Source organism: Mucilaginibacter rivuli (assembly GCF_019391655.1).
GTDB classification, from domain to species: domain Bacteria; phylum Bacteroidota; class Bacteroidia; order Sphingobacteriales; family Sphingobacteriaceae; genus Mucilaginibacter; species Mucilaginibacter rivuli.
This window is the reverse complement of record NZ_JAHXPQ010000002.1, coordinates 173,014-230,684: the sequence shown is the minus strand read 5'-3', so window position 1 is coordinate 230,684 and position 57,671 is coordinate 173,014. Positions and strand designations below refer to the sequence as shown.

Sequence of the window (57,671 nt, the reverse complement as noted above, 5' to 3'; positions counted from 1 at the left end):
ACTATTTTTTCCTCACCGGTTTTATCGGTAATAGCATAACGCAACTCATGGTAATCCGCCTGCGAAGCACCAATTGTTCCGCGCAAAATAACTGTCATGCCGCTATCGCGCTGGGCGGGCTGTGTGGGGCCGGTATAGCAGCCGCTCACGCGGGCAATGCGGCCATCGGTAGCTTTAAAAATAAAGTGCATGGTATCGTGGTTCTTCAACCCGGCAGTTTTTCCATTGCTGCTGATCATGCCATACCCCATCACTTCCTCAATATCGGGCATGTACCAACGGATAAAATCAACCGGGTGGCTCAGGCCACCGTATAGCCATTTAAAAGAGTTTTCCAAGGCCCATGGCTTTTCTAAAAACCATCGGTGGTCGGCATGGTAATGGCTTTCAACGGTTATCAGATCGCCAACCAAACCGGCTTCAAAATCTTTTCGCTGTCGTTTGGCAGGTTCAAAAAAGCGTGAGCTTTGTCCGATGAAAACCTTTTTACCTGTCTTTTCCGACAGTTCGATCAACTCCCTGGCATCCGCCAGGTTATCAATAAAGGGCTTGGTGCAAATTACATGTTTGCCGTGTTGTAAAGCCAGTTTAACGTGTTGGGCATGCAGGTGGTCGGGTGTATAAATGGCGATGGCATCAATTTCGGGGTCATTCAGCATGTCCTCGTAATTGGTGGTGTACTCATACATTTTAAACTCGTCGGCTCGCTGGCGACAAAGGTCTTCATTGCGGTCGCATATCATGCGCAGGTCGCATTTCGCGCTCTGTATTGCCGCCGACATGGTGCTTCTGCCTTCTCCTAAACCTAATATTCCTAATCTGAGCATGGTGTGTTGGTTGATAGGTTGTTGTGTTATTTAGTTGTTGAGTAATTATTTATGGTTTATATGGTCAGTTTGGTTATATGGTTTTAAAAACACCCAGGTTTCGTTCTTTGCTGTTCCTTCTATTCCTTCCTGGTATTTAGCCATTATCTTATTCCACTCATCAACCCGTGGGTTGTTCTTTGTTGTCAGCGGGTTCAGCTTATCTAAACTCTCGCCTTTCGGGATACTAATAATAAGCATCAGCTGCCTGCCATTCCTGAAAACCAATAATTGCTGAAAGCTGGCATTGCAAAACCCTTGTGATACTTCCGGCCATTTTTCGAATTGCGTTTTGTGATAGTTTAGATACTCCTGCTGTAGCTTAGGGCTTTTTACCAAGTTGGCGGTTAGTATGATGTTGTCCCACTGCTTAGCCACCGTTTTATCGCTGCATTTAGTACGTTCAAAATCGTAAAATGGCTTATCGTATAGCTTGACTTTACAATCCTTAAAAGCCGCTTTTACTTTCGGATAAAAGCGCTCATATCCTTTGCCATATATTACAAAATGATTTTTCCACGAATAAATATCGTTGGCATCTATAAACTGTTGCGAGCCGCAAAAACTTATTAGCTTATCATATTCGGCATTGCCGCCAGGATAAACTATTTCTATCACTATAGGTAGTTTCGCTTGCGCGCGAACATTTATCGCGGCAAAGCAAAGCAGCACCAAAAACAACAACTTACTTTTTCTCATCATAATTAATTGGCTGGTTATTTTTATTGACGGCCTTATATTTTAACATGTACTGAAACTCGGGCATTAAGCCTGCCGACGCTTTAATCTTATCATCCACCATCGGCCCGTTATTCTCCCAAACATTACCCGGGCCATTGGCATTTTTCAAAAACTTATCGCTTGGTGTCCAGTTATCCTTTACGGTGATGTTAGACGACCCCTCGTCCAGGTACAGGTAAAACCAGTGGTGCGGGTCGTGCGCGTAAGGGGCCTTATATATCGAATCGACGTAATTTTGATCTATTACCGTCCCTGCTTGTGCCGATAGGGTATAAATACCGGCTACATCATACATGTGCCTGGCATAATGGTTTATCTTGTTGGCTGAAATATGATTATCACTCATGGCGTTTGCGGTCTTCGTCCAGCCCCAGCCTACACTGATGCCTGTGTATGATACTTCACTGATCTCGTTATGCTCAATATTGATACCTTTTACATAACCTGCGCCAATGCCAACGCAGCCCCAGTCTTCGTTGGTCACATCCGTGACCAGGTTATTACTGATGTGTTCGTTGCTGCATATCTCCCGTTGATCTTTCGGGTTATAAGGCAAATGCACCTCCTGTGCCTCATCCGAAAACACACCCGCTACTATCGCTGTCCCACCTATATCTTTAAACAAATTGCCTTTAATTTCGTCATCATGCGTACCACGTACATAGTCCAATCCAGCGGAAGCCAAATGCTCGAAATGGCAAGCCTCAAAACCGGTATGATGGGCATAACTCACCTGCACAGCGGCTGCAGGCCTGCCAACCCATGCCTGGTTCTCCAAGCCTTTTTTATCGGTTGTACCCGGAACTTTAAGCTTATAAGCATCCAGCATATACATACCCGCCTGGTGCGGAACCAAGCCTTGTCGGGACGGCAGCAACCAGGTGGCATACTCAAATGAGATACCCTTGAACGAAACATAAGATACCGGGTTATCAATAGTGCCTTCCATCTTTACCAATGTTTCCAGCGATGGCGCGATAACATTGACTGATGCCAAATTTTCTCCGGCACGCGGCCAGTAATATATTTTACCTGCGCGCCTGTCTAAATACCACTCGCCCGGCTGGTTTAAAAACTGAATAGCATTAGTGACGTAAAAAGCGGAGTTTCCGGCTTTTTTTGACAGGAACGGCGCGGGCCATGGATGCTCTGATTGTACCCTACTTTCGGGTTGTTCAAAACTCAGTTTCGCGCTGTCTCCCTGTACCTGTATTGATCTGATACGTAATACCGCAATGGCCCACCACTGGTGTATCAGCATTTCCATACCCGTAACGCTGCTCAGATCGCCGATTTTGGGCTTCGGTATCCAGCAAGTTTGCGCTTTATGATCCCACGACAGGATGCGGCTCATGTTGTCGCCGTCTTCACTTTTCGCACGTATAGCCTTCTCACCATCCACCCACAATTGCCTAAAGTTTAATACATCGCCACCAATTATCGGCGCATCGGCAACCCATACCTTACCTTTTGCTTCAGTTGGTAAACCGGGTACAGTTCCTGCCAATTTATGCCAGCCTGTTACGTTTACTCCACCGCTTAGCACAGGTTGTTCGCCCGGTGCGGCCTGGATAATAGTTGGTGATGCAGCCGTTCCTGAATCCTCAGGACGGATCACAACGGGCTCGAACAATTGGTAATTGCCCCCTTTGATGATGATATTGATGCCGCTGTTGACCGAGGCATCGTTTAAACGACGCAGCTCCCTGGCATGGCGCAGCGCCATGTTCAAAGTGGCCAGCGGTTGCTCTTTTGTACCCGTATTTTGATCAGAACCTGACGGCGATACCCAAATATCAACCGCATAGTTTTTCAATGCTGATAACATCAGCGCTACAAACAATATGGCTTTCAGGTTATTCATCCTATTGTTGGAAAACCGATTTAACGTATGCGGTATTGCCGCTGTAATTCCACTTTACATTATGCACGTCCTTCACATCGCGTGAGCGTTCTATCACCAGCCAGCCGCTCCATTTCATTTTATCGAGGGTTTGCTTTATCTTTTTCAGATCCAGTTTCGGGTCGTTTTGCAACCACACGCCATCGGTATCCGAACAATGTATCTGGCAAATACGTTTCTTGCCCAGTATCTTTAACTCTTCGCTCACGTCCCTGCCATTATCGCAGGCATTAGCAAAGTTGAAATAACTTTGCACCGCACGCGAGCCTATCTCGTCTAATAATTTAACTTCCTCTTTGGCATCCAGCGCTGTTTCTATACCGATGATGATGCCCATTTCTTCCGCTTTTGGCGCGATGGCTTTTAAACGTGCCACAACAGAAGGGCGCAACTCAGGTTTCTTCACCAGGTCGGTAACGCCTAAAGGCAGGAAAACTACCTTCACCCCCATCGCTTTGGCGGTATCCAAACAGTCCTGCACCATGCGGTCAACTCCGGCGCGCTCACCGTATGACTGGGCATAAAAGCCCGTCATGGCTAATGAACATATTTCTAAGTTCAGTTCTTTGGCTTTGTCTAAAAACGGCTGGCGGGTTTCGGGGGTGTTCAGCTGGCTATCAAACGTTTCACGCTGGCCCAAGCCGCCCATATCCACTTCCACACCATCAGCACCAATGTCTTTTGTCAGCTGGAACGCGCCTAACTTCTGGCGTTTCAGTAACATCAGGTCAACCACAGCAACTTTATACTTTTGGTCACCGGCAAATACCTTCGCCCACGATGCATTTGCAGCCATAATCAACCCTGCAGTAGCAAACCCCGCATTGGCTAAAAAATTCCGCCTGTTCATCGCCGATAAATCTTTCATCTTCTTCTATATAATTGGTTATTAGTGCCGCGCAACACTAATTGGTAAAAGAGCGCATTTAAAACCTATTTTTTTGATACTACTTTATCAAAAACCTTTAGCATATTATCAAAACCATGTATGGCGTTGGCAGGTAAATGCTCGCCTTTATCGCCAAATACATACAGGGCCTTTTCATCTTCTACAGCGCTTTTACTTTCGTCGATATTACCTGTAGCATCGCTTATAGTTTTTATATCCAGTCCTAAATTCTTAGCCATAAAAGTATAAACGGCTTTGCGTTTACTGATACCATAATCATGACCTTCGTTAGCGAAATGCACATTGATAACAGCATCCTTTTTACCATAATAGCCATACACCTTCTGCAGGTACGGAAACTCGATTTCTGGCACATGCTCCGTCCAGTCCTTACCGTCGGATACTACCAATTGCGGCTTCGGCGCGAACATGGCGGCCAGTTCGGGATTATTCGTTCCGCCTTCGCATAAGTGTATGGGCATACCACTTTCAGACAGTGAACCGCCATAGAAATAACATGACAACATCACCACCGGGGCGCTTACTTTGATCCTGTCATCCAAAGCTGAAAGCAACATGGTCTGACTACCACCACCTGATGCCCCGGTAATGGCCAAACGGTTGGGGTCAGCTTCTTTCTGCGAAAGCAAAAAATCTATCAATCTTAATCCATTCAACGCCTGTAAGGTCATTGCCAAACTGCGGTTATGGTCTTCAAACTTAAATTGCAGCATACTTTCGCCCCAGCCAAACAGGTCGTAACTCATGGCCATGGCACCCATACGGGCAAATGTAGCACAGAGTTTTTGCTGGTCTTTATTATACCGTCCGTTTTGAAAGTGCCCGTTTGGCGATAAGATAACCGGTATCTTACCTTTAATTTTTACAGGCTTATAGAGCGACCCTGTCACATACAGGCCCGGCAAGGTTTCAATGGCAATATTCTCGATAGTATAACCATCCATCTGCCTGATGTTGGTAATAATAGCTTTTGAATCTGGCTTTGCCGGCATCGGAGAAAGCCCCAAGGTACTGTACATGCATGCGCGGATAGCCGCCTTTCGCTTTTCAAAACTTGCCACATCTGTGTATAGTGACGACAGGTAATCCAGTTGTTCTTTACCATCTTCAACAGTCCAGCGGGGGTAATCAAACTTCCGCAGCTTATATACACCGGCGGTTTTAGGGAATGATATATCAAGCGGTGTTAAAATATTGTTCAGCGTTTTGTCCACATCGGGTCTGAACCTCCATTTGGCAAAGGTGACAAACTTGTCCTTCACTAAACTCTCATCATACTTTATCTGCACGTGGAAACGCGCGGCCACCTCGGTTAATACCTGTTTTAAAGGTTCTTTCAGGCTATCTTCGGCGTTGTGCTGCGCAAACAGCCTGACCGATACCATCAGCAACAAAAACAAACAGGTATTTACCTTTCTTATCATCATTTACAGGTCTTTTACAGGTCCGCCTATTACGGGTAATGTATAACCTTTAACCGCGGGCCATTCGCCGTTCTTTATTTCAACCAATTTCAGTTTCTTCGGGTCTACAACCACGTGTTTGATGCGTTCGCGCCTCCATGTATACACAAAATGCACCATGCCATCGGCGGTTTGTATCACTGCCGGGTACGAGTACTGGCTTATCGGCGAATCTTCTAATATCAAAGCCGCGTACCATTTTTTACCATCGGGAGATATCGCTACGTTCAAAGGCGTGCGTGCGCCTTTTACTTCCTTTCCGGGAGGTAAAACATGGTTATACACTAACAGCTGGCGGCCATCTTTCAAAGTCACGGCATCTGTGCCCGAGTTATTATTTGGCAATGTAGTTTTAGCTAAAGGCGACCAGGTCAACCCATTATCTTTCGACCAGGTTTCTACAATCGCCCTATCACGACTACGGCAAAGTGCCTGCAAACTACCATCTTTATGGAACAGGATGCTGGGTTGTATACCGCCTTTGGTTTCACCATCTTCAACAACTACGGATGTCCATGTTTTACCATTATCCTTAGATGCTTCCATGTGTACCTTCCAGCCTTTAGCTTCACTGCTCGACGGGCTCAATAAAGTGCCGTTCTTTAATAATACAGGCTTGTTTTTTACAGGCCCTAAAATGCCTTCAGGTAAAGCCTGTTGTGCCGACCAGGTAATGCCGCCATCTTTAGATGTTTTCATAAAACCTTTCCACGTACCGGGGCTCGGCCCTATTTTATAGAATAATATCAGCTCTCCTTTTGGCACCTGGTATAAAACAGGGTTCCAGCAAGGGTAGCGCAGCGTATCGTTTTGGATCCCGTTGGCAACATTTATGCCTTCGGTCCATTTGCCGTTTATCTTACGGCTTACCCAGATACATACGTCCGGGTTGCGCTCTTTTGTGCCGCCAAACCATGCCGCTACCAAGCCACCTTTGCTTTGCGCGATGGTAGATGCATGGCATTCAGGATACGGCGCTTTTTCGTAGATGAACTCATCCGTGATGATCCCTGTGCGCCATGGGTTTGTTATTTGCTGTGCGATACCGGTGCTTATCGCTAAAAAAAGAATTGCCGCTATTATTGCTATACGTTTCATACTTACAATTTTGATTTAAAGGAATAATCGCCGGAAGTTACCTTAAGCACCGCCCGGCCATTTTCCATTCTTAAAAATTTAACGCCTTCATCGCCGGTAACCAACTTGCCCCCCTCTGTTACATCAGTAACCGCTGTTGCGGGAACATAGATAATTGCTGAACTATTCGCCGGGATGCTTATATTCCAGTTAAAGGTTTTGCCCTCCTTTTTCCAGTTACTCTTTATCAAACCGTGGATGGAGTGGTAGGATGCATTAACAAAGTTCAAACCTTCAACAGGCTCAGGTTTCATTACCAATTGTTTGAAACCGGGTTTCAGTGGGTCGCTTTTTATCCCGCCAAGGTCTTCGTACAGCCAGACCAATAAGTCGCCCAACAACATCACGTGGTTTTGCGAGTTCATTTGCGGGGCAGCGGTATCGCCGTTCCAAAGCTCCCAAAAGGTGGTGGCGCCTTTGTTCACCATATAACCCCAGCTCGGATAATCTGTATTAGATACCAAATGATATGCAATATCGGTACGGTTATTATCCGTCAAACTCCGCATTAGCCACTGCGTACCGATAACCCCGGTGCTGATGTGCTGCTTGTTTTCAACAACGATCTTGTGCTCGATGCTTTTAAATACTGCCTTACGGTCGGCTACCGGAACCATATCAAAATACAAGGGCAACAGGTTTGACGTTACCGAATTGTTAGCGTACTGCTTGGTTTTAGCATTATAATATTGCTTATTAAAGGCTGCTTTAATATTTGCCGAAAGTGCATCAAACTCCTTAATATCCTGTGGTTTGTTCAATATTTTAGCGAACTTATCCATCAGCGACAGCAGCCTGAAATAGTATGCCGTAGCGATCAGTTTCCCATCGGTATTGCGTAAGGTATCTTTAGAGTGGATCAACTCCGGCGACTCAGGCGGTACGCACCAATCGCCATATTTATCTTTTGTTACGATGTAATTCGTCATGTACTTGCCTTTCATATACCATAACCATTTCTTCATCGAATCATAGTGTTTGGCAATGGGTTTAGTATCGCCATACTGGTTATACAGCATATCAGCAATGATCAAGTAGGTTGCGGGCCAGGTTACGTCCTCGCTGTAGTAGTTCCAGTAAGCGGGAGCAACATCAGGCAGTTGCCCTTCGTTTTTTTGCGAATCTTCAATATCATCAGTCCACTTAGAATAGAGCTTCGCATTATCAAACACAAAACTCTCACTGTATGATCCTGTAGCATGATCGGCCAGCCAGGGCATACGCTCGTTACGCTGCGGGCAATCCAGCGGCATACCTTTATAATTGGCACGGATACCCCAATACGCGTTGCGGTATATTTTATTGATAAGGTCATTGGAGGTTTCAAATTTACCGGTTACTTCCAAATCGTCATTCACCACCTGCCCCTCGAAATCATCAACGGTTGGGACTCCCGGGTAACCGATGATCTCTACATATCTAAAGCCATGATAAACAAATATCGGCCTCCATATTTCCTGTGCACCACCTTTTAACGTATAACTATCGGTAACTTTTGCATCGCGCAGGTTGGCAACATATAGCTCGCCATCGGCTTTGGTAGTTTCTGCAAAACGTAGTTTAACTTTAGTGCCCTTTGGCCCTTTAACTTTCATTTGCAGCCATCCGGCCATGTTCTGGCCCATATCCATCACATAAGCGTTGTCATTCAATTTTGTGATGGTTTTGGGTTTGATGATCTCGGTTACACTCATCCGTTCGTTCATCTGTGCTTCGAGTTTGCCATCAGGAGCTTGCACTAACTCAGGTTTTAACCATGCGGCATCACTATAACCAACATTCATCCAACCTGTCAATTCCTTATTGGCATCATACTCTTCACCATCGTATTCGTTATTGCTGCGGATGGGGCCATCGGTAGTAACTTTCCAGGTGTCATCTGTCACAATTGAGCTCTTTGAACCATCTGCATACTCGATGTTCAATTGCAGCAGCATTTTAGGATAACCAAAAGTATTAATCTTAAGCGGCTTGTAATTTTGGCGCATAGCAAAAAAGCGGCCATTGCCTAATATGGTACCGATGGTATTGCTGCCCTGTTTAACCTGCGCGGTTACATCGTAAGTGTCATACTTAACGGTTTTCCTGTAGTCTGTTGGCGATTGCGACAGTACCTCTGCACCGATTTTATTGCCGTTGATATACAACTGATATAAGCCCAAACCTACAATATGCACACTAGCTTTTTTGATAGCATACGGAGCTTTAAACTCCTTTCGGAAGTATCTTGCCGAAAGCTTTGAAAATGTAGTAATACTATCCCATGGGAACGACTTGTCCAATCCTATCCATTTGCCTTTCCAGTCGGACGGGTTTAATAACCCCATGCTCCACTGAGCCGGTTTGCTCCAATCGCTCTCGCCTTTGTTGGTCGTGATCTTTACTTTCCAGAAACACGTAGTACCGCTGGTTAATGTTTTGCCTTTATAAGCTACCTGTATCGAAGCATCAGATTTAATGTTGCCCGAATCCCACAGGTCGCCGGTATTGGAATTGAGTTTTTCTATGCTTGTCGCTACTAAAATATGATAACTTGTTTGCTGCACATCGCGCACACCTGCGGTTACTTCCCAGCTTAAACGTGGCTGCGTGGCATCAATACCTAAAGGGTTCACCAACATTTCGCAGCGCAGGTTTTGCAGGCCGACATTCGCCGCGGCATTTTCCCGGAAGGAAAACAAGGTAACACTACCGATGAGCAGTGCTAATATAAAACCATATGTCAGTCTTGTTTTCATTTGCCCGAAAAATCAAAGTATAAGTTAATGGTTAGTGCCATTTCAACGTCTTTGTAGTAATCAAAGTACTTGTTAGGTAAACCCTGCGCGCCAAGCTTTTCCGGCTTTTGCGATTTGGTGCCTATGGCGGTTATCCCGTTCATAAACGAAATATCGCCGGAAGGAAATGCCGGGGCGGTATTGTATACCTTTTTAGGGGCCGCCGGGGTAAACAGACGCATAAACACATCGCGGTTATCGCAAACAATAGTAACAGGTTGCGTAGTGGTATTCAACTTCATCCAGTACAGGTTGCTGTAATAACCTTTAAACTCGGGGTACTCCATTCCCGGCACACCGGTGATGGTATTGTTATATTTTTTGTCCCAAACATTCAGGCTGTTACCTTTCAAACGATTTTTCCAAACGTGATAAGGGCCATCGCCCATATAGGTTACGCCTTTTACATCCTTTTCGGGATAGGAGAAGTTTACCCCCAGCATATTACCTTCTTCGCCAATTGGCCAGTATTTTACCGTCATGTTTATCCAGCCCGAGGGATATATCGTCCATTTCAATAAGGCTTCGTTAGCTTTCTTTTCAAAAGCACCTTCAACCACCAAATTATTTCCATCGTAACGGTAACTCAGTTTTTGAAAACCACTCTTTTCCCAGCCCTCGGCCAATACAGGCCCATTATTGAACGGAATATCACCCTTGGCATTTTTTACGCTGATTAATAAGCCTGAACTGCGCTTAAAGGAAACGCTGATACCATTGGCACTCACATTATACAGCGAATCGGTTTCGGTAATGGTTGGTTTTACGCTTCCGCCGATATCCACCATGCGGCGGGTAATCTCGGGATGGCTGCTGATGGGATAGCTCCAGGTAAACAACTCGTGCTTATCCGGACCATAGGCCGTGATGTACAATACATCATAACTTTGCCAGCCCGCGGGCATTTGCATTTGCAAATTACCAAACTGACCCGGCACAACATCAGGCGCAGCTATGCTCCCGGTTTTGGGAATGGTGCCCATCTTTTTATATGGGTTATCCAAATTAGCCAGTTTATAGCTGAAAGTACATTGTTTGATATTGGTATACAGGTAACGATTCTCCAACCTGAAACTACCGTTAAAAGCCGAAGTTACCTCGCGGGGCTCCATACGTACCGGGCACCAAATTTCTTTAATGGCGTAATAGCTTCCCTCCTTTTCGTGGTGAGGGCCAACGATACCATCAGGGGCATGGTCGCCATCAGAATCGAGTTCGCCGTTTTTATCTGTACGCACTACATCCTCATCGGCGAAAGCCCAGATAAAACCACCTGCCGATATTGGTGTGCGGTACATCAGCTCCCAAAAATCATCCAGACCCGCGCCTGCGCCGCCATCATATAATCCATGTAAAAACTCCGTCGGGAAGGTTACATCGTGCCCGTGCAGGTTAGTACCGGTACCGTAATCGTAATTGATATAATGTTGGGTATTGATGCCTTTGTAGATAGACCATGGGTGGATCAATGGCCTTTTCTGAATATCATAATCGCCAAAAAAATGGTCAAGATCAAAGTTAAAACCACCCTCGTTACCATTATCCCAAATTACTATGGCAGGGTGGTTCACATCGCGGGTGATCATTTCTTTTACCAGTTTTGATCCTACCTGCGTATCGTAATTATTATGCCAGCCGGTCAGCTCATCTAATACGAACAGACCCAGTGAATCGCATACATCCAAAAAGTGCGGGTCGGGCGGGTAGTGCGACATACGGACAGCGTTCATATTCATGTCCTTCATCAGCTTTACATCTTCAATGCTGCGGGTCTTGCTCATCGCCCTGCCGGTTTCAGGCCAAAACGAATGGCGGTTAACGCCTTTGAATTTCACTTTTACGTTGTTCACGTAAATACCATCATGCTCGCGGAACTCAACCGTACGGAAGCCAAAGCGCTGCGTAAAGGTGTGCGTAACCTTTCCATTCTGCGTAAGCGAAAAAACAACATTATACAGGTTAGGAAACTCCGGCGACCACAATTTGGGGTTTGCTACACTGCCATTGAGTTTTAAAATGCTATCGCCTTTGGGTGATGTGGTTTTAAAAGGTAAACCAACTTTTTGTCCGCTCAAGCTATACACCTGTGCAGCAACCGATGTACCTACCGATGGCTTTTCTAAAAAGATCTCTGCGTTCAATTTACCATTAGCCAAGGCATTTACAGCAACGCGACTGATGTGTTGCTGCGGCGCAACTTCAAGGTAAACCGGGCGATATATTCCACCGAAGATCCAGAAATCACCTTTACGCTCCGCGGCATTTACCGATGCATTGGCGGAATGCTTATCAACGGTAACTTCCAATAAATTGCTTTCGCCGAGTTTAAGCAGGTTGCTGATGTTGTATTTAAAGCGATAGAACGAACCCTGGTGAATAGCTCCTGCCGATTGTCCGTTTATGCTCACCTTCGTATCCGTCATCGAACCCTCAAAAACGATATTGATGGCTTTACCTTTCCAGGATGCAGGAACATTGAAGTTGTACTTATACATTCCCGACTCTTTACCTCTCACGGTATCTTTATCCAAACCATAGTTGTACTTGCCAAATCCTTGCAATTCCCAGTTTGATGGTACAGAGATGGTTGTCCATTTACCCGAGTTCATCCCTGAAGTACAATAAAACTGCCAGTTTACGGTATGATCGCTGCCTGTTCCCGATAGGTACACTTTTTGGGTTTCCTGCGCGTTGGAGCAGAAAGCGGAAAGCAGAAGGCTAAAAGCCAATATCAGGCACACAGACACACCCCTGCTTTCGCTCTGTCCGGCACGCCCCCTCTCAAGAGGGGAGTAAAAAGCCTTTCTATTTAAAAGCATTGGCCTATGTGCGATTCCCCTCTTGAGAGGGGTGTAGGGGTGTGTTATTTTAAACATTTCTTAATTGGGTATAAATTTTAACGGATTATCGGTACGGAAAGGCGCTGCGGGCAGCCCTTCTTTGTTGAACAGGTTAGGTTGCGCGGTTTCATCCCAGCCAAAACGAACGGCTGTTGGCGCGCTTACCTCTGATGATGAAACGACAACTTTATTGTTTACAATTTGGGCGTTTGCCTGAACAAATTTACCATCGGCACCGGCAATAGTGAACCAATCGAGCGGCTTGCCATTATTGCTGATAAGGCCGTTGCCGGTTTCGGTAAATTCCAATTCAATTTTATTGCCGGTAACCTTCATTTGCTTGTACATCGGACCGCTGTACTGTAGTTTTTTGCCATAGGTTTTAGCCAATGCAACTACAGCCAAACGCTTGCCTATTTCCCATTTAAATGATGGGTGCAGGTTTTTAACGTTATCGTTCAGGTCGGTAGTTTCTATCATGGCTGTGTTTGGGATGTTGAGTGCTAAAGCCTGGACTTCCCAAAACTCAGGTAGTTTATCGGTAGGTATCTTTGTTTTAGGATCGAGCGTACTGTAGGTAAACGGCACTATTTGCACATAGTAAAAGGGCAGTTTTGTGTCGGCCCAGAGGTTGCGCCAGCCATTTATCATCGCTTCCATTTTGTAGGCGTATGAAATGCCTTCCTGCATGTTAGCCTCGCCCTGGTACCATAAAAAACCGCTAATGGCAAATGGCGCCAAAGGCTCTATCATGGTATGATAAAACTTACCATCCTTTTTTGGTGAGATACCTTCACGCTTAAAATAAGATACCGAAGCATAAGCGTCTTCAGGTGTCCATGGCTCAATGGCGCTGCCGCTCTTAGCCGAACATATCACCCCTATTGGTACATGTAATTCCTCATTCAATTTTTTAGCGAAGAAATATCCCGCTGCCGAAAATGAACGCAGAGCAGAATCCTGCGCAATATTCCACTTAGCTAAGTAATTGCCTGTAGTTCTTAAATTTTTATGATCAGTCCAAAAAATACGGATATTCGGGTTGGCCGGTCGGTCTAACTCATCAACAGGCGAATTTTTATCGAGGCTGTCGGGTTTGCGCACCTTGCTGTTCTTACGCATCTCATAAGCCATATTTGATTGACCGGAACATAGCCACACCTCTCCTATTAAAATATTCTTCAGTACAATACTATTGGTACCGTTTATCACCATTACCTCGGGCTTATCAGAAGCAGTTAATGGGTCGAGTATTACTTTCCAGTTTCCGGATGCATCGGCAGTAGCTGTTTTTGTTTGCTTACCAAAGCGCACCGAAACCTGTTCTCCCGCCGTAGCAGTGCCCCAAATGGGCAACGGCTTGCTGCGTTGTAAAACCATGTCGCTGCCAATCACGCGTGGCAAAATAACTTCGGCATGCAGGGATAGCTGCAGGGTGCAAAAAAGTGCTAATAAGTATATTTTATAGTGCTTCATTAATTGCCCTTGGTGGTTAAATTCTTGATATAAAATATTGCCAATTTATCTTCTTCGCCTGCGTTCGGTACGTCAAATTCCTGCTCAGGCGGTGCATTTTGTGTTGGATACAGGGAGTGGTCGCCGGTTTTAAATACAATGCGGGTAACTTCGGCCAGCGGTGCGTAAAACAATTGCGTGGCTATTTCTTTACCGTTCACCACCATAGTATATGATCGTGTATCGGTATTCAGTGAAAGTTTGATGTCATACGGTTTACCGGGCTCGTATTTCACCAGGTTTTTATAACGCGCACCGGCTTTCGAGGTAAACGATCCATCCTTATCAAAGGTTAACCTGATGCCTGTTGCGCCTTTCGAGTCTTGGAACTCAATGTATAACAAACCATCACTATTTTGTGCGGGGGTTATAGTAAACGCTGCAGTCAGCCTTTTTGATGCGGGGACAATACGTTCTGCTTTCGCGAAGTCGAAGGGATCTTTATCTTGCAAACTTAATTGTTTTACACCGTCTTTACTTTGGATACCAACCGGTGCCAAAAGCGGGCTGTTAATGTTCCACAATTTTAACTCCTGCCCGGCAGGCATATCGTTAAACACATCGTTCGCATGTGCGGCAGCCTTTTCGGTAACAGGTACCGGTACAGATGCTACCCAAATATCCTCTTTGTTCATGCTGTAGGTTAGCCACATATTTCCATCCGGCGGGGTGCCATTGCCCTCCTCAATTCCACGCAAGTATTGTGGGCCATATGATTTATAAGCGCCGCCATAACGCATAGTTGTTATATCACCCTGCAGCAACAGCATGTTGGTATAATTTAACCCATCGGTACTTACCGAGATAGCTTCCGGCCAACGGAACTCTGAAGGATTGTACACTGTAGCGTATTTACCATCGGATGTTTTTTGGCCCCATATTTTGGCATTGCTGTTCACAAATTTTGGTGCACGGGTAACCGGGCCCCAGGTTTTACCTTCATCTTTGCTGATGGAGGTTAAGGCATTCTTCCATAAACCTACCACACGGCCATCGGGCAAATGATAGTAGTTAAAGGCTTTGTATTCCTTTTTCAGCGGGATCAGGGGGTCGGCCCTATCGGTTTCCTCTACCCATTGCATCATCATGAGCGGGGTAGCCATCAGTTCATCACAAGCCTGGATAAAACCTTTGTCTTTACTTGATGTATAGTAGGGGAACGAGGTATTTGCCGCGCTCCATTTTGGATTGTAGTGGATAAAATAAATCGGGCCATAAGTACCATCGGTCTTTACCTCACGCACAACGCGGCCAATACCTTTACCATCGTTAGGGTCATCCTTGCCATCCAAACAGATACCATAGAAACCCAGCACCAACAGTTTTTTCGATTTGGACGTGTAAAATCCCATCCGCTGGTGCATTACCGCAAATAAGTCTTTTGCAACACCGGGATGCCCTTCTTTGGTTGTGCCATCGGGTATTTTATATTGCGGAAAAACCACTGTAGGTTTCGACCAGCTTTGCCCGTCTTTTGAAGTAACAACCAAAGTTTGACCCGGGGGTACACTTTCGCCCACCTTATCGCTCAGGTATTCTACATAAAAAGTATTGTTCCAATAAGCCAGCATAGGCGCGTGGTTATAGGTAAAGCCAAAGCCATCTGCCTTTTCGGGATGCTCGCGGTTAGCCCGAAAAATTTGGATGTTGTGTACCCCAACAGCCGGAGCTAATTGCCCGTGGCTGTAATCCACGTTCACCAATGTATTGCCGGTATAATGTACGGTGTCTTGTGCCTGCACGCCGGCAAAACAGCAGCACGCCAGTATCCATAATGCGCTATGATATATGCTTCTCATCTTCATCATAAAAACCTTATTGGTTTAACAATTTAAGGTTATTGTTTCAATCTGCTCAAAACCTTTTTAGTGGTTTTAAAAATGGTACCGTGTTTATGCGCCACGGGCACGTCCACTTGTTTGGTTATATTGGTAAATGTCTTAAAATCGGTAGTACTTTGTGCGCCGAATATCTTTTCGCGATACGCATCGTAATAGATCAAATAATTATCGCCTGCTTTAGCAACGGTTGGGCCCTCGGTAAAATTGTCGGTAAAAGCCCCGGATGCTTTGGTGTACGGGCCAAGCGGGTTATTGGCAAATGCCACTTTAATGTTTCGGTTGGGTCGGGTGTTATCCTTTACAACCATCACGTAATCATTTTTGGCGCGCTTAATAATTTCAGCGTCAATGGCACTAAAGCCCGGATCGTAAAAGAGTTTCTCTTTAGCGAAGGTTTTAAAATCCCTGGTTACTGTATAGTACAGGCGGTGATTGTTATTTTCAGTTTCGGTACCTACAGGGAAACGGCCCGGAATAGTTGACGCCCAAACAATAATGAACTGATCGTTATCATCATCATAAAAAATCTCGGGCGCCCAAACGTTCACTACGGTCGGCTCATCTTCCATCACGTTGATCAACCTTTGCGGCGACCAATGCAGCAAATCCTTCGAATCCGCATAGCCGAAACCTTTGCCGCCTGTCCATGCCGATGTCCACACCAAATGGAACACACCATCTTTGCCTTGCGCTATGGATGGATCGCGCATTACTTTATCACCCACTTCGGGTTTGATGAGGATTTTATTGAGATCTGTCCAATGATAGGCATCAAAACTATAAAGCATACGCAGGCCATCGGTAGCAGGCTCATGGAACGAGGTAAACATATACACATCCTTTTTTGCCGAACACGAGGCCAGCAAAGCAGCTGATATGAATATGTACAAAAACCTTTTCATTATGCTTTGTCTAATATCAACACCCAATCGTTACCGTCCATAACTTCTCCGGCGGGTTTAAATGTTTTGGTGCCCTTGTTAGGGAATGTACCTATTAATTGGGTTTCGCCCGTGCGGGGATCATACCATGATGCCTTTACTTTAGCACCTTGTATCTTACCTAAATTAACCGGAATATCCCTGCCATTATAAGTGTAAATAAACGCGTAGTTTGTGCCTTTTGTGCCAATAAGGTAATTGTACCTTTTACCTTGTTTTGCACCTACGATAAGCGACTGATCCGGCACGCGGCCAAAATAGGGGCGCGACAACATGAGTTTTTTAATATATTGCATTTGCGCGGCACCGGGATCGTTAATGGCATCAAACCAAGGCATTTTAGCGCCGTAAGACCCGCCCTTTTCGCCCGGTTTGTACATTTGCATTACGGAGTTATCGCCATAAGTATAACCACAGCCACCTGCAAAAACCGACCAGTAACCATAACGTCTTACATCGGCAGCCGTCCAGTGTGCAAGGGTTGTATCATGTAAGCCGTGCGGGATAGCTTCGTATGAGGGTTCGGCATCCAACGTTGGCTTTATCGGCAGTTTTTTGTAATCCACGTTAACATATTTCCAGTTATCTTCACCGTATTGAAAATCCTTTTTTGAAGTATCCTGCGCGTAATCGCGGTGACCTGACTGGAAACAATTAAAATCTAACCAGGTATCGTTGTGAAACCAGTTGGATGATTGTGTACGGCCCCGGGGGTGGTATGTTATCAAATGCTTTGTATCATAATGATGCAATGTAGAGCCAATGGCGCGCCAAACTTTTATCGAGTCGCTACCCGGCACATCACCGCCGTTCATCCATATCACATTTGGTTTATCTTTATAGCGCTTTGCTAAAAACCCGGCATAAGCACGGCCCTGTGCCTGGTTCACATGCCTCTCTTTTACGTTCGATCCCCAAACAGGAACCATTGCTATATAAATACCTTTTTTCGCGGCCAGGTCAACAATAAAATCTACATGGTCCCAGTAGTCATATTGCTGCGGATCTTTAGGCGAATTACCGGGAGTTACCTTCGGTGTTGCTACGTTTTTACCGATCAGTGCTGTATCGCCATAGGCATTAACTACTCCTACGGTATGCAGTACCATCACCTGTATCACGTTAAACCCTTTTTTGCGGCGGTCTTCCAAATATTTTTCAGCATCCTCACGGTTCAGTTTTGAAAACAACAACCAACCCGTATCACCCAGCCAAAAAAATGGTTTACCATCCGCTGTGGTAAAATAACGGTGGTTTGCTGATATTTTTAATGGTGACTGTGCAAAGTTGTTACCTGCTGCAAAAACCAGTGCCAATATTACAATGATGCTTATTTTTTTATACATATCCATTTTATTTTACCGATGCCCACATAATCACGGCTCCCTGTTGCGGGGCTTTAAGTTCCGCATCGGTACCGCCTGTTATGGTTTCGCCTTCTTTAATTATACGTCCGCTACTGGGGTCTACCCAGTGTATGGTTAATTGCCCTGATAATTTAGACGTTTTTAAATGTATCGGTTCGCCCGAACTGCTGTATACAATATACCCTTTTGTAAAGTTAGCCAAAGCATATTGCCCTTTGGGTTTGCCTTCCAATTCTAACGGCAGCATTGCAGAAGCAGCCATCGCGAATTGCGGATCGGCAACTTTAGGTACCACAGCCAACGAACCGCCGCCCATAAATACCGCCCAGCCATACGTATCATAGTTATCAGCATTGTACATTACTGCCTTGTCGGGATATTTGGTGCGATACTCGCTTACGGCGCGATACACCTGCTCAAAGGATGTTGCTTTCGGTTTCATGTTACGGGCATGCTGGCGCGGTGCTAAACTTTGTCCGCCAAGCGGTGCGTAAGTTGTACCATCGGCCTGGTAGTGCCAGTATTTAATATCGATCACGTTGATAACCGATGCGCGTGTTGCATCGGCAAGGATGGCATCCTGCACATCTTTTGTGGTGCTCAGGCCAATGACCTCTTTACGTTTATTGTCAGCTTCCCATGTTTTAATATTATCCACCCAAAACTGAACAAAATGGAGCGGGCCGGTAAACTCTTCAGCAATGAGCTGGATAACGCCTGTGTTATCTTTAAAGTTATTTAAGCATTGGTTAATAAAAGCTGTATGCAAGGCTGTAAGCGAGGGGTCCTTCTCGTTATAAAATTCTTCGGCCATAAATAAACGCTTATCTCCTGCAAATGGAACCGGCTCGGGGAAACTTGTTTTGTTGATATTATTAGCGGTGCGCCAAGGGAAATCCACATAATGTGCACCCGCTTCAATAATATTATGCTGAAAGTAATTTTGATGGATCAACACCAAACCTTTTTCATCAGCTAAGTCGGCATATTTTTTTAAGCGGCCCCAATACCAGGGGTTATATTTGGTGAGATCATATTTGCCTAAACCATCCCAACCCGTTTCATTACCTCCGTAGCGGGCAAAAGGCAATTCGTAAAATGGAGGCCAAACCTCGCCATCAGCACGCCGAATACGTTCGTGATCATCGCGGCGGCGGTCATACCATAAGCCGTAATTATGTTCGTAAGCGAGTACATTGTCCTTTAGCATTTTGTCGGTCATCTCATCCAGGTCATCGGTTAAACCTGTACCTGTACGGCCCGGAACGTAACGGGTTACCGATGGTTTTGATTGTTTGATAAAATCGGGTCGGGTTGTACCCATCCACCATGGCGAATCGTAATGCTTGCCGGTTAGTACTGAGTTACCGCGTACTATCCAGCCATTTACTACCATCATAGGCTCGGCCTTTTTAGCAGCTACGGGTTCTTTGTAACCAATCTCGTCAATAGTTTTGGCTCCGGATCTCCCGGTGCTTATCGGCTCGCGTTGTGCCGCCTGGTCTATCCAATCCTGCAGGTGCAATTGCGGTTTTTTGTACATTGCAATCAAGCGCGCTGCTTCATCAACTGAAGGGCTGCTTGTGGCGTTGGTATTTAAAGGAAAAACCTGAGCCAGTGGCTGTGCATTGTCTTTTCCTATACGGTCACTCAATTGTGCATAGTAAAAACTACGTGGACTAATGCTGTTGTTTGAATCGCTCCAGTAGCCATCACCACCAAATTGCGCCCATGTTGCAAAGGCCCAGTTTTGCGCGGTTGGCGGTTTATAGCAATCAACGCGGGCTGCGGTGCAATTCCATAACAGGCTGTTGGCAACTGCCCAGCCTGCACCCTGTCCATCCTGCTCCCGGTTTTTAAAGCTGATGTTATTGCCATCAACATTTACAACATCAAATAATACACCCGATGCCCAGCTATCTATCCCACCACTAAAACTTAACGATTGCCATGAGTTACATTGTACAAAGGCATTAGGGCCGGCAGCGCAATATCCAACAGCAAAATCGTGGTAACCAAATTCGGAGTAGCAACGTTGAAATAACGTTTGCTGCCCTGTAGTTAAGAATGTATAACGGCGTTGCCCGCCAATTTCTGATGTTGGTGATAATGATTTACAATCTTGAACAGTAACACGGCGTGATGTTTCCAACACGTTCACTGCCGATCCTGCAAAGTGCTTAAACACCATTTGGCGCACCCAAACGTCCTGGACGTTCTCTATGGTGATGGCCATCCAGCGATGATCTTCGTCTTTGGGGTTGGCCTCATTGTAGTACGAACGCAGTTGGATATTTTCGATACCGATTTGGCTGATACGACCCGGCCATGTGTAGGCAGAAATCGTTCCGCCACCGTAAGTTGTATCTAAGGCAGTGGTTAAAGGTGCATCTAATGTGATAGCATCTCCTTTAACGGCAACTACCTTGCGATCCCAATAAATTTCGCGCTGACCAGGTTTCCAGCCGAGGGCAGATACGCCCCCGCCAAAATCGTCCATCCCCAGCTTGGTGATCCACTCTTTTGTGCATGGGCGATGAACGGTCACCATGTCGCCCACTTTAAATTTATTTGAAGAAACGTTAATTTCGGTAGCATTTACCGGAACGTAGGTATCGGTAATTTTAACCGGGGCATCGTTATGTTTATCGCCTTTGCCCAATACTTTTATTAACGCCGCCCTATCGGTACCGCCGCCAACAATTATGGTTCCTTCTAAAGTGTTACCGCTTCCGCGGAGGATAATGCCAGAGGCTTTAAACAACAGCGTTCCTAAAACATCATACTTTCCTTTCTCTAATAAAACCGCTCCACGGATCCCCTCTTTATCGGCAGGTAAGCCGGCAACGTAATCTAAAGCAGCTTGTATACGTATTGTGGCATCGCCCTTTTTAACGGGTACCACAACCTTAACAGGAGCATTCGGAATAGCCTTTTCTGAAGCCATATAACCACAATACGAAAAATCGGGAATACGGTCGCCATTAGGCGCAGCGGCATAAACCAGTCTGCCGTCTTTACCTTCGGTAACGGGCGGCTGTGGTTTAACTACCTTAGGTTTTTGCGCTGCGGCAGGTAAATACAAACATAAACCACCTGCCAAAAGGCAAGTGGTTAAGTATGGTTTAAGTTTCTGTTTCAGAAACATAGTTTTTAAATATGAGGTAAGTTATTTTTTTGCAGGTAATGGTTGCTGACCTTTTTCGGCAAGCGTATTTAAATATACTTCGATATTGGTATAACCGCCACCATTTTTAGCGGGCTTAGGCGAATCTGAAGCGTCTTTTGGATTTAAGCCGTGAGCTAATTCCCAATCATCAGGTAAACCATCGTTGTCGCTGTCTTTGTAAGGTGCGCCTTTGTATTCAGGGTAACCGCCAACTTGCCATGGGGCAGTAATGATACCCAGTTTATATGAGTCTTTGGGTAATTTACGCACCTTGAACTGAAAATCCGTATCGGTTTGCATTTCTTTATAAGTAATTTTTCCGGTACGGGCCTGTTCGGTAATGCGTTTATCAACAGCATCACGCACAGGCAATGTTGCACCTGCATTATCGCAAACATATTTATAAGCATCGTTAGCAGGCAATATTGTAATAGGTGCCGGTGGTAAAGGGAACGGGTGATCGGCATACATGTAGTCTTTGTATTTACCTGCGTCAGCCAGTTCTTTTCCGCCCTCGCCTTCAACCTGAACGCCACCATCCCAATTATCTTTAGTTACGCGGTCATTACCTTCCATCACATTACCATTTACATAAGCACGGCCAAAGTATTTTTCTTTAAGCTTACTGCGGCCTGATTCCGGTTTTAGAATACGGTATCCAACCGGTGAATCTTTGGGTGTTACCGGCCCCGGCTTAAAGTAATTATTGATAATATTGAAATGTGACGTATAATCGCCACCATCCATAGAACGGTGGTGCCAGTTGAACACTACGTTGTTCACAAAATTGTAAACACCGTTCCATCCAATTGACGGGTTACGGCCTGTATTATCTGCCCATAAATTACGGATCAGCAAACTATTCTCGCCACCTGTTGTGCTGCCAAATGAGTGATTCCAATAATCCAACGACTCGGAATAGATACAATTTTGAACAGTGATATTCGCTGTACCATGTTTTTCTTCTTTCGATCCGTCACCGGGATCGTACATATGGCGGTACATAGAAAAGTTCTCATCAAGGCCCCAGCTTGCCGAAACGTGATCGGCAATTATGTTACCCACCGGGTTACCACCCAGTGCATCATCCCGGCGGCCAACATTAGTTTCGCCACGGCGGAAACGCATGTAGCGGATCACTACATCGTGTGTATTTACCCAAAACGATTCGCCTGCAACGCAAACACCATCGCCAGGAGCGCTTTGGCCCTCGATAGAGATGTATGGTGCACGAACAATGATAGGAGATTTGATACGGATGATACCTGCAACGTTAAAAACTACAATACGTGCCCCACCCTGCTCGCATGCCCAGCGTAAGCTGCCCGGCCCGCTATCGTTTAGGTTGGTAACTACAAACACTTTACCACCGCGACCGCCAAAGCTATAAGCACCACCACCCTCGGCACCGGGAAACGCTAATATTTTTGCTTGTGGCAAATCATCAGGGCGTGCAGCCCATGGTACATATGGTTTGCCATGGCGCATATCATAATCAACAATAGGGAAAGCAACCGCCCATGCAGAGTCGGATTTGCGATTGGTCTCTTTGATGAGTCTTTCTGATTCTTCCTGTACAGATTTTGGCACCTGCGGGTACTGCGCCATTGCAGCCTGGCACAACATAAGCGCGGCTGAGAATAACATTGGGAAAATAGCCTTTTTCATTTTTCGGTATGTATCAATTGCCTGCTTGTCGGCTAATGTTCAATACGTACATCTTTATAATGCAACTAATATTAAAGCATTAGTATTTAACTTAAAGACTTGCAGGTAATAGCTTTGGTTAGCAAATTATTTAGTTCAAATATGCACTGTACCACCAATCATTTCATATAGTATGTTCGCATGGTTTTATACAATATTATCACAATGGGTTTATCGGTTTAAAATGGCAATGCAGTAGCAATTATGTTACAATAACTGAATTAAAGCGCACTGATAGCTATCAAAACATGAATTACTTTTTCACAAGTCAGCATTCGATGATATAATAGCCTGTTAATATCATACAAACTAATTTGGGGTATTGATAACTTATCAACCAATTACAAACTGATATAAATATAATAAATAAAGGGTAATCACTCTTAAAATTTATATAAACAAAAAAGGGAGAAATGTTTCATACATTCTCCCTTTTTACTATCAAATATAGCTATGGTTACTTATAAGCGTACCGAATAAAGAAGTTGGCATAATAACCATAAATACGGTCAAAGCCTATCTTATCTATATAGATGGCAGCGTAACGCCCATCCGGGGTAAGTACATAAAAAGTAGTACCTGCTTTTATTTCAACACTGGTTTGAATAATATTAGCGGCTTTTCCGGCTGTTATAATCTGAGTGCCTGTTTTAAGCGCAGTAAAAGCTGCCAAATTTTGAGTTGTGGTTGCCAATTTTGTTGCCCGCGGTGTCCAGGTGGTAAAATTAAAACCTGTAAACGGTAAATAGGTTGTAGCAACGCTGGTTGGAACATATGCATAAAATTGAAATGTATTGGTTATGATACCAGTGGTGGTATTTTTAGTTGCCGTTAATTTCGACCAAATACCAAAATCGATGTTAGCCGAATTTGCTGTTGCATCAGCATAGGTATAAGATTTAACATCTCCCAATGAATAAAAACATTTGGCGTTGGGGCGCGCGGTATGAGTAACGGTTACCGGGCTTGTTAACAGAGGTCCCCCATCAGAAATCGCAGAGTCAGCTAAATCAACATGCTGTTCCGGATTCAGGTCAAAATTATTGTTTATATTAATGGTAAACACTTTATGCCCATCGCCCATATAAACACCAATTTTATCGGTGGGATATATGCGGTAGCTGGTAACGCCCGTTCTGTTATTAGCAACAAATTTGTAAACTTCGGAAAAATTACGGCGTTGCGAATCATTTAAAACAATTTTACGGACAGGTGTATTTGTACCCACCTCTAAAATAGATATGCCATACATGTCCTGGTCTGAAGTTACACTGTAGTTAAATGACACATTATCACCATCGTTAACTATTTTGGTGTTGGTATCACTAACATCCTCCGGATTAGTAGTATACACATCAATTTTTACACCCTCAAACATGTTGAAGATATTATCACCTTCTTTTTTGCAAGCATTCAGCAGCAATGCTGAGCATGCAAGCACACATAAAATAAATTTATATTTTTTCATTGTTGATTTCTTTATTTAAGTGGATCAAATGTTCCGTTATCCCAACCCAGGGTTTGATCAAGCAGCGGAGATGATAAAAGGAATGAATTTGGTAACCCATAAAAATAGCATTGTGATGCTGAAATGGATATGGCCTGTGTATTATTACCATATATTAAGTTACGTGTAAAATAATTGATGTAAGTAGTTGCGATACTCATATCTATTTTATCGCGCCCACGTATGCCATTCGCATCAAGCGTTTCGAGTTGATCCTTTTTAGTAGGCGTAGCAGGAACATTAGGCACCGTGCTGATCGACTCACCTGCAACGGTTAAGAAGCCGCTTAACTCATGAAACTTCCTTGTTCTTCTCAAATCCCAACCGCGTTTGCCTTCAAAAGCAAATTCAACCATACGCTCGTTAGCAATCAGGGTACGCATGCTGGCTTTGTCGGTGGCGTAATCTAAACCGTAGTCTTTAGTTCCGATAAGCACTTTGGCCCGTTGCCTTATCAGGCGTACCATATTTTTTGCAGTAACCAGATCTCCTGTTTCGTTCAGACATTCGGCATAATTCAATAAAACTTCGGCATAACGCAACTCGATCCAGTCAAAACCATTACCGCCCTTATCTGCTACGATAGCAACAGACGCGGCAGCCAGATTAGGATCACTGAAACGTTTGCAATAAAATGGTTTAGTACTTCCTTCAATCTCACCATTATACGTCCACTGTTTCCTGGCAGCAGTACCGTTCAGTTTCCAGTTGCTGCCGTTATAGGCAATTGTTTGGGCAAAACGCGGGTCACGGTTTTTCCAATACATAAAACTATCATAAGCAGCGCCGGCCTGGCTAATAGGCGTACCATCTGCCATAGTATATGCATCCAGCATCCGCTGTGTAGCTACATAATAATCAGATCCGGTACCGCCGGTAAATGTTGCACCCGCCGGACGAACTTTAGACTCTACGTTATTACCTCTTTTTTCTATCGATGTAGAATACGAACGCACCATAATAGCCTCCGTATTGCCCGTACCTTCTGTTTGAAAAATAGTACTGTAATCGGGCATTAAACTAATGCCTGAAGTTTGGCAAAGATCATAAGCCGCTTTATTGGCAACCAAAGCGTCTGCCCAACGTTCATCTTTATAAGGATGTGCCGGATCACCTACAGGATTAAACTGCGGGCTTGCCCAGTACAGCAATACTTTTGCTTTATAGCAAACTGCTGCGAGTTTGGTGAGTTTACCTCTTTCTGAAGCGTCAGCATAGGTAACACCATTCAAATTAACCGCTGCAGAATCTAGATCTTTCACAATTTGGGTAAAACAAGCTTGTGCATTAGAGCGGGGTACAGTTTCAAAATTTGACGGACTTTGAGTTCTCAATATCAAGGGAACGCCGCCGTATAACCTTACAAGGTCAAAATAAGCCATTGCCCTTAGCATATAATACTGACCAATAAGTTTCTTCTGGGTAGCTGCTGGCATTGTTGAAGTAGGCAGATTACCAATACCATCGTTACAACGGGCAATGTCAAAATACCTGTTATCTCCTTTGTTACTACCCTGGTATTTACTACCAATAATTTTAACATCATTAGAAGTAAGCACAGTGCCAATGCCCATTATTGCCTTAAGAGTACCGTCAGTAGCTGATCCTATATTCTCATCGCTCGCAAATTCCTGTAATAAAGCAGCCACTTCATAAGGGTAGTCGGGCATTATTACCTGGTAGGTACCGTTTAAATGATACTGCACAGAACCTTCGTCGTTCCATAGTACTGCCGCATCTATTGAACTATGAGCGGGTACCTGGAAATCTTTTTTGCAGCCTGCTAAAAATACTAAAGCAAGCGCACAAAACACAACCGTAGTTTTAGTTGCTGCTTTGTATATTATATTTTTTGTTTTCATGATTTAGTTTTTATAAGCCTAGCGTTAAACCTGCAGAAATAGTTCTGATAGTAGGGTAATCATAAATAGATGAGGTGTAAGGATCTTTGTAAGGTAACGGGTTCACAATTGTCCACAGGTTATTACCTGTTACAATTACCCTTAAGCTACTTAATCCTGTACGGGCCAGCCATTTAGAAGGCAAAGTATAAGCTAACGACATATTATTGATACGTACCAAAGTGGCGCTTCTTGCCCAAAAGGTAGAGTTTTTTCCGGCAGATGCATCATCAGACCTTGGTAGCATACCGTCTGGGTTTTGAGGCGACCAGTGATCATTCCAATATGCAGGCACGTTAACGGTTAGGGTTGGTTTTACCAGTGCTTTACTATCATAAAACACATGACCTCCAAATCTGGATACCACATTGGTACGTAGTGAAAGCCCTTTGTAATCAAGTCCAAAATTCCAGCCTAAATTAAGAACAGGGTCTGTTCCGTTTTTGTACATCGGCACCATATCAAAATCATCAATGTGGCCATCGTTATTGGTATCCTCGTAATCTAACCAGCCTGGCTCAGGCATCAATTTATAGATGGTGTAGTTAGGGTTCTTTTTTAACAATGCATCAACATCAGCCTGGGTTTTTAATATACCTTTTGAAATTAAACCGATGTTACCTGTGTTGTAAACTTTAGTGTTAACACCCTGGCTAATCTGCCAATCGGTAGGTGTGTTTTGGAAATACTGGTATGGATTTTGAAACACCTGGCTTACATAACTTGTGCTGAAACCAAAGTTAACACTGCTACTGAAAGACAGGCCTTTATCAAATTTGTGATTATACCCTAAAGTAAACTCGGTACCGTATGTGTGGTGATTTTCGTTATTAACATATTGTGACGGAAAACCTGCATAATAAGGAAAGTTAGTTGATCCGTTCTTATCAAACTGATCGTAAGCATAATCGTGGAAGTAATCAAAACCAAAAGTAAACTGACCTTTAAACATCGAAGCTTCAAGACCTATATTTAAGCTACGTTTTTTCTCCCAGGTGATATCCGGATTTGGATATGCTGATACGTTGGCCGACGGCGCATTGGTATTATTGTAAACATAGCCGGTATTAGCAGGATCCACGGTATAAGTTGCCTGCCATAAGCGCGATTGTATACGGTCGTCACCGGTCAAGCCGAAATTTGCTTTAACTTTAAGAAACGATATAAAGTCTAATTTTGTAAAGTTTTTAAAGAATCCTTCTTCTGAAATGATCCAAGCTAAACCAACATTTGGGAAGAAACCCCAGGCGTTGTCGGTAGCGAAATTGGTAGAGGCATCAAAACGGCCAATAGCATCTATGAAATATTTTTTTGAAAAATCATAACTGAACCTGCCAAAGAATGATTGCTTAATGCTTTCGCTTTTAGTGTTCGATTTAAAGGTTAAGGCCGGGTCAAATGCCCATGATTCAACCTGGTTAGGAATAATCTGATTTTGGAAATAAATATCAAGATTCTCTGAAGAGCTTTGAGATTGCTCACCACCTAATAACACACTGATACTATTTTTACCGATAGATTTAGCATAATTAACAGTAATATCAGCCTGGTATCTGTTAGCATAGTTTTGTATAGGCTCATATCGCGCATTGGCAGCAGATACTCCATCTCCAACGCTTAGTAGTGTTTGGGTATACAAGGCATTATTATTGCCGGTTTTTACAAAATCATATTGTTTGTATGGCGCGGTATAGGCAGTTGAATGCCCTGCTGTACCGTTTTGTGCCATCTGAAAACGCATTGATAAACCTGGTATCGGTTTTGGTGTGTAAGTAAGCGCTGCATTTAGCGTATAATCCGAGTTCGATTTACTCTCGAAATATCCTGAATTAGTAATACCCAGTGGGTTTTTGTTGAAACTTACCGGCATACCGTTAATTTGGATAGGTATCCACTGTGGCGTGGTAATCAGACTCTGGAAGAAAGCCTGATCCTGATCAGTGCCCAAATCATTATTGCTATACTTGTTTCCGTAATTCAGATTAAAACTAACATCAGCTTTCAGGCTTTCGCTAAAAGTAGCGGTAATACCACTGCGGAAACCATATTTAGTATTGCGCATACCCGCGTAGTTGGCATCCTCGTTCTGGAAGCTACCACCAACAAAAAACAGTAATTTTTCAGTACCGCCACTCATTTGCAGGTTATGTCTTTGCATAACCGCGGGTTTCCATAATTCATCAAACCAGCTTTTATAAGGTGCTGTTTTCAAGTAATCAAGGTCGGCCTGAGAAAAGTATGAGCTGGCAGATGCAAAACCCTGCTGGTCAAGGTTATCATTAATAAGCTTAGCCTGTTGGTAAGCCGATAACATTTTCGGTATCGCTACAGCATCAGAAATACCTGTATAACCATTATAAGTAAATTTAGGTTTACCAACCTTACCTTTTTTGGTAGTAATTAAAATTACCCCTTTTGAACCGCTGGCACCATAAATGGCAGCCGATGCATCTTTTAGTATGGTAAGGTCTTCTACCAATGAAGGATCTATTGCATTAAACTGATCGGTAGTTGAAATTACGCCGTCAATAACGTACAAAGGCTCGGTTGTAACACCCGGAGGAGAGTTTGAAGATATTTGCGAGTTTCTTACATTAAGCGAAATGGTAGCACCAGGGCGGCCCGAAGTTTGGCTTACACCTAAGCCCGCTATACGGTTACGTAATGCACCCGCGATATTTGGTGCCGGAATGTCGGCAATTTCTTCAGCTTTTATAGTAGCCACGCCACCAATTACTTCCGATCGTTTTTTGGTACCGTAACCAACCACTATAACCTCATTCAGGTTGGAGTTTGTGGGTGATAATGTAAAGTCAACCACTTTAACATCCGGTTTCAGGGTAATTTCCTGGTATTCATAACCAAGGTATTTAGCGCCTATAACAACGTTTTGTAAATTGGTTACCTTGATGGAAAATTTACCATTAACATCGGTTGCTGTAGAAGTAGCACTCCCTTTAACCGTAATGGTTACCCCTATCAGCGGGGCTTTATCGTCTTTGCCTATTACAGTACCGGTGACGGTTCTGTTTTGGGCATTGGCCGCAATGCCTATTGAAAGCATCAAAAAAAATAAGAGGAAAATTTTTCTCATAATAATTGGGGTTTTAGTTTCATATTTGGTTCGCTATCATTGGTTTATATAATTGGGTTTTAATTCTTTGCTTTTCTGCGGGCTTCCCAGTCGGCACCTTCCTTTTTAAGGTCATAGCCTTGTGCCGAGAGGTAATTGTTTATGCGGCCTTTGTATTTTCCAAACACCGCATGTTTTTTATTTGATGACTCAGCATCCATTGCAATTTCACGGGCCTCTATCAGCCAGGTTTTTATTTGTGCTTTTTGTACATCAGTTAATGTTAATATCTCATCAAGGTATGCGTTATAGGTTACGTTAACCAGGTTATAAACCATTTCGTCTTTTACCTTTTCTACTTTATCGGCAGGTAATTGCTCATTCAATTTTGTTAAATAGGTAGTATGCAGCGTGTTTATTTTCACCTGGAGTTCATCGTCAAGCGCTTTGGTTTTTGATGTTGCGGCTGCTTTATCATCGCCGGCCTGCTCCTTTATTGCTTTGGCAAGGGCATCGCGGTTATCGTGCAGGTCATTAATCTTTCGGTACTGATCTACGATAATAGCCAATACACGTTTATATTTTGCCGAATCGGTAATTGCCAGCTTGGCAACTATTTTATCGGCGCGGTCGGTAATGGTTTTGGTGTATTGTGCAGCTTTATCAGCATCAATGCTTTGGGCATTACTCACCACGGTAACAATAAACATTAAAACAAGCGCTATGGCTAAAAACTTCTTCATTCTTATTAATTAAATCGTGCTCCTTTATAGTCAACATCTCCGCAAACATGTACCTGGATACCCAGTTCGGCCAGGGTTGCTGCTTTAATACGGCACGCTTTGTGTGCCTGTGCCTCATCAGTAGCATAAACTACGTGTATATGGTTTGCTTTATGGCGTGCCATCATCTGATCACGGCTAACGCCCTTTAATACCGCATTCATTATTGGCCACTGTGGTGTAGTAGCTTCCCAGCGGCGGTTGGTTTCTTCTTCAGGCAATAATACCGACTCACCTACCCCAATATCGCTATGCAGCTGGCCGTCCATTACATAAATACGGCTCCAAACAATATGGCCGGGTTTGCTTACCCCTTTCAGGCTGCCTCCGCCCAGGCGGAAAAACATGGCAGGCTGGCGCTCGCTGCTGGCATCTTTATAGCCACCGGCAAAGTGCGCGGCAGGTACCGCACCTGATATCAGGAATACCCAAACAAAATCATTTACACCCTCGCCTTTATAATGCTGGCCCCAACGCAGATCGTGCAAAGTATTTTCACCGGGCATGCCCATTTGTTTCCATAAGTTGTAGGTAACATATGCATCTATACCGGCACACTCATCAACCTCGTTAAAATGTGGTAATGCCTGATTTGGATATAGCAGTTCGCCATCAGCCGAAAATACCGGCGGACGGTCCTGGTTATTTAATAAACCTTCCACCAGATCGCTGGCTACAGTTAAGTCTTTTAAGCCTTGCTGGTATTGTATGCCAATAGTTCCGCAACCAAACTCATGCGCTATACGGGTAGCAGCAATGTACATTTTACATTGCTCCAAAGTCTGGCGCTCGGTCAATTCGGTAGCTTCATCGCTTCCCCAATTAAATTTCATACCTTTTTGCAGCAACCAATCCAATATTTCCCGGGCTTCAGCATCGGTAACATTCTGCATAGCCGCATATAATGCCGATTGGCTCAGGCGCTCTTTAAAAAAGCCTGTAGGATGCAACAATTCATCGGGCACAATGGCATTATACATACCCATACAGCCTTCATCAAATATCCCCATTATGGTTTTATTAGCTTTTAGCTGGCGTGCGAATGAACGGCCTTCTAACTCATCGGCTAATGGTATCTTTATATTATCGAAGCTAACAACATGGCTTTGATCGTGCTTGATCATGCCGGTGCTTATCCATTCGTTCAGGCTATCTAAAAAGAATTTGTCATCGAAATTTTCGCTCCACAAAGTGCTGTACTTTACGCCTGCTTTGGTTAGTGAACCGTTTAGGTTTAGCATCCCTACCAAACCCGGCGCAGTACCGCTCCAATTGGCTAAAGTTAAAATTGGGCCTTTATGTGTAAACAAACCTGCTAACACGTGATGGGTATATTGCCAAACAGTTTCCAGTACAATTAGAGGTTGATTTGGATCCAGTTCGCGGAATACTTTGATGCCCATTTTTTGAGAATCAATAAAGCCGTGTTTTTTCTCCGGATCGTACGGGTGCGCGCGTTTTACAGACCAACCGATCTTAGCCATAGCAGCAATAAGCAAGCCTTCGGCACGCTCTTGTTCGGGCCAGCATATTTGATTTGCAGCCAGGCGTAAATCTCCGCTTACTACTAATAAAACTTGCTTCTGTGTGGTTGACATTTACCTTGGTTATTAATTATCGCGGCAGCTATAATACTTGCATAATATATTACAGCCTTAATCCGAATCGCATTGCCAATTTCATCATGACAAATTATTTCGTAGCTGTTTTTCAAGTTAAGTCGCCGATCAATATCGTTACTTACCTGTTTGCAAAAATGTATAGCGTGGGCTCTTGGTTTATAATTTAGTATGAGTGTTTTTTGTTTAAAACACACTTTACAATACAAATATGAAGTATAGGCAGTGTACATTTCTGCCAATTGTTATCTTGTTATTGTATAATCTTATCATAACAATGGCATTAATTTTTTATAATTGTATTGTATAAAACAGCGCAAATCTGTAAATTAGCAAAAGTAACAAACCTGATAGATAGGCCATATTTACCAATTATCTAAAAAAGCTTATCGCGACCTGAAAATATTGTAAACCAATTGTATTTTAACTAATAATTTAGTATTTATAAGATGAAGCCCCATTTTCTAAAAGTTGATGTTAAGCCTCAAAATTCGTTCAGTATACGGCATGATATTTTACCCACTTTTAGGGGGATATGGCACTATCACCCTGAGCTGGAACTGCACTTTGTGATAAAGGGCGAGGGAGTACGTTTTATTGGTGATAATATCAGTAATTTTTCGGCCGGCGAGATTACGTTGCTTGGCGAAAATTTACCTCATTGCTGGCGCTGCAAAGAAGAGTACTTTCAGCAAGACTCAGGCCTGAATGTCGAGGTGATCGTTATCCATTTTTTACCGGATTGCCTGGGAAAATACCTGCTTAATTTACCCGAAGCATATTTATTACCAAAGCTGTTTGAAAAAGCTAAAGGCGGTTTAATTATTGAAGGTAAAGCTAAAACTGAGTTGGCCAATTTAATGCGTAAGGCTGTTGATGCAACAAACCTTGACCGTATCATTGTGCTGCTTTCTATACTAAAAGTACTGGCCGAAAATGAGAACTTTAAACCGATAACGCTTGCTCATAATGAGTTTCATCAATCGAACGAATCGGATACCATCAGACTGAACAAAGTGTGCTCATATACGCTGGCTAATTATAAAAAAGAGATCAGCCTGGAAGAAATATCGTCTATCGGTAACCTGAGCGTCACCTCATTTTGCAGGTATTTTAAATTGATGACCAAGAAAACTTATTCGGACTTTTTAACCGAGATCAGGATAAGCCATGCCTGCCGCTTTTTAATTGAAGATAAGCTACCTACCGAGGTTTTGTGTTTTGAATGCGGCTTTAACAACGTATCCAACTTTTACCGTCACTTTAAAAAAGTGACTAATATGACGCCGCTGGAGTATAAGCGTAAGTATTTACACAACTAATTTGATGTGCAAATGTGCGTACTTTCAGATGTGCTAGTTATGAGAAATAATTAGCTAAACTTTTCATTTGCACATACGCACATTTACTCATCTGCACATCAAACGCGCAGCCCTATCTGGTTTTGCAATACGTTATAATTGCCGTATAAGCTCTCTATCTGATGTTTTATAGGTGTGGTAAAAGTGCCAACATTACGGCGGGTAAAGGTTGATATTTCTAATCCTCTTTTTTTAAGCCAGTATTTAGCTATGATAGGATAAACATTATGCATTACATCCATGTTGTCTATCAGAAATTGTTGTACATCATCAACCTGCTGTTTAAGGCTTTCGTTGGCGTAATTATTGCATAACCACACGATCAACTCGGGGAAGAAATTACCTTGTATGCATGATAATCCTGCCGCTCCCGCTTTTAATGAATCGACAGCGTGTACCATGTAAGCATCATACAATCCAAATTTTGGATTACCCTGAGCAGCTTTCAATTTTTGTTTGATCTGATCGAGGTCAAGACAGGTATCTTTATGATAAATAACCCTGCCCGATCCAACAAACTGTTTAAGTTGGTCCGGCGATAAAAGGCGTTTGTATGGCACAGGGCACTCATAAAACCCGAGCGGAATATTTTCTGTAAGGTCGAACAGTTTAAAAATACGTTCGTTAAAAATATCGTCAGCCTCGTGTTCATCAGCTATTAAGCTTGCCAATACAATAACGGCATCAGCGCCTGTATCATAAACTTGTTTTACAAAACTTGCTTGCTTTTCGATAGCACCGCCAAAAGTGCCTGTAGCTACTACCGGTACCGAACCGCCCGCCACATCAATAATATGTTTAATGGCCTGTAGCTTTTCGGCATCGCTTAATTCGAACATTTCGCTCGACAGGCAGTTGGCAAACAAACCCGCCGCGCCTGCATTAAGGTATATTTCGGTTAATTGGGTTAGTACTTTATAATCTATCTCACCATTATCCTTGAAAGGCGTAAGCATTACCGGGATAAAGCCCTTTTGCATTTGTTCCATTATATTATGTAGCGTTATTATGTTGTTTTTAGTTGTCTTGTTTTGGTGAGCAATGCCCCTATCAAAAAGATAGATAATGTACCCACAACGATAATCATGTTGGTATGCATTGAGCTGCGCAGGAAAGTATATTCGGCCGGTATGATATCAGGGAATGTCATCCATAAGATAACAAGTACCCCAATTATAGTAGCGATGATAGCTTCACGGTTTCGGCTTTGCTTACTCACCATACCAAGTAAAAACAAGCCAAGCATACCCGCAGCAAAAATCCCCGAAAGGGTCCACCAAACATCTAGTATACTCTTTACACCTATCATAGCAATACCCGCACCCATTCCCAACATGCCAAATCCTACTGTAGCGATATGGAGCAACTTTAGTGTTTGCTTTTCGTTGATGCCCGGTTTAAAATAACGTTTATAAATATCTACCGTGAATACGGTTGCTGATGAGTTCATGCCCGAACTGATGGTGCTCATGGCCGCGGACAAAATAGCCGAAACAATAAGCCCCACCAAACCTGCAGGTATTTTGGTGACCATAAAGTTGGGCATGATCTTGTCGCCATAATCGGCAGGCGTTAACTTGGCAACGGCATCGGCAATTTGTGTTGTTGTAGCTGTTGTTGGTAGTTTTTCTATCGCTACCTGGTGTTTTATCACCTCAATTATTTCGGGATGAATGCTGTAATAAGCGTAAAGGCAAGATCCTATAATAAAGAATAAGAATGATGCCGGCACATAAATAGCCACACAAAGCCATACAGATTTGGCCGCCTGTTTTGATGATACGGCCGTATGGTAACGCTGCACATAATTTTGATCCATACCAAAATTATTGAGGTTGATAAAGAACCCATACAACAGCACTACCCAAAAAGTTGATTTGGTAAAATCGGGAGCGAAGCTGCCGAGACTGAATTTGTTATTAGCCTTGCCGATCTCGATAATTTTAGGGATACCACCCGGCATATTGGTAACAATAAGGTAAATGATGAGCACCGCACCCAGGGTTTTGATGATACCCTGCACAACCTCTGTCCAGATGACGGCTTTTATACCGCCCAGCACCGTGTAGAAGATAATTGAGATACCCATAATAACCATAATAAGTTTCATGGAAACACCTGTAAGTGCCTGCAAGCTTAACGCGATGCCAAAAAAAATAGAACCCATACGTGCAAACTGGGTAAGCAAAAAGCAAATTACGGCATAGGTACGCGCCCATGGGCCAAAACGATGTTCCAAATGTGTATATGCCGATATTTCGCCGGTGCCGCGGTAAAAGGGCACAAAGTATTTCACAGCTATCCAGGCGGCCAATGGCATTGACAAGCTGAATACAAAAGCATTCCAGTTGCCGCCGTAAGCTTTGCCGGGTACACCCAAAAAGGTATTGCTGCTTAAAAAAGTAGCATAAATAGATAAGCCGATAGCCCAGCCCGGTATTGAACCGGAGGCTTTTGTAAACTGCTCAGAGCTTTTGTTTTTACGCGAAAAATAAAAACCTACCCAAATCATCCCGAGCAGGTAAAGTACAATAACAGCCAGATCGGCAATGGGCAGTACTTTCATTATAACGACGAGCGAAGTTTTAGCCTGCAATCCAATTCGATATGCGACATGTTATCGCCCAATATCATTTCAGCCGCTTTCTGGCCCATTTGTTCAAAATCAGTAGAGATAGTGGTGATACCATCGAGAATATATTTTTTAAGCGGAGTTTCATTATACGATATGATGCCTACATCCTTACCTACTTTGAGGTTAAGTTTGCTTACACGTTCTATCAGGCGGATAAGGTCGTTTTCTTCAAGGCAGATAAATACCTGGCCCTTTGTTATCTCTTCGTTGTTCGTACTTTTTATTATGCTGCGCTCAAACGCGTACTGCTGGCAAAACAGGTGAAAGCCATCCGCAATTTCGGCAGGGAAATAGCTGCCCTGTCCGTAAACAAGTTTGATGGTATCGTACTTACTTAGCTTAGGTAACGCCAACTCAAGCGCATTGTATATATCCTTACGAAAGTTTTCAAACACGCCCCCGTAGCCGCTTTCAACACCTTTAATATTTTTATCAATAAGTATCAGCTTATCTTTCGGGATGGTATTAATTAACCGGTTGGCAGCTTCGCCACCTTCGGTAAAATGTGGTAAAATAACGTAGTGTGTATAACCATCGCGCCTGGTGGTGAGCAATTCTTTAAAGAGGCCAAAATCATTATTATAAACATAAAAATCGATAGTGACGTTTTCGCCTAAGGCTTGTGTAAAAGTATCATAAAACAACTTTTTGTTGGTGCTTAATTGATTGATCAACAAAAATATTTTATAAGGACGTACAACATCTGTGGCTGTAATATAATGGCCCTTGCCGGGGATTGATGACAGTATACCCAACTTGCGCAGATACTTATAACCGCGATCGGCAGTGTCTTTTGATATTTCAAGATGGTAGGTTAGTTCATGGAGCGATGGCAATATCCTGTCCTTATGTATTTTGCCTGCATAAACAGCCTCCTGGATAGAATTTGCCAGTTGCAGGTACTTTGGGGTAGAAGAAAAACCATCCACATTGATGTAGTCAAAAATGCTTTGTTGCTTCATAAGTATACTGTTTAGCCTGTTAAATGCGGCTTAGGTTATAATACCATAAAGCTACCCGTGTTAGCTGTAACTTTTATATAGCACCTTCTCCAAACATTATACTATCTTACCATAAAGCTTATTTTGTTTTGATAATAATTGATTGTTTCTTTAAACCGATTGCATTCGCCTTAACAATTATGCTGCCTGCCTTGCCCTTACTTTGCACAATAGCCATGCACAAACCGTTGAATGCTTTGTGATGGCTTGCTTTGAACGATTCGAGGCTGGTTTGTAAACCATTATCTGCCGCGGCAAAGGTTCCGGCATCGCTTACTTCAAAGTTAATCAGGTTATCGGCATCGGGCACAATATTGCCCCGGGCATCTAACACACGTACGGTAATATACGCAACATCCTGCCCATCTGCCTTAAGTTGTCCCCTATCAGCAACAAGCTGTATCTGAGCAGCTGCCCCGGCGGTTTTCACTTCGGTTGTTAGTATGGTTTTACCGTTTAAACGGGATACCGCTTTAAGTATACCCGGCTCGTACTTTACTTTCCATGCTACGTGCAGATTATCACCTTGTTTACGCTTTACGCCTAATGATCTGCCGTTCAGGAATAGTTCCACCTCATCAGCCTGGCTGTAGTAAGCCCAAACATCAACTGTTTTACCGGCTTGCCAGTTCCAATGCGGCAGGATATGAAGCACAGGTTTATTAGTCCATTCGCTTTGGTACATATAATATACATCCTTAGGGAAACCCGCCAGATCGATAATGCCGAAGTACGAACTGCGCGCGGGCCATGGGTATGGCGTAGGCTCACCAAGGTAGTCAAAACCCGTCCAAACAAACATACCTGACAGGTAAGGGTGCTTTTTGATGATCTTCCAGGTAGTCTCGTGCGTGCTGCCCCAATACGCGGCCACGTTATCGTAAGCCGAAACGGTAAGGTCGGCATTGCCATCGGTAAACTTCGATTTGGAGTTATGCGGCCATTTTATCGTAGTGTCCGATACCGGGTCGTAATGCCCGCGTGTAGCTAATGCCGACATGGTTTCAGCAGCGATAAACTTTTCGCCGGGGTAATTCTTCGGAAAATCTGCATAAGCTTCCTCATGGTAGTTCAGCCCTACTACATCTAAAGCGTGACTTTGATAAATATTATTCTTCTCCGGCTTGTTTTCGCTCAGGGCGGATGTTACAGGGCGGGTTTTATCCAACGATTTCACAATTGCAACCAGTTCCTTCGCTATCCGGATGCCCGATGTATCAAACTGCTCGCGTATCTCGTTACCAATGCTCCACATAAAAACGGATGGGTGGTTGCGGTCACGTTTTATCTGATCTTCTAAATCGATTTTATGCCATGCTTTCCAATCGCGATAGTAATCAAACTTGTTCTTCTTTTTGGCCCACATATCGAAGGCTTCATCCATTACCAAAAAGCCCATTTTATCGCACAGGTCCAAAAACTCCGGCGCGGGTGGGTTATGCGAGGTGCGGATAGCATTGCAGCCCATCTCTTTCAGGATGCGCAGTTTATGGGCAATAGCGGCTGTATTTACGGCAGCGCCCAAAGCGCCCAGATCATGGTGCTCACAAACGCCCTGAATTTTGAGCGGTTTGCCGTTCAGGAAGAAACCTTTGGCTGCATCGAAGTTGAAGCTGCGAATACCGAAGGTAGTAGTATAAGTGTTGATTATTTTACCGTTCTCCACTATCTGACTTATAGCTTTATAAAGATTAGGTTTATCAACAGACCACAACTGAGGTTTAGATACTTTTAATTGGCTCACAATTGTGCAACCAACAGAATAGCCAACATCAGGTAATGAAGATATATCCGAGGCCACTCTATTTCCTTTACCATCTATAATTGTTGTTTTGAGATATAATCGCTTTTCAAAACTGTCTGTATCAATCGCAGTTTTCACCTCAACTACCGCCATATCGTTAGTGATTTTTGGGGTTGTAACTTGTATCCCCCATTGCTCTACATGATGGTGAGGTTTAGCAAGCACCAACCACACATTCCTATATATCCCCGATCCCGAGTACCACCGCGAATTAGGCTGCTCCGAGTTATCTACCTTTACAGCGATAACATTCGCCTTCCCGAAATTTGCATACGGAGTTAAATCATACCTAAACGAGATATAGCCATTTGGCCTTTTGCCTAAATAATGTCCGTTTATCCAAACCTCGCTATTTTTATAAACACCGTCAAAATCGATATAGGTGTTTTTGCCTTCTGATGCAGCAGGTAAGGTAAATATTTTGCGGTACCAGCCAATGCCCGTGGGCAACGCGCCTTCGTTGGTGGTTGATGTTGCTTTTTCATCAAAAGTGCCTTCAATGCTCCAATCATGTGGCAAAGTAAGTTGTCGCCATTTGGAATCATCGTATTTAGCATATCGCGCTAAGCTATCATCGCCCAAGATAAACTTCCATCCGTGGTTGAAGTTTTCGGATGGTTGGTGCGATTGGGCGATAGCTACCGAACAAACCCATAAGAACAAGATAGTCATGCCGAACTTGTTTCGGCACCCAATCAAAACGATTTGATAGCAGTTTCTCATTTGGATAGACTTATACTTAGCACGTGGGGTGCTGAAACAAGTTCAGCATGACCTTTTGTTTTCTCTATTATCATTGCCCTACTGATCTTGCTTTTTGTGGTGGCGGGGCTACAAAGTGCACGCTGCTTTGGCCCATATCTTTTGATGTAGCCACAGCTATACCACGCTGGTCGGCTTTGTTTACGGCACAATAAAAGTGGTAAACCACACCTTTGTATTTGATAACGTAAGATTTATGCGCGAACTGCCCATCGTACACTTCGCTTGTTTTGATAAGATCATCGCCCGTCCAGTCTGTCCAGTTCACCAGATCATAACTGGCAGCAAAGCGATTAAATGCCCCGCCTTTCTTTTTCCAGGTTGGGCCCTCTGTTGACCAGAATGCACCGAAGTAGAACATCACCCATACGTTGCCGATCTTTTCAATGTTCGGGTCGCCGGTAATGCCCGCGCCGTGGTTCAGCACAGGGTCTTTCAGTTTTCGCTCCCAATGCACCATATCATTAGATACAGCCATGCCTATGCGCTCGGCACCACGCTTTTTGTTCACGCTGTCGCCATTGGCATTGTAATACATCAGAAAAGGATAACCTGTTGTTTTGGCTTTATCCCATATCAAAGTTTCTTTATATAACGTGTGGTTATCCCACCAGCTCACGTTCGCGTCATTGGCCTTTAAAACCGGTTTGCCCAGTGTTTGCCATTTGTGCGGGGTTGATGGGTCTTTATCTGTAGATGCTACACTGATGGAGAGCATCCCTTTTTCATAGCCGGCATCGTGTCCGCCAAAGTAGGATAGCCAGTATTTGCCATCATACTTCTGCAACTCGTAGCTGCCGCCCCATTTGGTATCCTGCAGCCCTACATAACCTGCCCTTTGGTTATAATCCCAGCTTGCGGTATCTGCAGGGAACGACAGGATACGGCCCTGTGTTTTCCAGTTAAGCAGGTCGGCGCTTTTGGCTATCCAGGTTTCATAACCACGACCATTGAAGATGATATACGTCATGAACCAATTGTTACCTTTACGGAATACCGTTGGGCAATCTATCTTCTTGCTGTTATCTTCGGGCACTACCACCATGCCGTATTTGTATGGGGTTTTTACTTCCTCATAAATCTCTTTCATCTTAGCTTCGGGCACCGCCTTGCCCATCTGCGCAAAAGCGTTCCCGCAAAGCAACATCGCAAAAGCAAAAACAACTGTATATTTCAACTTATTCATATCCTATTTCTTTACCGCTCTAAATGTATAACTCCCCGAGCCTACAGCTATCATCACACCCTTATTGTTATAGTAAACCCCGCTAACCGGCTTATCATTCATGATTATTTTTGATGCAGCATCAACAGGTAAATAAACAGATGCCGTAGTATTTACCGGGATATTTACCGTCAGATCAAAAATCTTATCTTGTTTCTTCCAATCACTTGCTATCAAACCGTAAGCACTATTATAGTTAGCTTTCGCTGATGTAACATCGCCTACAGGTTGCGGCCTTATTTCAATGTGATTGTAAGCCACCGCACCTTCTGTTGGGCGGATACCTGCCAGGTCTTCGTAAAACCATTCCATAATATGCCCAAGCATAAAGTGATTGTTTGATACCGACGGCAGCGCCTGCCACGATTCGGTCAGTGCCGTAGCGCCCTTAGCCAACTGGTAACCATAACCCGGCACATCCGAGCGGTTGTTCATCTCAAATATCACATCCGAGTGGCCTTCCTGCTCTAATACCCGCAGTAAATAACGGTAACCTACATCGCCAGCAGTGAGGCTGTTGTTATGGGCACGCACATCCTTCACAATATTATCCACTACGGCGGCTTTATCTGCGGGGTCAACCAATCCCATGTACACCGCAATGGAGTTGGCTGTTTGGCTACCGGTGCCATATTGTTTAGTCGCCTTATCAAAAAACTTATCGTTGAATGCTTTACGTACTTCGACACCACGCTTCTCGAATGCCAAAGCTTCCGCTTGCTTACCCGCCATACGGGCAATTTTTGCCAGTATGCATAGGTCGTAATAATAATATGCAGTAGCGGTAATACCCTGCGGTGTTAATTGTGATACGCCGGGACGTTTTGGCCCAAGGTCATACCAATCGCCCAGGCCTTGCGTTAAGATATGGTTGTTCGATTTCTTTTCCAGGTAATCTACATAACGCTTCATCATATCATAGCTATCAAACAAAACCTGCTTATCGCCATACCATTGGTACACGTACCAAGGTAACATAATGGCGGTGCTGCCCCACTCCGGCGAATCGCGGAAACCGCCATCAAAAACGGTAAACTCGGGTGCAATTTCGGGTATCAGGCCATCTTCTGTTTGCGATAGCTTCATATCGTTGATCACCTTTTTGAACATGGTCTCTAAATCATAATTGTATTGCAGCGAGTTACCCACCAAATTATCCTGCTCTAACCAGCCCAACCTTTCGCGGTGCGGGCAATCGGTAAGCACACTCACCATATTGCTTTTTATCGACCAATCTATCAGCGTATTGGTTTTATTGAACAACTCATTTGAGCACCAAAAACTGCCAACCTGCGCTGCCGCGTTGCGGGTGTGCAAACCTTTTAACGCTATTACCTGCGGTTTACCGTTAGCATTAGCTTCTCCTTGCGGAATAGCGCCATCAACCTGTACGTACCTGAACCCGTAATAGGTAAAACGTGGCTGCCAGGTTTCGGCACCATCTCCTTTTAACACATAAGTGTAATAGTGCGATTTGCCGGTGGCGTTCTGGTTAGCCAGCCCATCCGCAGTTAATAGCTCGGCAGGGGTAATTTTAACGGTATCGCCCCGTTTCCCCTTTACGGTGATCTGCGGTATGCCGGATGCATTTTGACCAAGATCATAAACCCAAACGCCCGGCTTGGGTTGTGTTACTTTCTTTGGTTCAAAAACATCAAATATTTTTAAGGGTTCGGTTGTTTGCGGGTTCAGTTGCGGCGGACCGTCAACCACTAAGGCATTTTTCCAACCTTTATCATCAAATTCCGGTTTATCCCAACCAGCTTGCTCTTTGGTGGCATCATAATCCTCGCCGCCATACATTGCCGAAAAGGTAATTGGCCCTGCAGTGGTTTTCCAAGAAGTATTACTCACCATATTTTCTGATGTGCCATCAGCATACTCAATACGCAGGCAGCATTTCATTTTTGGATAGCCATAGGCCACAGTCAATTTTCGGTACCTGCCCGATGGCGTAAAATACATGCCATTACCCAGGCTTACACCAATGGCATTTTCGCCATGCTTCAACAAATTTGTCAGATCAAAACTGGTGTACAGGGCTTCTTTTTGATAGTTTACCCATCCGGCATCCAAAAAATGGTCGCCTACCTTTTGTCCGTTCAGGTTCATTTCAAAATGGCCCAGGCCGGAGATAAACATGGTGGCATTTTTAACGGGCCTGTTTATCGCGAAGTTTTTGCGGAGGATGGGTAAAATATCTAACCCGGGAGAACGCTTTTTCTCTCCTTTTTCGGTTAAATGCGGCAATATCTTCACCGAATCGGGCATGACTTCGTAGCCTATCCACGCAGCATTTTTCCAATCGGCAACGGTTAATAAGCCCATTTGCCATTTGCCGATGGCGCTCCATTGCGACGCGTGCTTTTGGTTATCCCAAACCATTACGCGCCAATAATAAGTTTTGGCAGCTTGCAATGACTTACCGGTATAAGCTACATTTATAGATGCGCCCAAATTTACCTTTTGCGAATCCCAAACATTACCCGTGCCTTTTTGTAACACCGAAGCATCATCAGCAACTAAAACGCGATAGGCCGATTGCATAACATTATGCCCGTCGCTGTTTAAATTCCAGCTCAATACAGGGTGAGCAGTTACAATGCCATCAGCATCTTTTCGGCTATTGCAACGCAGGTTGCTTACGCTTAAACTTTGCGCGAAAGTACTTATCGCGATCAGCAGCAACATATTCAGCAAAAGGTATTTTCTCATCATTTCTTTAAATATTTATCAGCAAAGTTGAGGTATTGTATCCAATCGTAATCCTTAACATCATGGCCGCCCGGGCGAATGTGATAGGCTATGCGGCCCACAGCAGGCGTATTTAACGCGGGCCAGCTATCAGTTGGCAAACTGTAATTACTATTGTACAATTTATAAACAGGCTCGGCGTTTTTTGCTCCCCAAAACTCCCCTTCGGGGTTGGAATTACTATCACCCTGCGCACTGGCTACATAAACGGGGCGCGGCGCTATCATGCTGATAACCATGTGCTGATCGAAGGACAGGATGGAATCCTGATCCATATACTTTTTAAAGTTGCCGCAAAACCAATGCGGAAACTTGGTGCACAACCTGCGGATGCCCTCCCCCGCTGTATAATGGAACAGCTTTGCCCCACCCGCGCCCGATTCGTTACTGATCACTAATTTAAAACGCTCATCGGTAACACCAGCCCAAAGCGCGGCTTTACCTAATCGCGAAAAGCCAAACACAGCCACATGCTTACTATCAATGGCTTTATCTGTTTCCAAATAATCCAATATACGGCTCAACCCCCATGCCCAGGCACTCACCGTGCTAAAATTATCGCCACGGTTTTGTAGTTCGGGGTACAGCGAGCGTACGCCCAATGGTAAACCGCCTTCAAAATCAGGATCAATATCGCCGCGGTAAACGGTGGCAATAGCATAGCCTTTATCAATGATCATTTCCAAAGGCCATTGGCTGGCGTTAGTACCGCGCATAGCTTCGGTAGCGTGGTTATTTATAACGCCTTTAGTGCCTTTATCTTCCCAACTGGTGGTGATCTTTATGGCCGGATCAGCATTTACAGATTGGTTTCCATCGAAATTTAATCCTACTATGGCGGGTACTTTTCTTTTCACTTTATTAGGGATATACATCAGGATATCCATCTTTGGGCCGTCAACGTTTCCTGTAAAGTAAACTGTTACCTGCTTGCGGGTGGCTTTGCCGCCAAGCACATTCTTATTCTCATCAAATACTTTGAAAGCGATACCCGCAGGTTTGCCCGGCATTTGCCCATACATTTCCCGCTTAAAAAATGCTAAGAGTTCGGGTTTACGTTGTTTTTCCCATTGTTTGGCAGTAGTTACTTTTTTGCCGGTGCTCATGGTCAGCACATCGGGCAGGTTGGTTACTTTTTGCTGCGCGGAGGTATGATTGCTTAACCATAGCAAAAAGAATATTATATATATGGTTTTGTGCTTCATTGTACTTCCAATCCTGATATGCTTAAACCTTCCACATTCTCTGCCGAAAGGATAATTTTATAATTGCCTGCATTAATACTGGTACCCGTTGTTGTGGTTGCCGATTTCCATTTATCGGGCTGGTTAATGCCAAACTCCAGATCGGCCTCCCTCATTAACGTACCATCGGCTGCAAACAGTTTGAGTTTACCTCTTAGCTTTTTACCTGTCGGGTTAAAATAGCGGATGCGTAATTCGTGGCTTTCGCCGACACCAGTAGTGATGCCCCATTCTATTGAAGCCGCTGTTGCGGACTTGAATGTGACACCTTTTTTGCCTCCGACTTCTTCTTTGACAAATCCGTCACCGTTTAATTTCGCTACATCCCATTTGTAAGAAACGGTTGGTTTTAAGTCGGTAGCAGGTTCCATTTGATCAGGAAATTTGAACGCCACCACGTACTGCAAGTCGCCTTTATTTTCGCCTAACTCCAGTTTCATGTGAGGCACAACCTTTTTGTAAATTGGCATTTTGTAGCCTACCTTATAGTCATTCTCAAGATACAAGCCGGTGACTTCGTAATCTTTAAGCCAATTGGGCCTTTGTTCCTGACTGACACTCATGGCTATATAAACATTCACTCCTTCTCCCTTAAGCTTTATCTCGGTTATACCATTGTAAGGCTTATTCTCCGTTTTCAGCCACTCTGCGCCGTAAAGCACAGGCGGCAACTTACTGATTGTAATACCGGAACCTTTGTATTGCTGATCACCAATATCCAACCAATGTTGGTTCTCTGCCTCAAATTGCGGGTTGCTTACCGTGTGGCTTATTGAACTGACAAAATCAGATACAGAAACAAGCTGTACATTATTTGATAATACCTGCTTTTTTAATGAGCTTATCGCGATTGCAGATATCAGCGCCTCACCCGAAGAAACATTTGGGAAAGATACGGTGAGCATCCCTCCTTTAACCGTTGCCGATATTGTTTTCTTAAGGGCTACGTTATAACCTGCTTCTTTAAAAATATCCAAATCTTTTATCTTCACCTCGTCATTAACCGCAACATCAAACAGCCTCCAGCCTGTGCAATCCATCCCGCCGCCGGCTCCATACCATGGTTCGGTAAAAAACAAATCGATATTGTATGTGCCGTCGGGCACTTCAAATTGAAATTTCAACTTATCCATTCCATAACGGAACGTTTGAAACAACTTACTGTTGTTTGTTCCGCTGATGTGATCAAAAGTACGTTGCTGACTTGCAAATTGACCGGATAAACCTTTAAACTCATCGCCCCAACTCCGTGTGTCCATGTCGGCACTCCAGGTATTGCCATAGGTATCTTTGTATGCGCCGCCGCCGCAATTGAAGCGATATAAATAGGTATAGTCCGCTGTTGGTTTCAAAACATCAGTAAGCGATGCTTCCGATGCTTTCAAATGTGGCGCTGGCGGCAAATGATTGAGCACAACCTTATCCTTCGCGACGGCCTTTCCATTTACATAGCCAACCGCGTATAACACGTTGTATTTTATTTCGGCTCCATCCCATTGAAAATGCGTACCTATCGAGCCACGCTTTTTACGCCCAAGCGAAACGTGATCAACATCGTTAAAAAGTTCCACCTCATCGCAATTGGAATATACCGAAATGCTATCTTTTTTACCTGGTGTTAACCAGCGGCCGGGCCATGTGTGCGACAAGATATAAACCATCGGCCCGGTTTTATTGGGGGCGTAATTTGCGCGGTACATATAAAATGCATCCGTAGGTTGCCCCCAAATGGTTAGCAGGCCCTTGTAATTAACCGGGCCTACCTTATCAAGATCGCGTAACGCTTCGCCACTTTGTGTACGGCCCGGGTTCTCGTGCGAGTACAAAAGCCATTGAAAATGCCCCGCGGCCTGGTCTTTAACCGATTCGGCCAGGCGTACTTTGGTTTCCATTAATTGTGCAAAACGATCTTCGCTCAAAGGCCCACTATGCTGAAAAGGCCCTTCGGTATGTAAACCTTGGGTACGCCATGCGCCGTACTCCCCTATCAATACCTGTTTCTTTATATCGGCAGCGTAAGTTTGCGGGTCGCCGCCGTAGGTGCCGGTCCAGTTTTGGGGCACGTCCCAATCGGTGCCGGTGCCACCATTGCAGGTGGTTATTTTGCGTTGTGATGATGCCGTTGGGTCGAGCTTACGGATGATCTCCGAACACTCTTTGGCGAAAGCTTCGGGCAGTTTACTCTCATTCTGCAATCCCCATAAAATGTTCGACGGGTTGTTGCGGCGTTCTTTTACCCAATCGGTTAACAGCACCTTGAAGTTTTCGCGAAATGCAGGGGAATCGTACCAGATATGGGCAGTAAATTGCGGCCACCATAAGATACCCAACTTATCCCAATAGTTTTGATAAGCCAAGTTATGTGGCTGGTGGGCATCGCGGAAAGCGTTGAAACCCGTGGCCTTCACCTGCATTACGCGGGTGTGTATCTCAGCATCGGTAAAGGCGTGGCTATTACCCATTTTGTGCTCGTACTCGGCAATGCCATTGATAAATACGGGTTTCCCATTCAACAAAAACTGTTTATTATTACCTGCTCTGCCGATGGGCCAGCTTATCCAGCGGATGCCGTAAGGGGTTATTTCACGGTCGGTTATTTTACCGTTCTCTTTGATCTCGGTAACTAATTTGTACAAGTATGGATGTTCCAATGACCATAAATGCGTCTCCCTTATACTTACGGTTTGCGGGATGGTTATATCCGCACCCGGAGCAACAACCTGATTTGTTTGTGTTTGCTTTATAGTTTTGCCCGAAGCGTCGAACAAGGTATTTAGTATGCTGATGTTTTTAGGAAGTGGAGAATAATTTTTAACCTCGGTTTGCATTTGCAAGGTTGCCGACTTTTCAGATACTGTCGTATCGTTCCAAACATGCACACCAAAAGGTTGTATACGGATAGGATTGGTTACGATGACATGAACCGGCCTGAATATCCCCATCGGTTGCGAGCCTTCCGAAAAACCAACCTCATCAGAGCAGCCACCGCAAACCCATGGCAGGTCTTGTATCGAAGCGGGATGATCGGCACGAACGGCTAATAAATTTTGTTGGTTGGGTTTGATGGCATCGGTAACATCCAATGTAAAGGTAGTGCGACCGCCTGCATGGTAACCTACCTTTTTGCCATTCAGCCAGACGGTAGCGTAAGAACCTACGCCCTCAAAAAACAGGAACACGCGTTTTCCGGATGTAACCTGACTGACTTTGAAATTGGTGCGGTACCAGGCGTAGCCGTGCCTGTTGCCATGTTTTAGGCGGCGGTAACCTTCGTACTGATCCCAGTTGTGGGGGATGGTAACGGATTTCCAGTTTGTTGGCTTGAACGCGGACTGTTCGAAGCCGTTGTAGGCGTTACTATTTTTGTCATCGGCTGTGGAGAGCCAGTTGTTTTTTAGGAGAATGTCGGTGCGAACAGGAATTTTTGAAGCAGACTCCCCTCTTGAGAGGGGGTGCGTAAGAAGGTGCGTTGGCGGGGGTGTGTTAAGTGATTTGCCTGTCGCTCGCAAAGGACACACCCCTACACCCCTCTCGAGAGGGGAATCGCTCTTGGCCCATGCTTTTTTTACTGCATTTCCCGGCAAGGAAAAAAACACACCTACCACCAGCAATATACTTGCTGCTAATGGTTTGCATATATTCCCTTTTCCCCGCATGGTAATTATATCGCTTTCAGGTTAGCATCAAAATGGTATACTTTGCCTTTTATGGTTTTGAAGTTTTGGACCAGGCCGTTGTATTTAATGGTGCAAGTATTGCCCGTTTTGGATATTACATCCAATGATGTCAACTTACCGTCTTTCCAAACCAGATTCAACACGAAACCGCCGCGGGTACAGATGCCTTTTAATTCGCCGTTTGGTAAGGCTGTTGGTAATGCGGGTAACAATTCGATATAGCCGGCCTGGCTTTGAACCAGCATTTCGGCAATGCCCGCCGCGCCGCCAAAGTTACCGTCTATCTGGAATGGCGGGTGGGCATCGAACAGGTTATGGTAAACGCCGCCGCGTTCTTTGGCTGAGCCGTTTTCGGCAACGGAAAGTAGTTTATTCACTAACAGCATGGCATGATCACCATGTTTAAAGCGCGCCATCAGGTTTACTTTCCAGGCCAGGCTCCAGCCGGTGCCATCATCGCCACGGTATTGAAAACTCTTTTCAGCAGCGTGCATCATGGTTGGCGTACCGTCCCATGTAATATCCGTGCCCGGGAAAACGCCCCACAGGTGCGAAACGTGGCGGTGGGTATCGGCGGTATCATCCTTATCTTCCATCCACTCCTGTAGCTGGCCGTATTTGCCAATCTGATTGGGGGCTATCTGTTTATATTTTTCTTCAAGAACTTTTCTAAATGCTTCATCAATATGCAATACCTGCGATGCCGCGATACAGTTTTTAAACAGGTCGCGGATAATTTGACGATCCATTGTAGGCCCGGCAACCAAACCACCGTGCTCGGGCGAGTTGGATGGGGTGCTGATGAGATAACCTGTTTTAGGATCTTTCACCAAAGTGCTCACAAAAAACTCAGCCGCGCCTTTCATTTCGGGGTAAGCCTTTTGCAGGAAGGCTTTATCCTGCGTGAACAGGTAATGCTCCCATAAATGGCGACAAAGCCATGCCCCGCCTGTTTGCCAGATGCCATGGTTCGAGGCATTGATAGGCGCAGTACCTAACCAGATATCGGTATTATGGTGCAGTACCCAACCCGGTGCATTATAGTGTATTTTTGCGGTTGCCTTACCTGCCTGCGATAATTGGCTAATCATGCTGAATAAGGGTTTATTCAAATCGGTCAGGTTCAATTGCTCTGCAGACCAATAGTTCATCTGCAGGTTGATGTTGGTGGTGTACTTGCTGCCCCATGGCGGCGTAATCTGATCGTTCCAGATGCCTTGCAGGTTGGCGGGTAATTGACTGTCGGGACGGGAACAGGAGATGAGCAGGTAACGCGCGTATTGCATGTACAGCGACAGCAGGCTGGGGTCGTCAGTCGGATTGTATAGCCTGATGCGCTCATCGGTCGGCAGGCTTTCGTTTTTGCCTGAGCCCAAATCGACGTTGAATTTATTGAAGTAACGCTGGTAATCGGCGATGTGCGCTTTTGCAATTTGCGTGTAGGTTTTTGTTTTAATGTTTTGAAGGCGTTGCTTGCAGATGGCATCGGGATCGCCGGAAACATCTTTGTAGTTTTTGAAATTGGTAGCGGCTACAAGATATAACGTTGCTTCGTCGGCATCAGCAATATGCAACCGCCCTTTAGCTACACTTACTTTGCCGTTTTTCACATCGGCATACAAATAGGCTGTCCCTTTTAAAGCGCCGCCGCTCACCTGCACCGTTAACCTGATCGTATTTCCGTCAACCTGTTTTATAGCAGACATTTTATGCAGCGATGCGAATAAAGCATCGAAGTTGATCTGCCCGGCCTTGTCTGCTTTCAGGTGTATCGCGATGGCTTTATCGGACGAGCTCGAAATATACTCTCGTGTAAAATTCACGCCGTTTTGCGTGTAGCTTACATTGGCAACAGCGGTTTTTACATCGAGTGAGCGTTTGTAATTGCTTACCTCGCCTTTATTGGCGAAGTTTAAAAACAGGTCGCCGAAAGGTTGATAAGATGCTTCGTAAGATGGGAAGACGGGCGGGTTGGTATCCTGTATCCAATATTTCCAGCCATGTGCAAGACTGATCGGCACGTTTTTATCGCTGATCAACTGTATTAAGTTCAGTTCCTTAGGGTTACTGGTAAAGCCCCCCTTGTCATTAAAATTAAAAACCTGTACAGCAATGGTATTTAAGCCCGCATGCATTTGCGAAGCTGGTATGATGTATTTGCGATAAGTGGTACCGCTTGTCTCGCCGACTTTCTTTCCATTTACGTAGGTAATATCTGCATCACGAATACGGCCAAGATTCAAAACAACGTCGCCTGTCCAGTTGGCAGGCTTATCAAAAGTAGTCCTGAACCAAACCGCGCCGTCTACACCATCAAAACCGTCTGTCTTTTCCCAGCCTTGTTCGGTGGGTAAGTTGATGGCCTTCCAATTGGCGTCATTAAATTTTTCTTCAGCGGGAGTTTTTATTAAAAGCATCTTCTTAACCCATGCGAGTGAATCCGCACTGTAGGTCAGTTCATGGTCTTTAGTTCCCAAAAAATATTTACCCGCTAAAACTTCGGCCTCGGCTTGTTTGCCGTCAAATAGGAGTTGACGTATTTTGGGGAGGTAGTTTGCCGCGCCGTCGCGCTGGTATTTGCGGGGGCTGCCTGTCCACAGGGTTTGCTCATTGAATTGGATATGGTCGCTGGCTGCGCCGCCGTATATCATGGCGCCGAGGCTGCCATTGCCAATGGGTAGGGCGTCCGTCCATTTTTCGGCGGGTTTATCGTACCATAATTTTAACGGTTTTTGCTGCGCCTGCGCGGATATGAACGTCCCCGAAAGGAAAACCGCCAAACATATAGCCGATAATTTTTTCATAGTTTAATTTATTGAAACAGCGCGTCAATTTTTTTATTTGCTCCACCTTTATGCATCGCGGCATCGTAAACCGGGATAGTGGCATTACCATCAACAAAGCCTAATACCAGGCATTCGCCTTTAGCCAAAGTTAGGGTATGTGTACCCGCCGCGAAAGAATAGGCGTGGATGTTAACCGGTGGCATATCAGCAAATACAATGGCGTTGCCAATTTTTATTTCGGCCTGGTTATAATCGTTGGCGCTGGCATCGTTCTCCAGAGTTGGTTCGGGCGAATAGTTTTTGCCTTTTTCTTTAAAGAAACCCACCAAGAGCTTTACCGGTTTATCAGTAGTGAATTTAAGCGTGGTACCTTTAGCTATTTGTTCCTTTTGGGATAAGCGGACGCCTTGCAGGTTTTTCAAAACATCATCGTAAACACTAGTTTTTAGCGTCGTATCGCTGTAAACTGATTCACCTTTCGGGAATGAATATATGCCTTCAGTTTTTGAATGCCAAGTAACGTTTACCGGATTTAACGGCGGATTTTTATCTACCGACGGTTCGCCTTGGTGTTGTTTTAACGAATCGACATTGTGGGTAAATGTTTTTAGTTCAGCTTCGTATTTCGGTAGCAGTTCCACCCAGGTTTTCATCTTACCATCGTTACCGCCAATGGGTATTTTACGTTGTGATGTTTGCATGCTGTTGGCATACAGGTAAGTGTTTTTGGTGAGATCGGACAGTTTTTGGAAGTGTGTTACGCTGCTTTTAAGATATGGGATAGCCGCCTGCAGATCGGCGATATTGTTGGAGTATTTGTATTTCAATACCAGCAAAGCCGCATTGGCTTTATCAGCATAAAAATCTGCCAGTTCATTGTAGCAGTACATATCATTCTTTAAACGGGTGAACTCAGCTTTGTCGGCTTTTATGGCAGGGCTTGCAGCCTCTATAGCTGCAACAGCCGCTTTGCCGTGGGCTATTACATCATTTATCACGTTTACCGGGGTTTCGCCAATGTGTGGCTGGTGCTTCCATTCGCGCTTGGCATATTCGGAGAGCATCTCCCCTTCCGGCCCTTCGGAGTTGTACAACAGCGTGAACAAGCCATACCTTTCGGGGTTAACCAACTGACTCATAAACATACCCAGCGTTAAGGTTTGGCGGTTACCATCGGTAATACCAAACCGGCGTAATAACTTGGGCGCTATTTCGCCGCTTTGCTCGTAGGCTTCTAAAATATCGGCGCCGTGTTTGGTGTCGGTACCGTACTTTTCAGCCAGTTGTTTATCCCAATAGGTTTTTTCCTGCTCGCGGTCGCGGTGACAGTTCCAGGAGTAGCGCGCCCATTCTTTGTACCAGATCCAGTCGCGGTCGGTTTGCAGCAGACGGTTTGTACCGGCATTATCGGCAGAGTACGGCCAATCCCAATAAGAGGCCTGCGGGTAAATGTGCAGTCCATTAGATCCGTAAACATTGTGCATGGCAAGTACGCATTTCTGTATAAAATCAGCAGAGCCATAGCGAAAGGGCTCCAGGTTAGCCATGATATGGATGTTCTCTATCTGCACGCTGCCTAAGTGGCTCAGTGTGCGGTGCAGATCAGCCCAGGGGCCGTGTGGGGTATAGGTGGTTAGTGCTTCGCCATTGTACTTGGCTTCGGTGTACAGGTTTTTGTAAAGCGGCAGGGCGTATTTCATCACCATGGGCGCGTCGGTGTCGTGGGCACGGAGCACGATTGGCGGTTCATCGGTTTTGCCTAAAGCTTTCAAACCATCCTTAACGCCGGGGATTATGGTTTTGGTAAACCAATCCACATCATCCTGACCAACGCCCTCCATAGCCTCTCCAAGGCAGACCATGAGGCCAACGTTGGGGTACTTCTCTACGAAAGCAGCGATAGACTTGCGGGTATAATCCGAAATTAGTGGAATAATAGGGCGGTTACGATCCTGTGTTTTGATATGGTTATATTCGGCGAAGGGTTTTGATACCATGATGTTGTAAAACATCTGTATCACCCAGATACCGCGCTTGTCGGCTTCCTCGGTGAGGAACCGGTAGATCTCTTCGTTCTTTTTAAAAGTGGCATCGTCAACCTCTATAGCGTAAGGGTACTCCTTCAGCTTTACCAGCGAAGCGAATGGGTGGCCGTTCCACAGGTAAAGGGAGTTCATGCGGTTCTCCACCATTTGGTCAAGGTACTTTATCCAAAGCTGCTTATCGTAAAACCAAGGGAAAGTAGCTTCGGTGTATGGGTACTCATACACCCCGCGACCAGGCAGATAAGTCGACTTTTGCAAACCGATACATGCGCCGCGCAGTACCATTTCGGGGTGATCGGAAACGTTGATGGTTTCGGGTAATTTACCGGTGGCTTTAATTTGATCAGCAAGTTCGATACAGCCGTATAATGCCCCTGAATTATCAAGGCCCTGGACAATGATATTTTTTTGCGACGAAGTGCTGATGAAAAAGCCTTCTTTTACAAAAGCGATCTTTTTCATCGGCATGTGCCAGGCGGAAATGGCTTTGATGAGTAAGGCATCCCCGGTTATACCAATTACAATAACTTTTCCGGACGTGGGTGTAGTATTTTGATGTGATGTATTGACTTTATAGCCAATTGAAGTTAAGGCCGTTGTTAATTTTTTCGCACCAAAATCAACACGCACATTGGCTTTTAGCGGCGTAACAACGGTAATTATTTGTTGTGGTGCAGCCGTATTTGCAAAACCATTAAAAAAACAAAACAGCCCTGCAATAATCAATTGTATTTTAACCGACGCCTTCATCATATCTTTTGTTATCCGTTTCTAACTTCTGTTTCCTTAACGGGATTCCTGCGTTTTTCCAGCCATCCGCTGTAAAGCAGGTTTTTGTTGAGGTTTGGTTTCGGGAAGAATAAACTTGCCACATATCCTACACCAATAACAATTAAATGGCTGTATACGCCCAGCATGTACTTATGCTGTTTAAAACCCCAAACCCCCATATCAATTAACACGTGCTTATCTTTACCTAAACCTATTTTAGTTGAGGATAAGAAAGCATAGGCCGTAAACAACACACAGGCCATGATGCCAATGAACAGGCCTTGCTTGTTTGCCCTCGCGCTGAATAATCCCAGCAGGAATATACCCGCGATGCCGCCTGAAAAGATGGAATACAGGGTAAATACAATACCCAAAACACCTTCATCGCCTGCTAACAGGTATAACGACGCGATACCAACGGCACCTAAACCACCAAAAACCACGATCCAGCGGCCGGCATTCAGGTTTTGCAGATCGGTGCGGCCGGGGCGTAAGCGTTTGTAAAAATCAACCACGCCTACGGCGGCAAGGCAGTTAAGATCGGAGCCTAAACTTGATATGGCTGCTGAAATTAATGCCGCCAGGATCAACCCTACTACACCTTGCGGCAAGTTAGTCATGATAAAATACGGGAACACCGCATCCGGACGTGTGCCTGCAGGTAATGGGTTTTGTGTATAGAAAACGAATAACGCGGTGCCGATGAACATAAACATAATCCATAAAGGAACAGTTAACGCTACACCCATAATGGATGCTTTAATGGCTTTTTTATCGCTATCGGCAGTTAAATAGCGCTGCACCATGGTTTGATCGGTACCGTATTTTTGAATGGCGTAAAACACGCCGTTGATAGCCATAACGATAAACGTGAGCTTTTTGAAATTGAAATCGTATGGGCCAAAACCGGTATGGCCGTTGGATTGGGCAATATGCCATATCTCGGCAGGGCCGCCTTTTACCGAGCAAAGAATCAATATTAACGATACCACGCCGCCCGCGATCAATAAAAAACCCTGAACCACATCGGCCCAGATAACAGCCTCGATACCGCCTACAAGTGTGATCACAATAACCACGATGGCGATGATCCAGATGATGAGGAAGGTGTTAACGCCTGTCATGTTAGATAACGCTAACGCGAGCAGGAAGAAAACAGTCCCCATTTTGGAGAAGTGCGTGAGTACAAAGGCTATAGAGCTATACATGCGCGCGAATACACCAAAACGCTTTTCAAAGTATTCATAAGCGCTGATGCCGATAACCCTGCGGTAGAGCGGTACAATAAACCAGGCCATAAAAAGCAGTACAACCGGCACCATTAAGCCTTGCACCAGTAAGATCCAGTTTGATGAAAAGCCCTCGCCGGGGTACGCCAAAAAGGTAACACTGCTGATGAGTGTTGCCATTAAGCTCATGCTGATGGCCCACGGCGGTATACTCCCTTTTGATACAAAATATTTTTGCGTGCTGTTTTGCCCCTTACCAAACCAGAGGCCTATGCTAAGTGATGTTATCAGCGCGGCGACGATAATAACGTAATCAATAATATGTAGAGTTTGGGTTTGCATCGGGTTAGTATAATGTATGTTGTTTTAAGGTTTCGGGCCAGGTATAGCTGCCGGGTTTTATGGTTATGTACAGATCAGAATCACTAGCTTTCATCCTTACTACGCCGGGCGATAATTCTTCGGCAGGGTAAAGTTTTGAAATACCTAAATGCTTCAGCACTGCCGAAGCGGTTGAACCGCCTTCTATCAGCAATTCATTAATAGGGGTTTGTTTAAAAACCATACTGACGATGATAGCAGTTTTATCTCTAAGCAAAGCTGCCTGGTTTGTTATGCCCACGGTATCCGCAGGATTAATGGCTATAATGGCTTTGCCAAATGTAGTGATATAGCCTGCAATTTCAAGGCACCAATCGAGGTATCTTTTGGCGTTGTAGGTTTCTGCCTGCGCTATGTCGGCGGGCATATAACTAACGGGCTGTCCGTCAAGTTTTAGCTGTTGTATGGCATCGGCACTTTTGTTGAACGCTGTACCCGATACAATGAGCACAGGCGTTTGAAATTGGCGTGGTTTTGTTGTTTGCTTAACCGAAAAAGCTGTTTTATCTAACAAAGCACTAAAAAAACCTGATGCCCCGGCCAAGGCCATATCGTTACCCGCTAATGCAGCCCAGGTTTGCAGGTCATCCGAGTTGGCGGCATCCCCTACTATAATCCCCTCGCCCGGCACAGTATCCGTATGCTTTCGCGAATGGATATTTACACCCTTATCAGAAAGTAAGGCTGTTACCGATGATGTTTTGGCAGGAAATTCAGGGTCGTTGGCAAATGCAGTTTGGTGCAATGGTTCGCCGCTTATCAAGTATTCGCCATCAACAACAGTTCTGCCTAAATGCGGGTTCGCGGGGATGAAAAACGCACGTTTTACGTTTAGCTTTTGCATTTGGACATGCAGTTCTTCGGCAACGTAACCACGCAAAACAGAATCTGTTTTTTTATATACCAGCGTTGGGTAAAGCTTGATCACATCATCCATTACCTTACCTGTTTCCAGGATGGCGTCGGATTTCGACATGGAACGCGTATCTGTTGATATTACCAGCAGATCGGCTTTTGATTGCCGGTTAACGTGCGTGTTCAGCTCCACATCCAGGTTGTAACGGATGCCGATGCCGCCTATTTCTGCAGCACCCGTTAAATCATCCGCAACAACCACCATCATTATATGGCAACAGTTTTAGCAACAGACTGGTGTTTATGTAACTGCACGGCAGATTGGATAGCCAGCGTCATGGCATCGCAACTGGCAATACCTTTACCTGCTATTTCAAAGGCTGTACCATGATCAACCGAGGTACGGATGATGGGCAGGCCCATGGTAATATTTACACCTTTAACACTATCCATTTGCCCTTTTTCGGCATTCCATTTAAAGCCCGCAAGCTTGAACGGGATATGTCCCTGATCATGATACATGGCTACCACGCCGCCGTAATAACCTGTCGCGGCTTTGGCAAACATGGTATCGGGGGGCACCGGGCCTTCTACATCATAACCCCGGCGGCGTGCTTCTTCGACAGCGGGCAATATTTCCAGGTCATCTTCGGTACCAAACAGGCCCGAATCACCAGCGTGCGGATTAAGGCCCGCGATGCCAATTTTCAGGTTGGTTTCGCCCAGGCTGATCATGCCGTTATGCAATAGTTCGGTTACTTCGAGTATACGGTCGGTTTTTACGAGGTCGCAGGCCTGGCGCAAGGATACGTGGGTTGATACGTGGATCACCTTGATATGGTCTTCCACCAATAACATGGCGTATTTTTTTGTGCCGGTATAATGCGCGTATATTTCGGTATGCCCGGCATAATGGTGCCCGGCTTCGTTTATCGATTTTTTGTTGATGGGGCCCGTTACGGTAGCATCCACCTCTCCTGCCAAAGCCAATTCAATTACTTTTTTAACAGATTGAAAAGCAGCTTCGCCGCAGTTGGCAGATATCTCACCAAACTTAAGTTGTGATACATCGGTATTAGCCA

Annotated in this window: 33 protein-coding genes (2 of these 33 only partly in view); 1 reads left to right on the top strand and 32 read right to left on the bottom strand. The window is 44.6% G+C overall.

Going from position 1 to position 57,671, the window contains the following annotated elements; translation table 11 throughout:
- The 19 genes from KXQ82_RS04880 to KXQ82_RS04790 form a co-directional block, all read right to left on the bottom strand.
- Nucleotides 1-827, bottom strand: the 5' portion of a protein-coding gene (locus tag KXQ82_RS04880) for a Gfo/Idh/MocA family protein (protein ID WP_219487037.1). Its footprint begins 244 nt before the window's first position; 827 of the gene's 1,071 nt are visible here — the first part of the coding sequence; its start codon is at nucleotides 825-827; its stop codon lies beyond the left edge, outside the window.
- Between the two features lie 45 nt (nucleotides 828-872).
- Nucleotides 873-1,568, bottom strand: coding sequence for an L-rhamnose mutarotase (locus KXQ82_RS04875; protein ID WP_219487036.1), 696 nt, complete (start codon nucleotides 1,566-1,568; stop codon nucleotides 873-875).
- Nucleotides 1,552-3,471: a right-handed parallel beta-helix repeat-containing protein gene (locus tag KXQ82_RS04870; RefSeq protein WP_255563445.1), complete on the bottom strand. Its 1,920-nt coding sequence runs from the start codon at nucleotides 3,469-3,471 to the stop codon at nucleotides 1,552-1,554. Before KXQ82_RS04870 ends, KXQ82_RS04875 begins: the two co-directional genes overlap by 17 nt.
- Before the next feature lies 1 nt (nucleotide 3,472).
- A complete protein-coding gene (locus KXQ82_RS04865) occupies nucleotides 3,473-4,378 on the bottom strand; it encodes a sugar phosphate isomerase/epimerase family protein (RefSeq protein WP_219487035.1) in 906 nt (301 codons plus the stop codon).
- Nucleotides 4,379-4,443: 65 nt separating this feature from the next.
- On the bottom strand, nucleotides 4,444-5,847 hold the full coding sequence (locus KXQ82_RS04860; RefSeq protein ID WP_255563444.1) for an alpha/beta hydrolase family protein: 1,404 nt from the start codon (nucleotides 5,845-5,847) through the stop codon (nucleotides 4,444-4,446).
- Nucleotides 5,848-6,981 (bottom strand): sialidase family protein, encoded by a 1,134-nt coding sequence (locus KXQ82_RS04855; protein ID WP_219487034.1) that lies wholly within the window; start codon nucleotides 6,979-6,981, stop codon nucleotides 5,848-5,850.
- A 2-nt stretch (nucleotides 6,982-6,983) separates the two neighbouring features.
- Nucleotides 6,984-9,758, bottom strand: a complete 2,775-nt coding sequence (locus KXQ82_RS04850) for a glycoside hydrolase family 78 protein (RefSeq protein ID WP_219487033.1) — start codon at nucleotides 9,756-9,758, stop codon at nucleotides 6,984-6,986.
- The gene (locus KXQ82_RS04845) at nucleotides 9,755-12,616 is read right to left on the bottom strand and encodes a glycoside hydrolase family 2 protein (protein WP_219487032.1); all 2,862 of its coding nucleotides are present in this window, start codon (nucleotides 12,614-12,616) and stop codon (nucleotides 9,755-9,757) included. Before KXQ82_RS04845 ends, KXQ82_RS04850 begins: the two co-directional genes overlap by 4 nt.
- A 60-nt stretch (nucleotides 12,617-12,676) precedes the next feature.
- Nucleotides 12,677-14,113 carry a sialate O-acetylesterase gene (locus KXQ82_RS04840; RefSeq protein ID WP_255563443.1) on the bottom strand — a complete coding sequence of 479 codons (1,437 nt, stop codon included), beginning with the start codon at nucleotides 14,111-14,113 and terminating at the stop codon, nucleotides 12,677-12,679.
- Nucleotides 14,113-15,960: a sialidase/neuraminidase family protein gene (locus KXQ82_RS04835; protein WP_255563442.1), complete on the bottom strand. Its 1,848-nt coding sequence runs from the start codon at nucleotides 15,958-15,960 to the stop codon at nucleotides 14,113-14,115. The genes KXQ82_RS04840 and KXQ82_RS04835 overlap by 1 nt, the downstream gene beginning before the upstream one ends.
- A 29-nt stretch (nucleotides 15,961-15,989) precedes the next feature.
- Nucleotides 15,990-16,895: a glycoside hydrolase family 43 protein gene (locus tag KXQ82_RS04830; RefSeq protein ID WP_219487031.1), complete on the bottom strand. Its 906-nt coding sequence runs from the start codon at nucleotides 16,893-16,895 to the stop codon at nucleotides 15,990-15,992.
- The gene (locus KXQ82_RS04825) at nucleotides 16,895-18,280 is read right to left on the bottom strand and encodes a glycoside hydrolase family 140 protein (RefSeq protein WP_219487030.1); all 1,386 of its coding nucleotides are present in this window, start codon (nucleotides 18,278-18,280) and stop codon (nucleotides 16,895-16,897) included. Before KXQ82_RS04825 ends, KXQ82_RS04830 begins: the two co-directional genes overlap by 1 nt.
- Nucleotides 18,281-18,287: 7 nt before the next feature.
- Nucleotides 18,288-21,449, bottom strand: a complete 3,162-nt coding sequence (locus KXQ82_RS04820; protein ID WP_219487029.1) for a DUF6298 domain-containing protein — start codon at nucleotides 21,447-21,449, stop codon at nucleotides 18,288-18,290.
- A 21-nt stretch (nucleotides 21,450-21,470) separates the two neighbouring features.
- On the bottom strand, nucleotides 21,471-23,138 hold the full coding sequence (locus KXQ82_RS04815) for a polysaccharide lyase (protein WP_219487028.1): 1,668 nt from the start codon (nucleotides 23,136-23,138) through the stop codon (nucleotides 21,471-21,473).
- Nucleotides 23,139-23,634: 496 nt separating this feature from the next.
- Nucleotides 23,635-24,645, bottom strand: coding sequence for a hypothetical protein (locus KXQ82_RS04810; RefSeq protein WP_219487027.1), 1,011 nt, complete (start codon nucleotides 24,643-24,645; stop codon nucleotides 23,635-23,637).
- Between the two features lie 11 nt (nucleotides 24,646-24,656).
- Nucleotides 24,657-26,546 carry a RagB/SusD family nutrient uptake outer membrane protein gene (locus KXQ82_RS04805; protein ID WP_219487026.1) on the bottom strand — a complete coding sequence of 630 codons (1,890 nt, stop codon included), beginning with the start codon at nucleotides 26,544-26,546 and terminating at the stop codon, nucleotides 24,657-24,659.
- Between the two features lie 10 nt (nucleotides 26,547-26,556).
- A complete protein-coding gene (locus KXQ82_RS04800) occupies nucleotides 26,557-29,679 on the bottom strand; it encodes a SusC/RagA family TonB-linked outer membrane protein (protein ID WP_219487025.1) in 3,123 nt (1,040 codons plus the stop codon).
- A 59-nt stretch (nucleotides 29,680-29,738) separates the two neighbouring features.
- Complete coding sequence (locus tag KXQ82_RS04795) at nucleotides 29,739-30,401, bottom strand: DUF3826 domain-containing protein (RefSeq protein WP_219487024.1); 663 nt, start codon at nucleotides 30,399-30,401, stop codon at nucleotides 29,739-29,741.
- Nucleotides 30,402-30,406: 5 nt separating this feature from the next.
- On the bottom strand, nucleotides 30,407-32,038 hold the full coding sequence (locus KXQ82_RS04790) for a fucose isomerase (protein WP_219487023.1): 1,632 nt from the start codon (nucleotides 32,036-32,038) through the stop codon (nucleotides 30,407-30,409).
- Between the two features lie 470 nt (nucleotides 32,039-32,508).
- Here KXQ82_RS04790 and KXQ82_RS04785 point away from each other — a divergent pair, with 470 nt between their 5' ends.
- A complete protein-coding gene (locus KXQ82_RS04785) occupies nucleotides 32,509-33,381 on the top strand; it encodes an AraC family transcriptional regulator (RefSeq protein ID WP_219487022.1) in 873 nt (290 codons plus the stop codon).
- Between the two features lie 98 nt (nucleotides 33,382-33,479).
- Here the strand turns inward: KXQ82_RS04785 and KXQ82_RS04780 are convergent, their stop codons facing one another.
- The 13 genes from KXQ82_RS04780 to pdxA form a co-directional block, all read right to left on the bottom strand.
- A complete protein-coding gene (locus KXQ82_RS04780) occupies nucleotides 33,480-34,409 on the bottom strand; it encodes a dihydrodipicolinate synthase family protein (RefSeq protein ID WP_219487021.1) in 930 nt (309 codons plus the stop codon).
- Between the two features lie 17 nt (nucleotides 34,410-34,426).
- A complete protein-coding gene (locus tag KXQ82_RS04775) occupies nucleotides 34,427-35,986 on the bottom strand; it encodes a sodium:solute symporter family protein (RefSeq protein WP_219487020.1) in 1,560 nt (519 codons plus the stop codon).
- Complete coding sequence (locus KXQ82_RS04770) at nucleotides 35,986-37,017, bottom strand: substrate-binding domain-containing protein (protein WP_219487019.1); 1,032 nt, start codon at nucleotides 37,015-37,017, stop codon at nucleotides 35,986-35,988. The genes KXQ82_RS04775 and KXQ82_RS04770 overlap by 1 nt, the downstream gene beginning before the upstream one ends.
- A 118-nt stretch (nucleotides 37,018-37,135) precedes the next feature.
- Nucleotides 37,136-39,532 (bottom strand): beta-galactosidase GalB, encoded by a 2,397-nt coding sequence (galB, locus tag KXQ82_RS04765; protein WP_219487018.1) that lies wholly within the window; start codon nucleotides 39,530-39,532, stop codon nucleotides 37,136-37,138.
- Nucleotides 39,533-39,653: 121 nt separating this feature from the next.
- Nucleotides 39,654-40,808, bottom strand: coding sequence for a glycoside hydrolase family protein (locus tag KXQ82_RS04760; RefSeq protein ID WP_255563438.1), 1,155 nt, complete (start codon nucleotides 40,806-40,808; stop codon nucleotides 39,654-39,656).
- Between the two features lie 3 nt (nucleotides 40,809-40,811).
- On the bottom strand, nucleotides 40,812-43,565 hold the full coding sequence (locus KXQ82_RS04755; protein ID WP_219487017.1) for a glycoside hydrolase family 78 protein: 2,754 nt from the start codon (nucleotides 43,563-43,565) through the stop codon (nucleotides 40,812-40,814).
- The gene (locus KXQ82_RS04750) at nucleotides 43,562-44,806 is read right to left on the bottom strand and encodes a glucuronyl esterase domain-containing protein (RefSeq protein WP_219487016.1); all 1,245 of its coding nucleotides are present in this window, start codon (nucleotides 44,804-44,806) and stop codon (nucleotides 43,562-43,564) included. Before KXQ82_RS04750 ends, KXQ82_RS04755 begins: the two co-directional genes overlap by 4 nt.
- On the bottom strand, nucleotides 44,803-48,501 hold the full coding sequence (locus KXQ82_RS04745; RefSeq protein WP_219487015.1) for a malectin domain-containing carbohydrate-binding protein: 3,699 nt from the start codon (nucleotides 48,499-48,501) through the stop codon (nucleotides 44,803-44,805). The genes KXQ82_RS04750 and KXQ82_RS04745 overlap by 4 nt, the downstream gene beginning before the upstream one ends.
- 5 nt (nucleotides 48,502-48,506) lie before the next feature.
- The gene (locus KXQ82_RS04740; protein WP_219487014.1) at nucleotides 48,507-51,326 is read right to left on the bottom strand and encodes a glycoside hydrolase family 95 protein; all 2,820 of its coding nucleotides are present in this window, start codon (nucleotides 51,324-51,326) and stop codon (nucleotides 48,507-48,509) included.
- 8 nt (nucleotides 51,327-51,334) lie between these two features.
- The gene (locus tag KXQ82_RS04735; protein ID WP_219487013.1) at nucleotides 51,335-54,106 is read right to left on the bottom strand and encodes an alpha-d-galacturonidase; all 2,772 of its coding nucleotides are present in this window, start codon (nucleotides 54,104-54,106) and stop codon (nucleotides 51,335-51,337) included.
- A gap of 8 nt (nucleotides 54,107-54,114) precedes the next feature.
- Nucleotides 54,115-55,695, bottom strand: a complete 1,581-nt coding sequence (locus tag KXQ82_RS04730; protein ID WP_219487012.1) for a sodium:solute symporter family protein — start codon at nucleotides 55,693-55,695, stop codon at nucleotides 54,115-54,117.
- 4 nt (nucleotides 55,696-55,699) lie between these two features.
- Nucleotides 55,700-56,857 carry a four-carbon acid sugar kinase family protein gene (locus KXQ82_RS04725; RefSeq protein ID WP_219487011.1) on the bottom strand — a complete coding sequence of 386 codons (1,158 nt, stop codon included), beginning with the start codon at nucleotides 56,855-56,857 and terminating at the stop codon, nucleotides 55,700-55,702.
- Nucleotides 56,857-57,671, bottom strand: the 3' portion of a protein-coding gene (pdxA, locus tag KXQ82_RS04720) for a 4-hydroxythreonine-4-phosphate dehydrogenase PdxA (RefSeq protein ID WP_219487010.1). Its footprint extends 238 nt past the window's final position; only the last 815 of its 1,053 coding nucleotides appear in the window; the start codon falls outside the window, past its right edge — the gene reads right to left on this strand; the stop codon is at nucleotides 56,857-56,859. The genes KXQ82_RS04725 and pdxA overlap by 1 nt, the downstream gene beginning before the upstream one ends.

What these genes read in the sequence shown, in the direction of transcription:
- KXQ82_RS04875 (WP_219487036.1), bottom strand. Translation starts at nt 1,568, where the DNA reads ATGATGAGAAAAAGTAAGTTGTTGTTTTTGGTGCTGCTTTGCTTTGCC.
- KXQ82_RS04870 (WP_255563445.1), bottom strand. Translation starts at nt 3,471, where the DNA reads ATGAATAACCTGAAAGCCATATTGTTTGTAGCGCTGATGTTATCAGCA.
- KXQ82_RS04865 (WP_219487035.1), bottom strand. Translation starts at nt 4,378, where the DNA reads ATGAAAGATTTATCGGCGATGAACAGGCGGAATTTTTTAGCCAATGCG.
- KXQ82_RS04860 (WP_255563444.1), bottom strand. Translation starts at nt 5,847, where the DNA reads ATGATGATAAGAAAGGTAAATACCTGTTTGTTTTTGTTGCTGATGGTA.
- KXQ82_RS04855 (WP_219487034.1), bottom strand. Translation starts at nt 6,981, where the DNA reads ATGAAACGTATAGCAATAATAGCGGCAATTCTTTTTTTAGCGATAAGC.
- KXQ82_RS04850 (WP_219487033.1), bottom strand. Translation starts at nt 9,758, where the DNA reads ATGAAAACAAGACTGACATATGGTTTTATATTAGCACTGCTCATCGGT.
- KXQ82_RS04845 (WP_219487032.1), bottom strand. Translation starts at nt 12,616, where the DNA reads ATGCTTTTAAATAGAAAGGCTTTTTACTCCCCTCTTGAGAGGGGGCGT.
- KXQ82_RS04840 (WP_255563443.1), bottom strand. Translation starts at nt 14,113, where the DNA reads ATGAAGCACTATAAAATATACTTATTAGCACTTTTTTGCACCCTGCAG.
- KXQ82_RS04835 (WP_255563442.1), bottom strand. Translation starts at nt 15,960, where the DNA reads ATGATGAAGATGAGAAGCATATATCATAGCGCATTATGGATACTGGCG.
- KXQ82_RS04830 (WP_219487031.1), bottom strand. Translation starts at nt 16,895, where the DNA reads ATGAAAAGGTTTTTGTACATATTCATATCAGCTGCTTTGCTGGCCTCG.
- KXQ82_RS04825 (WP_219487030.1), bottom strand. Translation starts at nt 18,280, where the DNA reads ATGTATAAAAAAATAAGCATCATTGTAATATTGGCACTGGTTTTTGCA.
- KXQ82_RS04820 (WP_219487029.1), bottom strand. Translation starts at nt 21,449, where the DNA reads ATGTTTCTGAAACAGAAACTTAAACCATACTTAACCACTTGCCTTTTG.
- KXQ82_RS04815 (WP_219487028.1), bottom strand. Translation starts at nt 23,138, where the DNA reads ATGAAAAAGGCTATTTTCCCAATGTTATTCTCAGCCGCGCTTATGTTG.
- KXQ82_RS04810 (WP_219487027.1), bottom strand. Translation starts at nt 24,645, where the DNA reads ATGAAAAAATATAAATTTATTTTATGTGTGCTTGCATGCTCAGCATTG.
- KXQ82_RS04805 (WP_219487026.1), bottom strand. Translation starts at nt 26,546, where the DNA reads ATGAAAACAAAAAATATAATATACAAAGCAGCAACTAAAACTACGGTT.
- KXQ82_RS04800 (WP_219487025.1), bottom strand. Translation starts at nt 29,679, where the DNA reads ATGAGAAAAATTTTCCTCTTATTTTTTTTGATGCTTTCAATAGGCATT.
- KXQ82_RS04795 (WP_219487024.1), bottom strand. Translation starts at nt 30,401, where the DNA reads ATGAAGAAGTTTTTAGCCATAGCGCTTGTTTTAATGTTTATTGTTACC.
- KXQ82_RS04790 (WP_219487023.1), bottom strand. Translation starts at nt 32,038, where the DNA reads ATGTCAACCACACAGAAGCAAGTTTTATTAGTAGTAAGCGGAGATTTA.
- KXQ82_RS04785 (WP_219487022.1), top strand. Translation starts at nt 32,509, where the DNA reads ATGAAGCCCCATTTTCTAAAAGTTGATGTTAAGCCTCAAAATTCGTTC.
- KXQ82_RS04780 (WP_219487021.1), bottom strand. Translation starts at nt 34,409, where the DNA reads ATGGAACAAATGCAAAAGGGCTTTATCCCGGTAATGCTTACGCCTTTC.
- KXQ82_RS04775 (WP_219487020.1), bottom strand. Translation starts at nt 35,986, where the DNA reads ATGAAAGTACTGCCCATTGCCGATCTGGCTGTTATTGTACTTTACCTG.
- KXQ82_RS04770 (WP_219487019.1), bottom strand. Translation starts at nt 37,017, where the DNA reads ATGAAGCAACAAAGCATTTTTGACTACATCAATGTGGATGGTTTTTCT.
- galB (WP_219487018.1), bottom strand. Translation starts at nt 39,532, where the DNA reads ATGACTATCTTGTTCTTATGGGTTTGTTCGGTAGCTATCGCCCAATCG.
- KXQ82_RS04760 (WP_255563438.1), bottom strand. Translation starts at nt 40,808, where the DNA reads ATGAATAAGTTGAAATATACAGTTGTTTTTGCTTTTGCGATGTTGCTT.
- KXQ82_RS04755 (WP_219487017.1), bottom strand. Translation starts at nt 43,565, where the DNA reads ATGATGAGAAAATACCTTTTGCTGAATATGTTGCTGCTGATCGCGATA.
- KXQ82_RS04750 (WP_219487016.1), bottom strand. Translation starts at nt 44,806, where the DNA reads ATGAAGCACAAAACCATATATATAATATTCTTTTTGCTATGGTTAAGC.
- KXQ82_RS04745 (WP_219487015.1), bottom strand. Translation starts at nt 48,501, where the DNA reads ATGCGGGGAAAAGGGAATATATGCAAACCATTAGCAGCAAGTATATTG.
- KXQ82_RS04740 (WP_219487014.1), bottom strand. Translation starts at nt 51,326, where the DNA reads ATGAAAAAATTATCGGCTATATGTTTGGCGGTTTTCCTTTCGGGGACG.
- KXQ82_RS04735 (WP_219487013.1), bottom strand. Translation starts at nt 54,106, where the DNA reads ATGATGAAGGCGTCGGTTAAAATACAATTGATTATTGCAGGGCTGTTT.
- KXQ82_RS04730 (WP_219487012.1), bottom strand. Translation starts at nt 55,695, where the DNA reads ATGCAAACCCAAACTCTACATATTATTGATTACGTTATTATCGTCGCC.
- KXQ82_RS04725 (WP_219487011.1), bottom strand. Translation starts at nt 56,857, where the DNA reads ATGATGGTGGTTGTTGCGGATGATTTAACGGGTGCTGCAGAAATAGGC.